Source organism: Mesorhizobium sp. M0437, from assembly GCF_040321335.1.
GTDB lineage: Bacteria > Pseudomonadota > Alphaproteobacteria > Rhizobiales > Rhizobiaceae > Mesorhizobium.
Window position 1 is genome coordinate 1 of record NZ_JAMYRK010000029.1, and the last position, 54,858, is coordinate 54,858.

Annotated in this window: 58 protein-coding genes and 1 pseudogene (1 of these 59 only partly in view); 28 read left to right on the forward strand and 31 right to left on the reverse strand. The window is 63.2% G+C overall.

Annotation, left to right across the window (positions count from 1 at the left end):
- The 6 genes from NKI72_RS18935 to NKI72_RS18960 all read right to left on the reverse strand — a co-directional run.
- Positions 1 to 368: IS110 family transposase (locus NKI72_RS18935; protein ID WP_352850502.1), on the reverse strand; the 368-nt coding region annotated here is incomplete at its 3' end.
- Between the two features lie 384 nt (positions 369 to 752).
- Positions 753 to 1,634, reverse strand: a complete 882-nt coding sequence (locus NKI72_RS18940) for an SMP-30/gluconolactonase/LRE family protein (protein WP_352835979.1) — start codon at positions 1,632 to 1,634, stop codon at positions 753 to 755.
- A complete protein-coding gene (locus NKI72_RS18945; protein ID WP_352472811.1) occupies positions 1,634 to 2,272 on the reverse strand; it encodes a 2-dehydro-3-deoxy-6-phosphogalactonate aldolase in 639 nt (212 codons plus the stop codon). The genes NKI72_RS18940 and NKI72_RS18945 overlap by 1 nt, the downstream gene beginning before the upstream one ends.
- Positions 2,269 to 3,219 (reverse strand): 2-dehydro-3-deoxygalactonokinase, encoded by a 951-nt coding sequence (locus NKI72_RS18950; RefSeq protein WP_502898623.1) that lies wholly within the window; start codon positions 3,217 to 3,219, stop codon positions 2,269 to 2,271. Before NKI72_RS18950 ends, NKI72_RS18945 begins: the two co-directional genes overlap by 4 nt.
- Positions 3,219 to 3,986 (reverse strand): SDR family NAD(P)-dependent oxidoreductase, encoded by a 768-nt coding sequence (locus NKI72_RS18955; RefSeq protein ID WP_352702070.1) that lies wholly within the window; start codon positions 3,984 to 3,986, stop codon positions 3,219 to 3,221. The genes NKI72_RS18950 and NKI72_RS18955 overlap by 1 nt, the downstream gene beginning before the upstream one ends.
- Positions 3,987 to 4,118: 132 nt before the next feature.
- On the reverse strand, positions 4,119 to 5,921 hold the full coding sequence (locus NKI72_RS18960) for a GtrA family protein (RefSeq protein ID WP_352850503.1): 1,803 nt from the start codon (positions 5,919 to 5,921) through the stop codon (positions 4,119 to 4,121).
- Between the two features lie 129 nt (positions 5,922 to 6,050).
- Here NKI72_RS18960 and NKI72_RS18965 point away from each other — a divergent pair, with 129 nt between their 5' ends.
- The 4 genes from NKI72_RS18965 to NKI72_RS18980 all read left to right on the forward strand — a co-directional run bounded on the left by NKI72_RS18965 (position 6,051) and on the right by NKI72_RS18980 (position 10,297).
- A complete protein-coding gene (locus tag NKI72_RS18965; protein ID WP_352449624.1) occupies positions 6,051 to 7,058 on the forward strand; it encodes a glycosyltransferase in 1,008 nt (335 codons plus the stop codon).
- Positions 7,059 to 7,066: 8 nt separating this feature from the next.
- Complete coding sequence (locus NKI72_RS18970) at positions 7,067 to 7,441, forward strand: GtrA family protein (RefSeq protein WP_352449625.1); 375 nt, start codon at positions 7,067 to 7,069, stop codon at positions 7,439 to 7,441.
- 216 nt (positions 7,442 to 7,657) lie between these two features.
- Positions 7,658 to 8,599, forward strand: coding sequence for a glutathione synthase (gene gshB, locus NKI72_RS18975; RefSeq protein ID WP_352835986.1), 942 nt, complete (start codon positions 7,658 to 7,660; stop codon positions 8,597 to 8,599).
- A 168-nt stretch (positions 8,600 to 8,767) separates the two neighbouring features.
- A complete protein-coding gene (locus NKI72_RS18980) occupies positions 8,768 to 10,297 on the forward strand; it encodes a YifB family Mg chelatase-like AAA ATPase (RefSeq protein ID WP_023679867.1) in 1,530 nt (509 codons plus the stop codon).
- 241 nt (positions 10,298 to 10,538) lie between these two features.
- Here the strand turns inward: NKI72_RS18980 and NKI72_RS18985 are convergent, their stop codons facing one another.
- The 5 genes from NKI72_RS18985 to NKI72_RS19005 form a co-directional block, all read right to left on the reverse strand.
- On the reverse strand, positions 10,539 to 12,710 hold the full coding sequence (locus NKI72_RS18985) for a malate synthase G (RefSeq protein WP_352835989.1): 2,172 nt from the start codon (positions 12,708 to 12,710) through the stop codon (positions 10,539 to 10,541).
- Positions 12,711 to 12,978: 268 nt separating this feature from the next.
- Positions 12,979 to 15,006 carry a hydantoinase/oxoprolinase N-terminal domain-containing protein gene (locus tag NKI72_RS18990; protein ID WP_352835991.1) on the reverse strand — a complete coding sequence of 676 codons (2,028 nt, stop codon included), beginning with the start codon at positions 15,004 to 15,006 and terminating at the stop codon, positions 12,979 to 12,981.
- 242 nt (positions 15,007 to 15,248) lie between these two features.
- Positions 15,249 to 15,872, reverse strand: a complete 624-nt coding sequence (locus NKI72_RS18995; RefSeq protein WP_352472830.1) for a CDGSH iron-sulfur domain-containing protein — start codon at positions 15,870 to 15,872, stop codon at positions 15,249 to 15,251.
- Between the two features lie 427 nt (positions 15,873 to 16,299).
- Positions 16,300 to 16,674, reverse strand: coding sequence for a hypothetical protein (locus NKI72_RS19000; RefSeq protein ID WP_352453928.1), 375 nt, complete (start codon positions 16,672 to 16,674; stop codon positions 16,300 to 16,302).
- Positions 16,675 to 16,952: 278 nt separating this feature from the next.
- Entirely contained in the window at positions 16,953 to 17,465 is a 513-nt protein-coding gene (locus NKI72_RS19005) for a hypothetical protein (protein WP_352835995.1), read from the reverse strand.
- A 627-nt stretch (positions 17,466 to 18,092) separates the two neighbouring features.
- On the opposite strand from NKI72_RS19005, the gene NKI72_RS19010 reads away from it, so the two are divergent.
- Together NKI72_RS19010 and dinD are read left to right on the forward strand one after the other, a co-directional pair.
- Positions 18,093 to 18,302 (forward strand): YegP family protein, encoded by a 210-nt coding sequence (locus NKI72_RS19010; protein ID WP_352835998.1) that lies wholly within the window; start codon positions 18,093 to 18,095, stop codon positions 18,300 to 18,302.
- 915 nt (positions 18,303 to 19,217) lie between these two features.
- Positions 19,218 to 20,159: a DNA damage-inducible protein D gene (gene dinD, locus NKI72_RS19015; protein ID WP_352836001.1), complete on the forward strand. Its 942-nt coding sequence runs from the start codon at positions 19,218 to 19,220 to the stop codon at positions 20,157 to 20,159.
- Between the two features lie 94 nt (positions 20,160 to 20,253).
- Here the strand turns inward: dinD and lepA are convergent, their stop codons facing one another.
- Positions 20,254 to 22,059: a translation elongation factor 4 gene (gene lepA, locus NKI72_RS19020; RefSeq protein WP_352836003.1), complete on the reverse strand. Its 1,806-nt coding sequence runs from the start codon at positions 22,057 to 22,059 to the stop codon at positions 20,254 to 20,256.
- 134 nt (positions 22,060 to 22,193) lie between these two features.
- Positions 22,194 to 22,322 (reverse strand): hypothetical protein, encoded by a 129-nt coding sequence (locus NKI72_RS19025; protein ID WP_352817959.1) that lies wholly within the window; start codon positions 22,320 to 22,322, stop codon positions 22,194 to 22,196.
- On the opposite strand from NKI72_RS19025, the gene NKI72_RS19030 reads away from it, so the two are divergent.
- From NKI72_RS19030 to msrA, 4 genes are all read left to right on the forward strand, one after another.
- Positions 22,273 to 23,304, forward strand: coding sequence for a pilus assembly protein TadG-related protein (locus tag NKI72_RS19030; RefSeq protein ID WP_352817957.1), 1,032 nt, complete (start codon positions 22,273 to 22,275; stop codon positions 23,302 to 23,304). The two genes, NKI72_RS19025 and NKI72_RS19030, sit on opposite strands and share 50 nt — an antisense overlap.
- 184 nt (positions 23,305 to 23,488) lie before the next feature.
- Positions 23,489 to 24,205 (forward strand): DUF1223 domain-containing protein, encoded by a 717-nt coding sequence (locus NKI72_RS19035; protein ID WP_502908963.1) that lies wholly within the window; start codon positions 23,489 to 23,491, stop codon positions 24,203 to 24,205.
- Between the two features lie 78 nt (positions 24,206 to 24,283).
- On the forward strand, positions 24,284 to 24,598 hold the full coding sequence (locus NKI72_RS19040) for a hypothetical protein (protein WP_352472837.1): 315 nt from the start codon (positions 24,284 to 24,286) through the stop codon (positions 24,596 to 24,598).
- Positions 24,599 to 24,675: 77 nt separating this feature from the next.
- Positions 24,676 to 25,404, forward strand: a complete 729-nt coding sequence (gene msrA / locus NKI72_RS19045; RefSeq protein ID WP_352850505.1) for a peptide-methionine (S)-S-oxide reductase MsrA — start codon at positions 24,676 to 24,678, stop codon at positions 25,402 to 25,404.
- A 438-nt stretch (positions 25,405 to 25,842) separates the two neighbouring features.
- Here msrA and NKI72_RS19050 read toward each other — a convergent pair whose 3' ends face one another.
- From NKI72_RS19050 to NKI72_RS19065, 4 genes are all read right to left on the reverse strand, one after another.
- Positions 25,843 to 26,373 (reverse strand): hypothetical protein, encoded by a 531-nt coding sequence (locus NKI72_RS19050; protein WP_352836029.1) that lies wholly within the window; start codon positions 26,371 to 26,373, stop codon positions 25,843 to 25,845.
- Complete coding sequence (locus NKI72_RS19055; RefSeq protein ID WP_352614782.1) at positions 26,279 to 26,602, reverse strand: hypothetical protein; 324 nt, start codon at positions 26,600 to 26,602, stop codon at positions 26,279 to 26,281. The genes NKI72_RS19050 and NKI72_RS19055 overlap by 95 nt, the downstream gene beginning before the upstream one ends.
- Before the next feature lie 102 nt (positions 26,603 to 26,704).
- Positions 26,705 to 27,709, reverse strand: coding sequence for a cytochrome d ubiquinol oxidase subunit II (locus NKI72_RS19060; RefSeq protein ID WP_352539814.1), 1,005 nt, complete (start codon positions 27,707 to 27,709; stop codon positions 26,705 to 26,707).
- Positions 27,706 to 29,079, reverse strand: coding sequence for a cytochrome ubiquinol oxidase subunit I (locus tag NKI72_RS19065; protein WP_352614778.1), 1,374 nt, complete (start codon positions 29,077 to 29,079; stop codon positions 27,706 to 27,708). The genes NKI72_RS19060 and NKI72_RS19065 overlap by 4 nt, the downstream gene beginning before the upstream one ends.
- Before the next feature lie 262 nt (positions 29,080 to 29,341).
- On the opposite strand from NKI72_RS19065, the gene NKI72_RS19070 reads away from it, so the two are divergent.
- The 4 genes from NKI72_RS19070 to NKI72_RS19085 all read left to right on the forward strand — a co-directional run bounded on the left by NKI72_RS19070 (position 29,342) and on the right by NKI72_RS19085 (position 32,379).
- Positions 29,342 to 30,268, forward strand: a complete 927-nt coding sequence (locus tag NKI72_RS19070) for an ABC transporter ATP-binding protein (protein ID WP_352472842.1) — start codon at positions 29,342 to 29,344, stop codon at positions 30,266 to 30,268.
- A gap of 14 nt (positions 30,269 to 30,282) precedes the next feature.
- Positions 30,283 to 31,044, forward strand: coding sequence for an ABC transporter permease (locus tag NKI72_RS19075; RefSeq protein WP_352614795.1), 762 nt, complete (start codon positions 30,283 to 30,285; stop codon positions 31,042 to 31,044).
- A 166-nt stretch (positions 31,045 to 31,210) separates the two neighbouring features.
- Entirely contained in the window at positions 31,211 to 31,702 is a 492-nt protein-coding gene (locus tag NKI72_RS19080) for a MarR family winged helix-turn-helix transcriptional regulator (protein WP_352539811.1), read from the forward strand.
- Entirely contained in the window at positions 31,699 to 32,379 is a 681-nt protein-coding gene (locus tag NKI72_RS19085; RefSeq protein ID WP_352614776.1) for a GNAT family N-acetyltransferase, read from the forward strand. The genes NKI72_RS19080 and NKI72_RS19085 overlap by 4 nt, the downstream gene beginning before the upstream one ends.
- A 101-nt stretch (positions 32,380 to 32,480) precedes the next feature.
- On the opposite strand, the gene NKI72_RS19090 is transcribed toward NKI72_RS19085, so the two are convergent.
- Entirely contained in the window at positions 32,481 to 34,472 is a 1,992-nt protein-coding gene (locus tag NKI72_RS19090) for a PhoX family protein (protein ID WP_352614773.1), read from the reverse strand.
- 201 nt (positions 34,473 to 34,673) lie between these two features.
- Here NKI72_RS19090 and NKI72_RS19095 point away from each other — a divergent pair, with 201 nt between their 5' ends.
- The 3 genes and pseudogenes from NKI72_RS19095 to NKI72_RS19105 form a co-directional block, all read left to right on the forward strand.
- Positions 34,674 to 35,012 carry a hypothetical protein gene (locus tag NKI72_RS19095; RefSeq protein ID WP_023679017.1) on the forward strand — a complete coding sequence of 113 codons (339 nt, stop codon included), beginning with the start codon at positions 34,674 to 34,676 and terminating at the stop codon, positions 35,010 to 35,012.
- Between the two features lie 14 nt (positions 35,013 to 35,026).
- Positions 35,027 to 35,728, forward strand: coding sequence for a phosphatase PAP2 family protein (locus NKI72_RS19100; protein ID WP_352850506.1), 702 nt, complete (start codon positions 35,027 to 35,029; stop codon positions 35,726 to 35,728).
- 259 nt (positions 35,729 to 35,987) lie between these two features.
- Positions 35,988 to 36,236: pseudogene (locus tag NKI72_RS19105) on the forward strand (sodium-independent anion transporter); the annotation flags it as partial.
- 15 nt (positions 36,237 to 36,251) lie between these two features.
- On the opposite strand, the gene NKI72_RS19110 reads toward NKI72_RS19105, so the two are convergent.
- Positions 36,252 to 37,112, reverse strand: coding sequence for an SMP-30/gluconolactonase/LRE family protein (locus NKI72_RS19110; protein ID WP_352836007.1), 861 nt, complete (start codon positions 37,110 to 37,112; stop codon positions 36,252 to 36,254).
- Positions 37,113 to 37,227: 115 nt separating this feature from the next.
- Here NKI72_RS19110 and NKI72_RS19115 point away from each other — a divergent pair, with 115 nt between their 5' ends.
- On the forward strand, positions 37,228 to 38,031 hold the full coding sequence (locus tag NKI72_RS19115) for a helix-turn-helix domain-containing protein (protein ID WP_352451850.1): 804 nt from the start codon (positions 37,228 to 37,230) through the stop codon (positions 38,029 to 38,031).
- Between the two features lie 126 nt (positions 38,032 to 38,157).
- On the opposite strand, the gene NKI72_RS19120 is transcribed toward NKI72_RS19115, so the two are convergent.
- Genes NKI72_RS19120 through NKI72_RS19130 form a run of 3 tightly spaced genes read right to left on the reverse strand, consistent with a single transcriptional unit; the run spans position 38,158 to position 40,408 of the window.
- Positions 38,158 to 38,955, reverse strand: coding sequence for a C40 family peptidase (locus tag NKI72_RS19120; protein WP_352684032.1), 798 nt, complete (start codon positions 38,953 to 38,955; stop codon positions 38,158 to 38,160).
- Positions 38,956 to 38,996: 41 nt separating this feature from the next.
- A complete protein-coding gene (locus NKI72_RS19125) occupies positions 38,997 to 39,938 on the reverse strand; it encodes a CHAD domain-containing protein (RefSeq protein WP_352502682.1) in 942 nt (313 codons plus the stop codon).
- Positions 39,935 to 40,408, reverse strand: coding sequence for a CYTH domain-containing protein (locus tag NKI72_RS19130; RefSeq protein ID WP_352473606.1), 474 nt, complete (start codon positions 40,406 to 40,408; stop codon positions 39,935 to 39,937). Before NKI72_RS19130 ends, NKI72_RS19125 begins: the two co-directional genes overlap by 4 nt.
- A gap of 87 nt (positions 40,409 to 40,495) precedes the next feature.
- On the opposite strand from NKI72_RS19130, the gene NKI72_RS19135 reads away from it, so the two are divergent.
- From NKI72_RS19135 to NKI72_RS19150, 4 genes are read left to right on the forward strand one after another with little or no spacing between them, the layout of a single operon-like run.
- Positions 40,496 to 41,212, forward strand: coding sequence for a CerR family C-terminal domain-containing protein (locus tag NKI72_RS19135; RefSeq protein WP_352817952.1), 717 nt, complete (start codon positions 40,496 to 40,498; stop codon positions 41,210 to 41,212).
- A complete protein-coding gene (locus NKI72_RS19140) occupies positions 41,209 to 42,162 on the forward strand; it encodes an HlyD family secretion protein (protein ID WP_352850508.1) in 954 nt (317 codons plus the stop codon). The genes NKI72_RS19135 and NKI72_RS19140 overlap by 4 nt, the downstream gene beginning before the upstream one ends.
- Entirely contained in the window at positions 42,159 to 43,079 is a 921-nt protein-coding gene (locus NKI72_RS19145) for an ABC transporter ATP-binding protein (RefSeq protein WP_023679007.1), read from the forward strand. The genes NKI72_RS19140 and NKI72_RS19145 overlap by 4 nt, the downstream gene beginning before the upstream one ends.
- Before the next feature lie 8 nt (positions 43,080 to 43,087).
- Positions 43,088 to 44,224, forward strand: coding sequence for an ABC transporter permease (locus NKI72_RS19150; RefSeq protein ID WP_352473617.1), 1,137 nt, complete (start codon positions 43,088 to 43,090; stop codon positions 44,222 to 44,224).
- 36 nt (positions 44,225 to 44,260) lie between these two features.
- Here NKI72_RS19150 and NKI72_RS19155 read toward each other — a convergent pair whose 3' ends face one another.
- The 3 genes from NKI72_RS19155 to NKI72_RS19165 form a co-directional block, all read right to left on the reverse strand.
- A complete protein-coding gene (locus tag NKI72_RS19155; RefSeq protein ID WP_352836016.1) occupies positions 44,261 to 44,914 on the reverse strand; it encodes a glutathione S-transferase family protein in 654 nt (217 codons plus the stop codon).
- A 92-nt stretch (positions 44,915 to 45,006) separates the two neighbouring features.
- Positions 45,007 to 45,984: a threonine/serine dehydratase family protein gene (locus NKI72_RS19160; RefSeq protein ID WP_352614761.1), complete on the reverse strand. Its 978-nt coding sequence runs from the start codon at positions 45,982 to 45,984 to the stop codon at positions 45,007 to 45,009.
- Between the two features lie 197 nt (positions 45,985 to 46,181).
- Complete coding sequence (locus NKI72_RS19165; protein ID WP_352451855.1) at positions 46,182 to 46,499, reverse strand: hypothetical protein; 318 nt, start codon at positions 46,497 to 46,499, stop codon at positions 46,182 to 46,184.
- 179 nt (positions 46,500 to 46,678) lie between these two features.
- On the opposite strand from NKI72_RS19165, the gene mbfA reads away from it, so the two are divergent.
- On the forward strand, positions 46,679 to 47,662 hold the full coding sequence (mbfA, locus tag NKI72_RS19170) for an iron exporter MbfA (protein WP_352473594.1): 984 nt from the start codon (positions 46,679 to 46,681) through the stop codon (positions 47,660 to 47,662).
- On the opposite strand, the gene NKI72_RS19175 is transcribed toward mbfA, so the two are convergent.
- From NKI72_RS19175 to NKI72_RS19185, 3 genes are all read right to left on the reverse strand, one after another.
- The gene (locus tag NKI72_RS19175) at positions 47,659 to 48,003 is read right to left on the reverse strand and encodes an antibiotic biosynthesis monooxygenase family protein (protein ID WP_352836019.1); all 345 of its coding nucleotides are present in this window, start codon (positions 48,001 to 48,003) and stop codon (positions 47,659 to 47,661) included. The two genes, mbfA and NKI72_RS19175, sit on opposite strands and share 4 nt — an antisense overlap.
- A complete protein-coding gene (locus NKI72_RS19180) occupies positions 48,000 to 48,332 on the reverse strand; it encodes an NIPSNAP family protein (RefSeq protein ID WP_352614759.1) in 333 nt (110 codons plus the stop codon). The genes NKI72_RS19175 and NKI72_RS19180 overlap by 4 nt, the downstream gene beginning before the upstream one ends.
- Before the next feature lie 96 nt (positions 48,333 to 48,428).
- Entirely contained in the window at positions 48,429 to 48,644 is a 216-nt protein-coding gene (locus NKI72_RS19185) for a DUF1127 domain-containing protein (protein WP_352836022.1), read from the reverse strand.
- A gap of 69 nt (positions 48,645 to 48,713) precedes the next feature.
- On the opposite strand from NKI72_RS19185, the gene NKI72_RS19190 reads away from it, so the two are divergent.
- Entirely contained in the window at positions 48,714 to 49,388 is a 675-nt protein-coding gene (locus tag NKI72_RS19190) for an ArsR/SmtB family transcription factor (protein ID WP_352539797.1), read from the forward strand.
- Positions 49,389 to 49,506: 118 nt separating this feature from the next.
- On the opposite strand, the gene ligD is transcribed toward NKI72_RS19190, so the two are convergent.
- From ligD to NKI72_RS19205, 3 genes are all read right to left on the reverse strand, one after another.
- Positions 49,507 to 52,005: a DNA ligase D gene (gene ligD, locus NKI72_RS19195; RefSeq protein ID WP_352836991.1), complete on the reverse strand. Its 2,499-nt coding sequence runs from the start codon at positions 52,003 to 52,005 to the stop codon at positions 49,507 to 49,509.
- Positions 52,006 to 52,014: 9 nt separating this feature from the next.
- On the reverse strand, positions 52,015 to 52,866 hold the full coding sequence (gene ku, locus NKI72_RS19200; RefSeq protein WP_352539795.1) for a non-homologous end joining protein Ku: 852 nt from the start codon (positions 52,864 to 52,866) through the stop codon (positions 52,015 to 52,017).
- Positions 52,867 to 52,985: 119 nt separating this feature from the next.
- Entirely contained in the window at positions 52,986 to 53,492 is a 507-nt protein-coding gene (locus tag NKI72_RS19205; protein ID WP_352837018.1) for a YciE/YciF ferroxidase family protein, read from the reverse strand.
- Between the two features lie 407 nt (positions 53,493 to 53,899).
- On the opposite strand from NKI72_RS19205, the gene NKI72_RS19210 reads away from it, so the two are divergent.
- The 4 genes from NKI72_RS19210 to NKI72_RS19225 all read left to right on the forward strand — a co-directional run.
- A complete protein-coding gene (locus NKI72_RS19210) occupies positions 53,900 to 54,046 on the forward strand; it encodes a hypothetical protein (protein WP_023718851.1) in 147 nt (48 codons plus the stop codon).
- Positions 54,046 to 54,174 (forward strand): hypothetical protein, encoded by a 129-nt coding sequence (locus NKI72_RS19215; RefSeq protein ID WP_352836993.1) that lies wholly within the window; start codon positions 54,046 to 54,048, stop codon positions 54,172 to 54,174. The genes NKI72_RS19210 and NKI72_RS19215 overlap by 1 nt, the downstream gene beginning before the upstream one ends.
- A gap of 129 nt (positions 54,175 to 54,303) precedes the next feature.
- Complete coding sequence (locus tag NKI72_RS19220; protein WP_352837020.1) at positions 54,304 to 54,684, forward strand: thiol-disulfide oxidoreductase DCC family protein; 381 nt, start codon at positions 54,304 to 54,306, stop codon at positions 54,682 to 54,684.
- 49 nt (positions 54,685 to 54,733) lie between these two features.
- A protein-coding gene (locus NKI72_RS19225; protein WP_352836996.1) for a saccharopine dehydrogenase family protein crosses the window boundary here: on the forward strand, positions 54,734 to 54,858 show its beginning. It continues 1,627 nt past the right edge of the window; 125 of the gene's 1,752 nt are visible here — the first part of the coding sequence; it begins with the start codon at positions 54,734 to 54,736; its stop codon lies off the right edge, out of view.

Consider the following 54,858-nt stretch of genomic DNA (forward strand, 5'->3'; position numbering starts at 1 on the left):
GGGCTGCGCACCGGTCGTGCTTCGAGGTCGAGAAGAGCGCCCATGCGCGCCAGCATGGCGGCGTCCAGCCGGTCGGTCTTGGCGATCCTGCCGGTGGCCTCGGCGAAGCGCCGGGCTTGGCGTGGGTTGACCTTGACCAGCGCAAGGCCAGCCGCCGCCAGCTTCCGCTCAAAGGCCCGGTGATATGGACCTGTCGGCTCATAGACGATGCGTACGCCGGGCGGGTCCAACCGGCTCGGGCTCAACCAGCTCATGAACGCCTTGTGGCCGCGGCTGTCGTTGGCAAAACGCCGGCTCGCGCCGTCGCTCAGCCTGTGGGCGTCGAGATGGTCTTTCGATATGTCGATCCCGATGGTATCGTTGGTCATCTTTCACTTGTCCTGTGCTTGTCGTTCGGAGCCGAACTCCGGGTATCCGTTCAGGCCTCAAGGGAAAGACGAGGGCGATCCGACTCTAGCTCGACCCGTCAAACGGTCAGCAATTCCACCGATCCGACCCTCGCCGCTGAGGGAGGGCGGCTACCCTCTCTCAGCGTTCCTTTCTGACCCATTCGGCAGCGAAAGTCATAAGACAAGCAATTCCAGGAAAAGTGTGAAACGGCTTTCCGTCCGGAATTGCGTCAAAACAAAGAGATAGAGCGGTTCAGCGTTCCCGCGAAACGATGAAGCGTTCAAGCATCGCACGGCGAGCGCATTCGGCTTTCGCGGAACCGACGTCAGCTGGACGCCTGCACGACAGTGCTAGATATGGGTCTAGCCAATCAGCACGCGTGGCTCGAAGCGACCATTGACTGGAATGTCGAGCATGAATGTCATGCCGGCTTGCGGGTCGAGCAGGCGCTGCTTCTCGCTCTTGCCTGACCAGGCGGAGGTGACCGCCAGCCGGTCGGCGTTCCTGCCGACGAAAGCTGGACAGGACGGCTGCGTCGCCGGCATCGCCACCGAACGGATAAGCTTGCCGTCGGGTCCATAGGCTTCGACGACGCTGCCGCCCCAGCAGGCGTTCCACAATATGCCGTCGCGGTCGAGCACCGAACCATCGATATAGCCCTTGGCCGAACGGTGATCGACGAAGACCTTCGGTTCGCCAACCGGCAGTCCGGTCGCCGGATCGCAGCCGACGCGCATCAATAGGCCGGTGCTGGTGTCGGTGTAATAGGCAATGGTCCCATCCTCGGAAAAGCAGATCGAGTTGGGCACAGTAATGTCGGCATAAAGCCGGCGCAGCTCGCCCTTGAAGAACCAGTAGATCGAACCGGCACCCTTCTCCTCGCCCTTGCCCATGGTGCCGACCCACAGCGCGCCGCAAGGGTGAACGCGTGAATCGTTCGAGCGGGTGACCGCATTGTCGGCCTCGATCGGCGTGTGCAGCGTCAGCTTGCCGGTCGCGACGTCGCGGACATGCAGACCGGTCTCGGTGGCGATCAGCTGGCGTTGGTCGTCGATGATGCAGATGGCGCTGGCCATCTGACCGAGCTCGTGGATTTTGACAGCACCGCCCGACAGGCGCTGTTCGAGGAGCTGGCCGTTGACGATGTCGAACCAGTAGAGCGTGTCGGTGGCAGGGTCATAGCTTGGTCCCTCGCCGAGTTGGCAGACATGGTCGGAAAAAACCGAAACAATGGTCTCGCTCATCATGCCGCTCCAAACGCCGCGTCCCAGGCCTGAACTGCGGCTTTCGCTCGCGCTGCCACTTCGTCGACGCTCATGCCCGGCTTGAAGAGGCTGGAGCCAAGACCGAAGACGCTGACGCCGGCTGCCTTGTAGCCGGCAAAATCCTTATCTGAAACGCCGCCGACCGCGCCGACCAGCACACTGGCCGGCAGCACCGCGCGCATCGCCGAAATGCCTGCCGCGCCAAGCACGCTCGCCGGGAAGAATTTCAATGCCGAGGCACCGAGCCGGATTGCCTGGAATGCCTCGGTCGGCGTGAACACGCCAGGCATCGTCACCATGCCGTAGTGCATGGCCCGGCCCATGACCTCGGCATCGATATTGGGGCTGACCAGCAGCCGCCCGCCGGCCTTGTGCAGGCCGTCGACATCGGCGGCGCTGAGCACCGTGCCGGCACCGACCAAGGCTGTTGGAGGAAGCGCTCCGACAATGCTGGCGATGGAGGCGTAAGGATCGGGCGAGTTGAGCGGCACCTCGATCGCTTCGATACCGGCGCCGAAGATCGCCTGGCCGATCGCCACCGCCTCGCTTGGCTTGAGGCCACGCAGGATGGCGACCAGACCCCGCTCGAGCTTTGGAAAAGGTGCGGTTTCGGTCATGCGGCAACTCCATTTCCAGCGATCATGCCATTTTCGCGCGCGGCTTCAGCAAGACCGGCACGCACCGCCTCGTCGGCGTCGACCACCCTGACCGCGAGCCCGGCAAGGCCGAGGGCGTCGGCATAGAGCTTGCCGAGTGCGCCCGACGCGATCAGCACGACGGGCACGGCACTCGCCCCATAACGGCGACTTGCCGAAGCGATCTCGCCGCCGATCAGCAGGCCGGACAGGCAGGCGGCGGCATCCTCGGGCTTCAGATCCTGCAGCAGGCTGGCGGCGCGGATCGAGAACAGTCTTGAACCGATGTCACCGCCTTCGGCCAACGCCTTCAGGCACCACTCCCGGAAAAATGGATTTTCGGCGGCAACCGGCTTCGGCGGCTCGCCCAGCGAATGGCGTAGGATCGAGTGCGCGGCCAGCACCGAAAACAGCTCGCCGGTCGGCCAGGTGCCGAAACCGGCAACAGAGCCGTCCTCGACCAGCACCCATTTCGAATGGGTGCCGGGCATGCAGACGAGGTGGCGTCCCTTTGCCGGTAAACCGGCGCCGGCAAGCTGGGTTTCCTCGCCGCGCATGACGTCAGGTGCATCGGCGAGGCGTTGGGCAAGGCCAGGCACGATGCGGATATCACGGCGCTGGCCGGGGATGTGGGCAGCGCCGGCGAGGATAGCGCCTATCGGCGCCGGCACGCTGACATAGGGTGCCTCCAGCCAGCCCTGGCGCGAACCGGCCATGCCGCAAATGATGACCGGCAGCGCCTCGGGAGCACCCATGGCGGCCAGATGCCCTTCGAGAATGGACGAAAATCCTTTAGCCTGGGCGGTGATCAGCCCGTCATCGCCGCGCCGCTCGGCGAGAACCTTGCCAGTGCCGTCGAGCAGCCATACCCTCATGCGGGTGGTGCCCCAGTCGACGGCCGCGACGGAAGCTGCTTTGCTCGATGAGATCACAGGAACCCCCCATCGACGATCAGCATCTGCGCGGTCAGCATGCGTGAGGCGTCCGACGCAAGGAACAGCACAGTGCCGATAATGTCTTCCGGCTGCATCACCTCTTTGATGCACTGTTTGGCGACATGAGCGGCGAGCGCTTCTTCGGTGACCCAGAGCTTTCTCTGCCGCTCGGTGATCACCCAGCCGGGCGCGATCGCGTTGACGCGAATGCCGTCGACGCCGAGCTTGCCGGCAAGACCCTTGGTGAGGCCGACGATGCCGGCCTTGGCGGCGGTATAGGCCGGCATGTCGGGATGGTTGATGAGAAACGAGGTCGAGGTGAAATTGATGATCGAGCCGCCGCCGGCCCGCTTCATGCCCGGCGCCACCGCCTGTGCGCTGAAGAAATGCGGGCGCAGGTTGATGGCATGGTTGTTGTCCCAGAACTCCACCGTGACGTCTTCGACGGCATGACGGTCATCCTGCGCGGCATTGTTGACCAGCACCGTCACGTCGCCATGCGCCTCTGCAGCTTTGCCCGCCGATAGCCGCAACGCCTCGATGTCGCGTATGTCGGTCTTGAGATAGAGCGGCCGCCGGCCCAGCTCCTTCTCTAACCGATCGGCCAGCGCCAGGCTCGCACGGTCGGCAATATCGATGAAGGCGACGTTTGCCCCCTGGCGGACAAAACCTTCGGTCAAGGCAGCACCAATGCCGGAGCCGCCGCCGGTGATCAGCACCGAAGCGCCTTCGAGGTCGGCAAAGCGTGCCGATGGCATCATGAAATTCTCTCCCGGTCCAATGATCTCGGTCGGCCGGCGCGCATCCTATCCAGCCGTGTCGGGCGGGCAAGGGCGAAAGAGTGGATTGTCAGGACTTATGTCCGACAAAAGGCCGCACGGGCCGCCGATCGATCAGCTGCCCAGCCGGACGCGGTACAATTCGACTGCGGCTCCGCTGGTCCCGGCAACCGGCTCAAGCCATTCCGGCACGCTGCCGCGCATCAGCCCGGCAAGAAAGCCTGCCGGCGCCTTGGCTGCGAGGAGCTTGCTTTCGGCGCTGCCGGGGCACAGCGCGACGAGGCCGACGTGATGATCCGCCACGACCGTCCGGGCATCGGCATCGGACCCAAGGAAGGCATCGAGCGCCAGCAGGTTGCCGGCGACATTGCGATGATAAGGCCCGGCGAAGACGCGATGTCCGGAATAGGCCAGGATAGGCGATCCGAGATTGGAAATTGCCAGCACGGTGGTGCCGGGCAGGCGGCCGAGTGCCGCAAAGGAGGCCATGCGCTGGCAAGCGACATCGGCGCCGTCGCCATTATCGGCGGCGGTATTGCTGTCCTCGAAGGCGACCGAGGTTGCCGCGGCAGCCCCAGTCCAGACGGCATTCACTGAAACCAGCCAGACGGCGGCCATGCGCAGCGCCACGCCGCGCGACGGGCTGACCTCTGCCCGTTGACGCCATTTGGCAATCCAGGCGGCAAGCGGGATGACGGCGAAGGCGATCGAGAATGTCGAACCGCGCACCTGCCAAGCACTGACCATGAAGGCCACGACAAGCAGCGCGCCGACAAGGCTGTCCTGCCGCCGCCAGCCGCCACGGCCAAGGCGAAGCGCCATCAGCACGAGCGCGATGAGCGGCGTGGCATAGCGCGCCACCACCCCGGCCGGATCTTCAGCGACCAGCTTGAACAGCGATTGCGCCTCGTCGATGTGATCAAGCCATAGCTCCTTGAGGCGCGGATCGAGGTTGGCGTAGGGCGCTGCCAGGCATTGTGGGAACAAAAGGACGACGAGAGCGGCCAATATCAGGGCAAGCAGGCCAAGCGAGGCGAACCGCCGTTGGCGCGTGCGGCCGGCGGGCTCGATCGACGCTATCGCCGCAAGGCCGGTTCCGGCAATCGCCGCGACGACGAACTGCACGGCCGAGAAGGCGTCGCATTGCGCCTGACCCCAGGCGGACCACGGAATGGTGACGACAAAGACGAGGGCGGAGACGCCGGCAAAGCCGAGGCCGAAATCCCTGGCAATCGACCTCTCGCCATCGGCGTCGAGGGCAAACAGCGTGGCGACTGAGGCGCCGATGGTGGCGACATAAGGCGCGGTTTCCATGCCGACGGCCAGCATCAATCCGGCGCACAGGCCGGAGAGCAATGCCGCCGGCCTGCGCCTTGGCGCTTCAAGCAACAGGCTCAGGCTGGCCATGCTCAGCATCAGCTGGACATTGTGGTGATCGAGCGCGCCAGGCGAAAAAATGCCGAGGAAATACAGTGCGGCAGCGCCGATCACGACAGCGGGCAGCACGGCGCTGTCACCGGCAAAGCTGCGCGCGGCGCGAGCCGTGAAAAATACGGTCAGGCAGAAGAGCAGCGCCGGCCACAGCACTTGCGCAACATTCTCGGCAAAGGCCGCGCTGCCGGTCAGGGCCGATACGGCGATGATGATGGCGGCGATCGGCGCATCGACCAGCCGCGACCAATGCATGACGAAACCGCCTTCCAGGCCCATCCTGTACTGGTGGAGATCGAACCAGCTTTGGCCGGCCAGCATGTCGCGAACTTCGACGAGGCGCAGCAGATTGTCGTTGTCGCCGCCGGCATTGGTCAGTGCCGGGAAGCCGGCAAAGGCATTGACGGCAAGCGCCAGCAGCGTGGCAAGCAGCGCCAGCGCGATATCGGACCTCCAAATGGAGGCGCCATCGTCGGCTGTGCTCATATCAGGACCTTTGGAAGGAATACGGTGCGGTTTAAACCTAGCCTTAACAGCTTCAATAAATAGTAAAGCCGCCCGAGCGAGGCCGGCGCTTGAGTGGTCAGGGGCCTCACAGGGCATCCGGAGACGAAAATGCCACAAGAAGTGCGCCATGAGCCGAGCATCGCCGTGCTCCTGCCTTGCTACAATGAAGAGCTGACGATCGGCGAAGTGGTGCGGCGCTTTCGCGAAACGCTGCCTGCCGCCGCGATCTATGTCTACGACAACAATTCGCGCGACCTGACGGCGCTCCGAGCCCGCGCCGCCGGCGCCATCGTGGTGCGCGAGCCGCGCCAGGGCAAAGGCAATGTCGTGCGCCGCATGTTCGCCGACATCGAGGCCGACATCTACCTGATGGCCGACGGCGACGGCACCTATGCGCCGGAGGACGCGCCACAACTGATCAACACGCTGCTGACCGAGCGCTCCGACATGGTGGTGGGCACCAGGCGCGGCGTCGTCAACGACGCCGGCAGGACAGGCCACGCCTTCGGCAACCGCATCTTCAACAGCCTCTACAAACGTTTGTTCGGCTCGGACTTTACCGATATCTTCTCGGGTTACCGCGCCTTCACCAGGCGCTTCGTCAAGAGTTTTCCCGCCGTTTCCGGCGGTTTCGAGATCGAGACCGAAATGTCGGTGCACGCCTCGCAGCTCAAATTGCCGGTCAGCGAGATCGGACTCGACTATGGCCGCCGGCCGGAAGGCTCCTCGTCGAAGCTGTCGACCTTTCGCGACGGCGCGAAGATCCTGTGGATGTTCGCCATGCTGATGAAGGAGACGCAGCCGCTGCGTTTCTTCGGCGCTTTTTCGGTGTTCTTCCTGGCATCAAGCCTGTTTCTGATGGCGCCGGTGCTGATCGAGTTCGCCGAAACCGGGCTTGTGCCGCGCATGCCGACGTGGGTGCTGTCGGTCGGGCTGCTGCTGCTGTCGATGCTGGCGGCGGTGACCGGGGTAATCCTCGATTCGGTGTCGCGCGGCCGGGCCGAGCAGAAGCGCATCTTCTATCTGTCGATGCCTTCCGGCCGCGTCGAACGCGAACGCGCAAGTGCGCTCGCGACTTTGAAGACCGGACCGCGCAAGACCCCGCGGGCGGCTTAGAGCCCTAAATGGGACGCCTCGCCCGCTTCATTGTCGCCGGCGGCATCGGCTTCGTCGCCGACGCGGCGGCGCTTTGGCTGGTGTTGGCGATAGCGCCGCTTGGCCCCTTCGCGGCTCGCATCATCTCGATCGGTTTTGCCCTGTCCGTCACCTGGCTGATCAACCGCCATCTGACCTTCTCGCCTTCCAGCCGCGGCGTCGCGCAAGAGGGCGCCCGCTATGGCGGCGTCGGCATTGCCACCAGCGTCGTCAATTATCTCGTCTATTGCGCCATGCTGTTCGCACTGCCGATGGTGTCGCCGCTCATAGCCCTTGCGGTCGCCTCGCTGGTCGCCATGGCACTGTCCTTCCTCGGCTATTCCAAGCTGGTCTTCGACCGCTGAGAACTATCGCGTCGAGGTCTGCGCCAAGCGAAGCGCAGCCTCATCGTGACCTTGGCCGATTGGCAGAAGCCGCCGATTTCCTTATATCGCTGTCGTCGATGCATCGGCCCGAAAATCGGAATCGATTTTCGGAAAGCACGATGCATGGATTCAAAAAATGTTGGAGCGTACTTTGTGCGTCCAAGTGGATCGCTCCAAGTGCGCCGGAGAGCTGCCATGCCCCTGAAAGTCGCCGTCCAGATGGACCACATCTCCACCGTGTCGGTAGCCGGCGACACGTCGTTTGCGCTGTCGCTGGAGGCGCAGCGGCGCGGCCACCAGTTGTTCCACTACACGCCCGACCGGCTGTCGCTGCGCGACGGCAAGGTGTTTGCCCGTATCGAGGCGATGCAGGTTCGCGACGAGAAGGGCAATCATTATTCGCTGGGCGAAGAAGTCCGCACCGATCTTTCGGAGATGGACGTCATCCTTTTGCGGCAGGATCCACCCTTCGACATGAACTACATCACCACCACGCATATCCTCGAGCGCATCCATCCGAAGACGCTGGTGGTCAACGACCCGGCCTGGGTGCGCAACAGCCCGGAAAAGATCTTCGTCACCGAATTTCCCGACCTGATGCCGGACACGCTGATCACCAAGGACCCGCTCGAGGTCGCAGCCTTCCGCAAGGAGTTCGGCGATATCATCGTCAAACCGCTCTACGGCAATGGCGGCGCCGGCATCTTCCACCTGCACGAGGCCGACCGCAACCTCGCCTCGCTGCTCGAAATGTTCGGCCAGATGTTCCGCGAACCCTACATCGTGCAGCGCTACCTCAAGGAGGTGCGGGCTGGCGACAAGCGCATCATCCTGATTGACGGCGAGCCTGTCGGCGCCATCAACCGCGTGCCGGCCGAGCATGATTCGCGCTCCAACATGCATGTCGGCGGCCGCGCCGAAAAGACCGAATTGACGGAACGCGAACGCGAGATCTGCGCCCGCATCGGCCCCGCGCTGAAAGAGCGCGGCTTCATCCTCGTCGGCATCGACGTCATCGGCGACTACATGACCGAGATCAACGTGACCTCACCGACGGGCATACGCGAAGTGCAGCGCTTCGGCGGCGCCGACATCGCCAGCCTGTTCTGGGATGCCGTGGAGGAGAAGCGCAACTAGCGTACATTGCTTCTGGAAGCGGCCGCGTTGCAAACCATTGCAGCCGTGGCGCTCAGCTGTTCCCCAAATGTTCTTGCCTTCGCCGGTAATCTGTGGTTGTCTCCGGTGACGCCGTTCGCGGCATGATCGCAAAGGCTTGGGGCAAAAGCCTGCATCCGGGGTGAAGACATGGTGGCGCGGGTTCGCACGGTTGCTTTCCAGGGCATCGAGGCCGTGCCGGTCGACGTGCAGGTGATGATCGCGCCGGGCAAAGTCAACATGCACATCGTCGGGCTGGCCGACAAGGCTGTGGCCGAAAGCCGCGAGCGGGTGCAGGCAGCGCTGCATGCATCCGGCCTGTCGATGCCGTCGAAGAAGGTCACCGTCAATCTGGCGCCGGCCGACCTGCCCAAGGAAGGCAGCCACTACGATCTGCCGATCGCCCTCGGGCTGATGGCGGCGCTCGGCGCCATTCCGGGCGACATGCTGGCCGGCTATGTCGTGCTTGGCGAATTGTCACTCGACGGAACCATCGCCGCGGTGGCTGGCGCGCTGCCGGCGGCAATCGGTGCCAACGCCGAAGGCAAGGGCTTGATCTGCCCGTTCGCCTGCGGGCCGGAAGCGGCCTGGGCCGGCAAGGACTTCGACATATTGGCGCCGCGCAGCCTGATCGCCATCGCCAATCATTTTCGCGGCACGCAGGTTCTGTCACGGCCGGAAGCCGGCATCCATGCCGCGGCGCGCGACCTGCCCGACCTTGCCGACATCAAGGGCCAGGAGACCGCCAAGCGGGCGCTGGAGGTGGCGGCCGCCGGCGGCCACAATCTTCTGATGGTCGGACCGCCGGGGTCGGGAAAGTCGATGCTGGCGCAGCGGCTGCCGTCGATCCTGCCGCCGCTGGCGCCCAGGGAATTGCTCGAAGTCTCGATGATCGCCTCGGTGGCCGGCGAACTCGGCGAAGGAAAACTCACCGACCGGCGGCCGTTCCGCGCGCCGCATCATTCGGCCTCGATGGCGGCGATGGTCGGCGGCGGGTTGCGCGTGCGGCCGGGCGAGGCCTCGCTTGCCCATCACGGCGTGCTGTTCCTCGACGAATTCCCCGAATTCTCGCCGCAGGCGCTCGATGCACTGCGCCAGCCGCTCGAGACCGGCGACTGCATGATCGCGCGCGCCAATCATCGCGTCACCTATCCGGCGCGTATCCAGCTGGTCGCGGCGATGAACCCGTGCCGTTGCGGCATGGCCGGCGAGCCCGGCTATCGCTGCCTGCGCGGCGACCGCTGCCGCACCGACTACCAGGCGCGCATTTCCGGCCCGCTGCTCGATCGCATCGATCTCAGGATCGAGGTGCCGGCGGTCTCGGCCAGCGATCTGATCCGGCCGGACCGGGCGGAGAAAAGTGCCGCCGTCGCACTACGTGTTGCCCGCGCCCGTACGATCCAGCGAGAGCGCTTCGAGCGGCTCGGCGCGACCGCCACCACCAACGCCCATTGCTCGCCGTCAGTCATCGAGGAGATCGCCATGCCCGACGCCGCCGGCCTGTCGCTGCTCAGGGATGCCAGCGAAAAGCTCGGCTTTTCCGCACGAGCCTATCACCGCGTCTTGAAGGTGGCGCGGACACTGGCCGATCTCGAGGCCAGCGAAACAGTCGGCCGCATCCATCTGGCCGAAGCGATTTCCTACCGCATGAGCTCGGAACGGATGGCGCAGGCGGCGTGACGTTCCCCTCCCCCTTGAGGGGAGGGTGGCCGCGAAGCGGCCGGGTGGGGTCGCCGGTGAGACGCTCGGCCTGTCGCATTTCGAAACCGACCGAGGTGCGGAGCGTTGCGATGCTCCTCCTAAGGCGCACCGTCAGAATTGGGTTGGCGCACTGCATTGGCGACCCTTCGGGCCACCCTCCCCTCAAGGGGGAGGGGGACGCCGGCGCTTACCCTTGGCCGGCGTGCATCGTGCTTTCGGTTCAGCCGTTATCCCGCGTCTTCAGCTCCAGCCGCCGTGCGTGCAGCACTGGCTCGGTGTAGCCGTTGGGTTGCACGCGCCCCTTGAAGACCAGGTCACAGGCGGCGAGGAAGGCGATGGACTTGTCGAAATCCGGCGCCATCGACCGGTAGAGCGGATCGCCGTCGTTCTGGCGGTCGACGATCGCCGCCATGCGTTTCATCGTCTCCATGACCTGCTCGGGCGTGCAGACGCCGTGATGCAGCCAGTTGGCGATGTGCTGCGAGGAGATGCGCAGTGTGGCGCGGTCCTCCATCAGGCCGACGTCGTTTACGTCAGGCACTTTCGAACAGCCGACGCCCTGGTCGATCCAGCGCACGACATAGCCCAGAATGCCTTGCGCATTGTTGTCGAGCTCCTTCTGGATGTCTTCTGGCGACCAGTTCGGCCGCACAGCGACCGGCACCGACAGGATGTCGTCGAGTTTTGCCTTGGGCCGGCTCTTCAGCGCCGCTTGCACGGCATGAACGTCGACCTTGTGATAATGGGTGGCGTGCAGCGTCGCGGCCGTCGGCGACGGCACCCAGGCGGTGTTGGCGCCGGCTTTGGGATGCACGATTTTCTCGGCCAGCATCGCCGCCATCAGGTCGGGCATCGCCCACATGCCCTTGCCTATCTGGGCGTGGCCGGCCAACCCACATTCCAGCCCGATGTCGACGTTCCAGGCTTCGTAGGCGGCAATCCAGGCGGCCTGCTTCATGTCGCCCTTGCGGATCATCGGGCCGGCTTCCATCGAGGTGTGGATCTCGTCGCCGGTGCGATCGAGGAAGCCGGTGTTGATGAAGACGACGCGTTCTTTCGCGGCGCGGATCGCCTCCTTGAGGTTGACGGTGGTGCGCCGCTCCTCGTCCATGATGCCCATCTTGATGGTGTTTTTGGGCACGCCGAGCAGCGCCTCGACGCGGTCGAAAATCTCGACGGCGAAGGCAACTTCGTCGGGCCCGTGCATCTTGGGCTTTACGATGTACATCGAGCCGGCGCGAGAATTGGCGCGGCGCCCGTTCACGCCGATGTCATGCAGCGCGATCAGCGCCGTCAGCGCCGCATCCATGATGCCTTCCGGCACCTCGTTGCCGTCGCGGTCCGATATCGCCGGATTGGTCATGAGGTGGCCGACATTCCTGACCAGCATCAGCGAGCGGCCGGGCAAGGTCAGCGTGCCGCCATCGGGCGCGGTATAGGTGCGGTCGGGGTTGAGCCTGCGGACAAAGCTCTTGCCGGCCTTGGTGATCTCCTCCGCCAAGTCGCCCTTCATCAGGCCGAGCCAGTTGCGGTAGACCAGCACCTTGTCCTGCGCATCCACTGCGGCGATCGAATCCTCGCAGTCCTGGATGGTGGTCAGTGCCGATTCCAGCACGACATCGGCAATGCCGGCCGGATCGGTGCGGCCGATCTGGTTGTTGCGGTCGATGACGATTTCGATGTGCAGGCCGTTCTTGACCAGCAGGACGGCTTCGGGGTCGGCGGCATCGCCGCGATAGCCGGCAAACTGTCTGAGGTCGGCAAGCGTGGTGGCGCCGGCACCCTCGCCCAGCCGCAACATGCCGTTGGCGACCGAAAGCCCGTTGACGCCGGCCCATTTGCCTGTGGTGAGCGGCACCGCCTCGTCGAAGAAGCTTTTCACCCAGGCGACGACCTTGGCGCCGCGCGCCGGATTGAATTTGTTGCCTCGCTCGGCGCCGGCCGTCTCCGGGATAGCGTCGGTGCCGTAGAGCGCATCGTACAGCGAGCCCCAGCGCGCATTGGCGGCATTCAGCGCATAACGCGCGTTCATCACCGGCACCACCAGCTGCGGCCCGGCAACCAAAGCGATTTCCGGGTCGACATTTTCGGTGGTCACGCTGAACGCCGGCCCCTCGGGCAGCAGATAGCCGATCTCGCGGAGGAACGTCTTGTAGGCCTCCATGTCGACGGGCGCGCCATTGTCGCGATACCAGCGGTCGAGCTTGTCCTGCATGGCATCGCGCTTTTCGAGCAGTGCCCGGTTTTTTGGCGAGAGATCATGGACGATCGCCGAAAAACCGTTCCAGAATGCCTCCGCCTCGATGCCGGTGCCCGGCATCGCTTCGTTCACGACGAAATCATGAAGCTCGCGGGCAATCCGCAATCCGGCGATCTCGACGCGATCGGTCATCAGGGCTTCTCCAGACGAAAGGCTAGGCCGGGCCTTTGGCATGTCACGGTGGCAGGGTCAATTCAGCTCAGGGTGAAGGTAGGGCGTTTTCGCTGCCGATCTCCCCCTTGAGGGCCCCTTGTGGGGGAGATGGCCGGCAGGCCAGAGGGGGTCGCCTCGCGTGGAAGTGCAACCTCTTCTTTGCACCAAATCGCGTCGCGCTTCATGCGAGGCGACCCCCTCGGTCGCCTTCGGCGACATCTCCCCCTCGAGGGGGTAGATTACGCGCTCACACCGCAATCCTTGGCCGTCCCGACGCCACCGCCACGACATGCGCCTCGATGAACATGCGCTGGCCCTCTACTGTGGAGACGCGGAACTCGCTGGCGATTTCGATCTCGGCGCTGTCGGTGCCGGCGTCCTTCGCCCGCCCGGCGGCAATCGCCCGCACATCTTTCTCCGCTGCGGCGATCGCCGCTGCTTCGTCGTTGAAATCGCGCACGCTTTCACCGGAGGCGACGCGGAACAGGCCTTCCTTGGGCTGGCTGACCCGCGCCTCGGCCGAAACCCGGACCTGGCCGACGACGGCGCCGAGCGCGTTGGCGACATCGGTATCCTGCGGCACCACGCATCGATTGCCGACCAGCTCGGCGAGGCCGGCATAATGCAGCGGTGCCGAGGCGCCGAGGCCGATGACCGGACGGTCGAGCGCGACGCTCAAGCGGGCGATGCCGGGATGCGCGTCGACGGCGCGCTGGACCAGGGCATGGGCGACGGTCGCCGCGCCATCCAGCCCGTCCTCGGCAAAGGCGGTTTCGAGGATGACTTCGGCCGACAGGCGGGTCAGCGCGGTCAGCACCCGTTCCGAGATCGCCTCCGGCGAGGCGGCGATGAACTGGCCGCGGCCGTCGCGCCTGCGCGTGAACAGCTCGGCACCCAGACGCGCCGCGGCCGCATCCCAATTGGCCTGCCTGCCCAGCACATGCGCGGCGTCCGACGGCGTGAAGCCGGCGACATGCACCAGCCCGCGCGACACCAGCCGGTTCAAGGTGGCGTTCTGGGCGTTCGAGGTCAGCAATCTGTCGAGAGCCTGCGGCACAGCACCGATCATCTCGTAAAGCTTGGCTTCGGCGCCGGTCAGTCCGGCCGCCAGCCGCTCCGGCACGCCGGTGCGCACCGCGAGGCGGCCATCCATGCGGCCGGAATTGGGTGCGCGCAGCTGGCGCTCGAGCTCCGCCGTGACGGCCTCGCCATGCATCAAGCCGGCCAGCGCCAGCGGCACCAGGCGGCGCGGGCCGAGCAGGATTCTCGGATTGAGCGCGCCGTCCTCCAGCGCCACTTCGGAATCGCCGCCGAGGCCAAAGGTGCGCATGGCGACGGCCTCGACCATGGTGCGGAACCCGCCGACGGTGGCGCCTTCCGGATCGAGCCGCGGCCGGCCCTTGTCGAGCACGGCGACGTCGGTGGTGGTGCCGCCGATATCGGAGACCACGGCATCGTCGATGCCGGTCATGTGGCGGGCACCGACGAGGCTGGCGGCCGGGCCGGACAGGATGGTCTCGATCGGCCGCTGGCGGGCAAAGGCAGCCGAGACCAGAGCGCCGTCGCCGCGCACCACCATCAGCGGGGCGGCAATGTTGCGCGCGGCCAAAAAGCCTTCCGTTGCCGCGACCAGCCGGTCGATCATCGAGATCAGCCTGGCGTTGAGCAATGTCGTCAGCGCCCGGCGCGGGCCGCCGAGCTTGGCCGACAGTTCGTGGCTGGCGGTGACCGGCAGGCCGGTCCTGTCGCGGATCAGGTTCCGCGCGCTTAGCTCATGCGCCGGGTTGCGGGTGGCGAAATAGGCGCAGACGGCAAAGCCGGACACCGACTTTTCCAGTTCCGGCAAAGCTGCCTCCAGCCCGGACAGATCGAGCTTTGCCGCATTGCCGTGGACATCGTGGCCGCCGGGGCAGAACACCACCGGGTCGGTGCCAAGCGCCGCCTTCAGCCCGTCGCGGGCAAGGTCGCCCTCGGCAAAGCCGATCATCACCAGCGCCACGCGGCCGCCCTGGCCCTCGACCAGCGCGTTGGTGGCTAGCGTCGTCGACATAGATACCAGTTTGATCGCTGCCGGGTCGGTGCCGGCCATTTCGAGCACCGCATCGACCGCGCCGGAGATGCCGACCGCCAGATCATGGCGCGTGGTCAGCGCCTTGGCCTTGGCCAGCACCTTTCCGCTTGGCCCGCCGGCCTCCGACCACAGCACGGCGTCGGTATAGGTGCCGCCGGTGTCGATGCCGAGGAACAGGGGTGAGGGTTTGGGCTTGGCGGTCATATTTGGGTCCGGAGAATTCGTCTCCGCCCCTTAGCGGATATGAACGGGCCGATAAAGGCACGAGCGCTGGGCCAAGGCAGCGTAATCTCCCCCCTCGAGGGGGAGATGGCCGGCAGGCCAGAGGGGGGCGTCTCGCGTGGAGCGCCGGCATTCTCTGGCCGCGATGGCGTTGGCGTCAGGACGTACCGACCCCCTCTGTCGCCTTCGGCGACATCTCCCCCTCAAGGGGGGAGATCGCTAGGCTACCCCACAAACCCCACGCGCTTGTGCGAGCCATCGCAGAACGGCTTGTTGGCGGAGTGGCCGCAGCGGCAGAGGAAGGTGCGTTGCGTACGGTCGACCGTGTGGCCGGTGCCGGTGACGATTTCGACATTGCCTTCGAGCTTGAGCGGGCCGTTGGTCGTCGGTGTGACGGTCAGCGGGCCATTCCGCACCTCCAGCGCCGGCGTGTCCTTCAGCGCCGGCTCGCCGGTGGCGGTGAAGCCCGCCTTGGCGTGGCTGCCGTCGCAGAACGGCTTGTTTTCCGAGGCGCCGCAGCGGCAGAGCGTGGCGCGGTAAAACGTTTCGCCGCCCAACACGATCTCGGCATGGACGGCAAGCGGACCGTTTTCCCTTATGCGCACAATGTTGACCACCGGCGGCTGTTCCTGCGGCCCGCCATCCTTGCGGACATAGGTGATGGCGCCGGACGGGCAGGCTTCGGCGAGCGCCACGATCTTCTCGACGCTGGCCGCCTCGGGGTGGATCCACTGGCCGGGCGCGTTGGGCACGAAAACATGCGGATCGCCAAGCACGCAGTTGCGCGAATGGATGCAACGTTTTCCCGAAAAGCCGATGTCGATCTTCTCGCCTTCGACCACTGCCATGGGTGGGTCTCCTGTCGGACTACGCTATGGCGACAGTCAGGACGACGTCAAGGCAGCATTCTCCCCCTCGTGAGGGCCGACCTCGGGCGCGGCGGTAAGGGAATTCCCATTTTTTGCTCGCAGCACCACATTTTGTTCTTGCTTTGTGCCGGCAGCTATGCTACTAATTTGGGTATGGTGCCAATTGGCTCCAACGACCCGCCCGCCGAGGCGGGTTTTTTGTTTCAGCTTTGAATTTCCGTTGCCGGCCTGCACTCGCGGGACGGCCCTCTCCCCCCTCGAGGGGGAGATGGCCGCGCAGCGGCCAGAGGGGGTCGGCACGACCGGACTCGGCCTGCTGCTGCAGAACAGGTTGGCGCTCTATGCGCGGCGACCCCCTCTGTCGCCTTTGGCGACATCTCCCCCTCAAGGGGGGAGATCTGCCACGTCACGGAACCAGATCGATTTCCTCGGTCTCGCCGCCACTGCAGGTGTAGCAGCAATCGTCGCACTTTTCCGTATTGCCGGGGCCGACGCCCCAATAGGTGTTCTCGTCGCCGTCGACCCAGGCGCCGTAGCAGATCGATTCGCCGTCACTGCAGGACAGCGGGATCGACTTGGTCTCGCCGTCGTTGAGATAGTAATCCTGATTGTTGCCCGGCCAGACATGATCGCGGTCCTGGCTGTAGAGCTCGACGCGCATGGCGTTCGGATGGCTGTTCTTGATCTCGAAGGTGACATCACCGGCATGCGCGACGGGCGCAAACAGTGCGGCAATGAACAGCCCAGCGGCAATGCGGCGCGCGAAAGCGTAGGACGACATGATGATTTCCCCCCGGAATGAAGCGGCCTGCCCGGCCGCGAGCGAGAACATGGCATGGCGGCGGGATGGGTGGAAGGGGGTGCGCCATTTGCACACCGCGAAAGGCGCAGCGTTGCCAAGGAAGACCCCTCTCCGGTTTGCTTCGCAAACCACCTCTCCCCACTTCGTGGGGCGAGGACATGCCAATAGCCGAAGCCTCACAAGACCTGGGTTCCTCGCCCCCACGAAGTGGGGGAGAGGTGGCCGCGAAGGCCGGAGAGGGGGCGGTCCGACTGGCCTCACCGGCTGGGCTTCAGCAGCGTCCAGATCCAGCCGATGAATGTGAGCACCAGGAAGGGATATCCGGCAGCGGGCAGCGGCGTCGAGGTCGGCAGCAAAGGCGCACCCCACAGGATCAGGCCCACTGAGACGACAAACAGCACAGCCGCCACGACAGCGGTAAGCCGCATCCACGGCGCGAAGGTTTTCGGCGCGCTGACCATGACCAGCGCCGCCGCCCAAAGCGAGATACCGCCGACATAGGAGGGCACGCTGGCCTCAAGCCCCGCCGCATTGCCGGAGAGCAGCAGGCTTTCGCCGGCGAGAAAGGTCAAAAATCCAGCCGCCACGCAGTCATTGCCCTGGCGCTGATATTTCATCGTCAGCAGCGCGGTCGCCACCACCAGCGCCACGCCGTCGATCGTCCAGAGCGTTTCGCGAAGTTCGGCGCTCGCCACGAAGGTGCCGGCGAGGCCCAGAGCGCCGCCGATGGCGAGGCCAATCGCGGCAATGGTGTCCAAAGTGGAACGCATTGAGATCTCCCCCCTCTAGGCCGCAAGGATACTTCAGGATAGGGCGTTCTCCAATGGCGGCCCCCAAGCTCTACAGGCGCGTTGCCCGGCGCATATCTCATGGCGTCGGGAGGCGGTTCGGTGAGGTGGAAGCTGATCATCGCTCCGCCGGGAAGGTGAAGAGCTGAAACGCATAAAGGAATACGGATATGTAAAATTGGCAATAACGTCAGTAGTGCAGACTTGTTTTTGCAGCGCGCTAGAATCAAAGCGATTCGCAATATTTGCTTTTGGCCGAAAAATATTATTGTTTCTGGGGTGAGAGATCACGGACGCTAGGTTATCCACTCTGGGGAAGAGCTAAGTAAGCGCCTGAATTTATTACGAAAATCTTGAGGCCGCCAGCTCGCGTTAACGGTCTACTAGCCATATCTTGACTCTCGCCTCTGCTTGCCTCATTCAAGAAATCGTCCAGAATAAAGAAACCGCCGCAAAGCTGGCGAGCCGCGGCGGTTTCAAAGTTCTAACCCGCACAAGATTTGGATGTCAGGCGCGAGGTATGGTGTGTTTGGTACACTGATCTTGAATCAGAATAATGCGCCATGGTCAAGCCTGACGTTCGCTTACGCCACTCAAGGAGTTACTCCAATGGCGCAGCGTACTTATCCCTCGTACTGGTTGTACAAGGACAATCGTGGTGAATGGCGTTGGACCTACGAAGCTGTGAATGGCGAGACAATCGCCGTGAGCAGCGAAGGCTACAAGCGTCGCGTTGATGCAGAGCGCGGTATCGATATCATGAACGCTTCGACAGACAGCCTTGTCTGGTATCCGGCAAATCTTGAGAACGCCGCATGAAGTTGTCTGAAAGGCCCGCCATTTTGGCGGGCCTTTCTTTTTGCAGATTCAGATGCGTGGAAGGATGCGTCAATGCCATCTTTTGGAATTTCTGCCCTATTGAGAATCGTTCACATGAACGTGCGCCCACAGCGTACCGAGCTGCGCCGGAGATCTACCCCAAGAGAAGGAGGCTATGATTTTCACAGCAGCCTCCGCCGACTCTGCCACCGTCTGACGGCGGGGGAGCCCCTGGAGAGTCTGTTGGCTGCAACTTTAACAATTGCATCGGAGCCAGAGAGACGGTCCGCCCAACTTGGCCTACGGCGGCTGGACGCTTGGAGAGCTGTCAACCCGGGCGCAATTTTGGAATTCCCACCGACTACTGTGCGAAGCCCTGGCGGAACGTTTTCTGTTAGGTTCACACCAAACGTTGGCCTCAGAGTTGGAGGCCAATCTGTCGCTATTCACGTTTGGAATACCGCACTCCCGCGACTGGAACCAAGACTGGTCCGAGCCGTTCTATCCGCATTCCAGGCTGGCTACCAATCAGGGGACAACTCACCTGATGACATTGCCGTCCTATGCTTGCAAACGATGCGCCTTATTCGTCTAGGTGACGCATCAGAGGTTACAGAGCTCGGTCGGCTAATCTTTGCAAATATTGATGGTATTTTTCGAGAGATTGCTGCGGATTTGGGAGAATCCCCGCCTGTACCCGAGGATCGTCCCCCGCCGCCGCCTCCCGGAGAATAATCTCCATCGCACAGCTTCAGCGCCGCTGGGCGGGCTCGCCTCCGGCAGTTCCCCGGCTTTCGCCGCAACTAGGATGGCAGGCCGAACGCGATTCGGCCAAGCCGGGGATAAGGGTCAATTGTAAGCCGAAACATTGTTGACGCGTGGTAATGTGTCTGATCACGAATCGGAGTTGCTTGAATGCCTGAAGATAATGACCGCTCCCGGAAGCTGGCAGAAATCGCCTTCGGAGAAGCATTCCATCCCCAAGAGCTAACTGCAACGAATGCCACGATCGAAGACCTTATAACGAAATTCGAGGAAGCTGCTCAAACGGATGAGGAGGGCAACGAATTTTGGTATGCCCGCGATCTACAGCGACTATTCGGATATGCGAAGTGGGACAACTTTTTGACGGTTGTCGATAAGGCACGCGAAGCGTGTAGTTCGTCAGGAAATGCAACTTCCGATCATTTTGCTGGCGTCGGGAAAATGATCAGTCTCGGCAAGGGGGCCGAACGCGAGATAGATGACATTGTCCTCAGCCGGTATGCCAGCTATTTGACGGCACTGAATGGCGACGCGAGAAAACAAGAAGTAGCGTTCGCCCAGACGTATTTTGCGATACAGACCCGTCGCCAAGAGATTGCAGACAAGGCCGCTGCCGAATACGTCCCTCTATCTGAGGATGAGCGTCGCTGCCTGCTTCGCGACGAGATCAAAGAGCACAACAGGAACCTGGCCAGCGCCGCTAAGAATGCCGGCGTTCGTGAAGGGCTCGATTTCGCTATCTTCCAAACCTACGGCTATAAAGGTCTCTATGGCGGCTTGGATGTTCCTGGCATACGGCGGCGCAAAGGACTCAAAGCCAACAAGCAAATCTTGGATCACATGGGCAGCACGGAGTTAGCGGCGAATCTGTTCCGTGCCACTCAGACGGAAGAAAAGCTACGTCGAGAGCAGACCAGAGGAAAGGACGCCGCCAACCGTATTCACTTCGATGTTGGCGCGAAGGTCCGCCAGACTATCCGCGAAATTGGCGGTGATATGCCAGAGACGCTACCGCCTGCGGAAGACATCAAAAAGGTCGAACGCCGCCTGAAGAGAGGCATCGGCACACAGAAGGGGATTACCGGCCGGTAGCTTTCTTCAGCCTGTCAACCGTCAACGCTGCCGACTTCGTCACTTTCTTCAACGCGCGGCCAAGGCTCCTGTCAAACAAGCGGGCGCAGCCCGCCTAATCGCCCATCTTCAGCGCCTGGATAAACGCCTCCTGCGGGATATCCACCTTGCCGAACTGGCGCATCCGCTTCTTGCCCTCTTTCTGCTTGTCGAGCAGCTTGCGCTTTCGTGAGACGTCGCCGCCGTAGCATTTTGCGGTGACGTCCTTGCGCAGCGCCGAGATGGTCTCGCGGGCGATGACCTTGCCGCCGATCGCGGCCTGGATCGGGATCTTGAACAGATGGTGCGGGATCAGCTCCTTCAGCTTCTCGCACATCTGGCGGCCGCGCTTTTCCGCCGCGGTGCGGTGGACCAGCATCGACAGCGCGTCGACCGGCTCTTCGTTGACCAGGATCGACATCTTGACCAGGTCGCCTTCCTTGTAGTCGGTCAAATGATAGTCGAACGAGGCGTAGCCCTTGGAGATCGACTTCAGCCGGTCGTAGAAGTCGAAGACCACCTCGTTGAGCGGCAGGTCGTAGATCAGCATGGCGCGTTTGCCGACATAGGAGAGGTCGGCCTGAATGCCGCGCCGGTCCTGGCAGAGCTTCAGGATGCCGCCGAGATAGTCGTCCGGGGTGAGGATGGTGGCGCGGATCCATGGCTCCTCGATGGCCGATATCTTGACCACGTCGGGCATGTCGGCCGGGTTGTGCAGTTCCTTGACCGAGCCGTCGTTCAACAGCAGGCGGTAGACGACGCTAGGCGCGGTGGCGATGAGGTCGAGATTGAACTCGCGCTCCAGCCGCTCCTGGATGATTTCGAGATGCAGCAGGCCGAGGAAGCCGCAGCGATAGCCGAAGCCGAGCGCGGCGCTGGTTTCCATTTCAAAGGAGAAGGACGCGTCGTTGAGGCGCAGCTTGCCGACAGCGGCGCGCAGATCCTCGAAATCGGCGGCGTCGACCGGGAACAGGCCGCAGAACACCACCGGCTGTGCCGGCTTGAAGCCGGGCAGGGCCTGTGCCGTCGGCCGCTTGTCCTCGGTGATGGTGTCGCCGACGCGGGTGTCGGCAACCTCCTTGATCGAGCCGGTGAAGAAACCGAACTCGCCGGGGCCGAGCTCGTCGACATTGATGCGGGCTGGCGTAAAGACGCCGGTGCGCTCGACCAGGTACCTGGCGCCGGTACCCATCATGCGGATGGTCTGGCCCTTTTTCAAGACGCCGTCGATGATGCGGACCAGCACGATGACGCCGAGATAGGCATCGTACCAGCTATCGACCAGCATCGCCTTCAGCGGGGCCGCGATGTCGCCCTCGCGCGGCGGCGGCAGATCGTTGACGATCGCTTCCAGCACGTCGGGAATGCCGAGCCCGGTCTTGGCCGAGATCAGTACGGCGTTGGAGGCGTCGATGCCGATCACCTCCTCGACCTGTTCGCGGATGCGCTCGGGCTCGGCGGCGGGCAGGTCGACCTTGTTCAGCACCACGACGATTTCGTGGTTGTTGTCGATCGCCTGGTAGACATTGGCCAGCGTCTGCGCCTCGACGCCTTGCGAGGCGTCGACGACCAGCAGCGAACCTTCGCAGGCGGCGAGCGAGCGCGACACTTCATAGGCGAAGTCGACATGGCCGGGCGTGTCGATCAGGTTGAGGATATAGTCCTGTCCATTGTTGGCGCGGTATTTCAGCCGCACCGTCTGCGCCTTGATGGTGATGCCGCGCTCGCGCTCGATGTCCATCGAGTCCAGCACCTGCTCCTTCATGTCGCGCAGCTCCAGCCCGCCGGTCGACTGGATCAGCCGGTCGGCAAGCGTGGATTTGCCATGGTCGATATGGGCAACGATGGAGAAGTTGCGGATGTTCTTGATCGGCGTGGTCATGCGGCGCGCTTTAGCAGGGGCACGGTACATCGGCAAGCGGCGGGACGCGGGTGCGGCGGCGGGGCGGCAAAGTCGTTAAACTTTGATCCATGAGATTAGAGCATAGTTTGCGCCCGGCGTGGTAGCCCACCGGTCTATCGCCGTTTCGGGGGGATCGGAATGCCGCCGTCAGCACGCAAATTTCTCAGATCGGTGAGCGGCTCGTTCGCGCCATTGCTCGCCATCTTGCTTATCCCGATGGTTGCCGCATTGGGTTTTTCCATCGACTATACCTCCGCGGTTTCAACCAGGGCATCGATGCAGAACGCCCTCGATGCAGCGTCGCTGTCGATCACGACGCTTGCGACGACCACGACGTTGGCGGACCGCCAGGTAAGCCTGCAGGACTCATATCTGGCCAATGGCGGGCAAGGCACGGCCAAGCTCGACAGCTTCGTCGTCGCCACCGACGGCGCCGCCAGCATCAAGGCTTCGGCCGGCTTTGCCATGCCGACGAATTTCATGCAGATCGCGAGGATCAACACGGTGCAGGTCGGCGTTGCGTCGGCAGTGACAAAGCGGCCGGCATTGGTGGAGGCCACGTTCAAGGTCGACAAGATCTCTGGCTGGTGGGACAAGACGGTGACGCTCTACGGCACCAAATTCGGGGACACGGTGGCCAACAAGCTGATGAGGATCTCCTACGCGTACAACAGGTTTGGCGATCCCAAAGGCTACGGGACGTCCTCTGTTTACACGATCAACGGAACGACGGAGACGCTGGTCCAGAAACAAGTATGCACGACCGTCACGGTGACCAGCTTCTATGGCTTGCCCACCGGCACAATCACTCAGATCAGCGGCACCAGGAAATACGCAACCACCTGCGTCAACACGATGTATCCCGCGACCGGCGCCGGTGCGGTGATCGATGTGAAGGACATGGATAACCTGTCTCTGGAGATGAAGATTCCGAATCCCAATCCTGGTCTTGGCGGCGGCTATCTGGCCTCGGGCACGAAAGAAACCCTGCGATCGGACGATCCGGCCACGTCCGACCGATTGTTCATCGACAAGGTCAAGACACTGGCCAATACGACTGTCGACATCTTTGAGGCCGTGCCGTGCGGCATCACCAGCAGTCAAGCGTGGGAAGATGGCGGATCACTTACCAACAACACCATAGACGATGCCGATTTTTCCTATTTTGTGACCGGCAAGTGCGCGTTCAACAAGCGGCCTTCGGAAACCGTGCTCACACAATAGGGGCGACTTGAGTGCCTACCTCCCCCTTGTGGGTCCTCAAGGGGGAGATCGGACATCGCCTCGGCCCTCGCCAATGCTCTAGGAACTCGGACTTCTCCTCAATCACGAAGCGGTGATGCTGTAACGAAGCGTGCGTCGGCGGCGAAGTGTGGACATGACACGATGTCTGCGCAGGAGAAATGCGATGCCCGGATCGACAGCGAAACGCAGCACAGCCCTGATGGGGCTCGCCGCGGCACTGTTTTCCGCGACTGTGCTGTCGGCAACCAGCGCGGCCGCCGGCGAGACGCTGACCGTCGTCGAGCTGTTCACCAGCCAGGGCTGCTCGTCCTGTCCGCCGGCCAACGCCAATCTGATCAAGGTCAAGGACCGGCCCGGCGTGCTGGCGCTGTCCTTCAACGTCACCTACTGGGACTATCTCGGCTGGAAGGACACATTCGGCAAAGAAGAATTCACGCAGCGCCAGGTCCGCTATGAACCGTCGCTCGGCCGTTCCGGCCCGTTCACGCCGCAAGTGGTGGTCAATGGCAGGGCCGATGCCGTCGGCGCCAGGCCGGGCGAGATCGAGCAGCTGATTTCGAGCGGCGGCCACGGTGACGGACCTTCGCTGTCGCTCGCCGGCGGAAAGGTCAGCATCGGCGCCGGTCCGGTGCCCGGCGGCAAGGCCGACGTCTGGCTGGTGCGTTACGGCAAGGGCATCGTCGACGTGCCGGTGGCGCGCGGCGAAAACACCGGCCGCACGCTGCCGCACGCCAACGGCGTGCATTCGCTGACCAGGCTGGGCAGTTGGACCGGCGACGCCACCGCACTGCCGCTGCCGGCGGCGACGGGCGGCCTCAGCACAGCGGTGCTGGTGCAGGTGCCGGGCGGCGGGCCGATCCTTGCTGCCGCTACGAACTAGAAACCCTGCCGAAATTTTCACAACGCGCAGCGGCGCCGCCGCATGCGATCAACCCTGCCAGAACCCTAGGAGATCATCATGACCAATCGTTTGACCAATCGCCCGACCCTGGCGGCACTCGCCTTCGCACTTTGCTCGACGGCGCTGTTCGCAGGAGGCGCGGCGCGGGCCGAAGATGCGATGAAGCCGGCGATGGCGACAAACGCCATGAAGCCGGCAACGGATGCCATGAAGCCGGCCGGCGCCATGGCCGCTGACGCGATGGCCACGACCGCGATGAGGGCGGGCGATCCGATGAAGGCCGACTGCATGAACAAGGCCGCCGCCGAGACGGACGCCATGAAGAAAGCCGAAGCGACCAAGGCCTGCGATGCCATGGCTCCGACCAAATAGGCGATGCGCACAGCAATGTGAGAGCCCGGCGGACCTATCCGTCGTATAATCCAAACCAGCATCATGGGAGATCAGACATGACCGGAGCCGTGAAACGATCGTCGATTTTCGCAAAAGCAGCACTTGCCGCGCTCATCCTCACGGCCGCCGCGGCCGTATTCTGGCAGACGCCGGCAGTCTCGGCCGAAGACGCGGTGGTGATCCCGCCGCCGGCAATGGACGAGAAGGCCACCGCCGGCATCGAAAAGGCGGTCTTCGCCGGCGGCTGCTTCTGGGGTGTGCAAGGCGTGTTCCAGCACATCAAGGGCGTCACCAGCGCCGTTTCCGGCTATGCCGGCGGCGACCAGGACACGGCCGTCTATGAAATGGTCGGCACCAGCCGGACGGGCCATGCCGAATCCGTCGAGATCACCTACGAGCCGTCCAAGGTGACCTACGGCCAGTTGCTGCAGGTATATTTCTCGGTCGCGCACAACCCGACGCAACTGAACTACCAGGGCCCGGACAGCGGCACCCAGTACCGTTCGACGATCTTTGCCGAAAACGACGCACAGAAAAAGATCGCCGAAAGCTACATCGCCCAGCTCGACAAGGCCAAGGTGTTTCCCAAGCCGATCGTGACGACGCTGGAGACCGGCAAGACCTTCTATCCGGCCGAGGACTATCACCAGGACTTTCTGACGCTCAACCCGACCTATCCCTATATCGTCTACAATGATCTGCCCAAGGTCGAGAATCTGAAGCGGCTGTTCCCCAACCTCTACAGTGAAAAGCCGGTGCTGGTGCTGGCCGCCAACAAGAGCTGAGCTTTTGCGGGGGGCCTGCTGATCTCCCCTCTTGAGGGGGAGATGGCCGGCAGGCCAGAGGGGGTCGGTTCGGTTGGCGCGACGCGGTCCGGCATATCGAGGAAGACGAAGTTGGCACTCCACGCGCGGCGACCCCCTCTGTCGCTTTCAGCGACATCTCCCCCTCAAGGGCAGGGCTATCGCAGATGGAACGCCGAGGCTTTCGCTCTACGACGTACCCCCACCCCTAACCCCTCCCCACAAGGGGGAGGGAGACTTCCGTTGGCGCTGACCTCGGCAAATTTGCCTGCCTTTCGGCGCCAAAAGGGGAAGTAAGGGCGCGCGGCAGCATTCCCTCCCCCTTGTGGGGAGGGTTAGGGTGGGGGTCCATCTTCGTAAGAATCCAAATGCGATAGCCCTGCCCTCAAGGGGGGAGATCAGCAGTTTCCGCGCTTCGCACTAGTCCCCCTTTTTCCAGGGCAGGCTCCAGCGCACCTTCTCCAGCGTCGCCTTTGCCTCGGCCGAGTCCGGGTCGGGTTCTGTCTCGCGATAATGCGCCGAGCCCTCAGGCGGGTAGGCAAGTGTGTTGTTGAGGGCGAATTTGTCGATCTGGCTGAAGTCGGGGAAAGGCAGGTTTTGCGCCTCGCGCCAAGCGCTGACCCTTTTCTCCGCGGCGATGCGTTTTTCGTCGTCGACCGGAAGGTCGGTGGCTCTGTATTCCAGTGACGAAGGGAAGGCGAACTGCGCGCCGGCATCATCCATGATGTTGATCATGGACAACAGGATGTCCTCGCGTATGGCTTGAAAATCGGCCACGTCGGCGGTTTTGACATAAGTGAACACGTCGATATCGAGCGAATAGGCGCCGAAGCCGGCAAAGCGCACGCGGCACGGCTCATCGATGACGCGCGGATGGGCAATCAGCAGCTTGCGCAGCTCGGCCAGGACGTAACGTAGCTGATCGGGCCTTAGCCTCGATACGGCCGTTATAAAGCGGGTACACGCCGTTTACGTCAGTGCCCGTCTGCTCGAACTTGATCTGGGCGCCGCCGCCGCGCCACTTCGTGTCCCACACGCCCGTCCAGTTGGCCGCGTCCTGGGCATGCGCCTGCGGCATGGCCGGCAGCAGGCCGGCAAGCGCGAGTGCGCCGATCAGCGCGACCGTCCGGATCAGCAAAAGCAGCAGCCGATCCTGTCCTGCCGCAGAAAAGGGGTTCATTCTGTTGCCCTTCTTCTTGCCGGCGATTCTGCTGGTCCGGCCAGAGAAGGTTATTCCGCTTGAAGATGAATATTCTGTTTCAGGCTGCGACGGCGATGCCGGTCAGTCATAGGTCAGATCCGTCGCCTTGCCGGCGAACACCCGGTAGGCAAAGAACGAATAGAAGATGATGATCGGCAGCACGACGACCGTCCCGACCAGGATGACGGCCAGGCTTTCGGGTGCCGAAGCAGCCTGCCAGATGGTCAGCCGGTCGGGCACCACGAAGGGGTAGAACGACCAGGCGAGGCCGGCAAAGCCGAGCGTGAAGATCGCGGCCAATGTCAGGAACGGGAGCAGCGCGTGGCGGTCGCCGGGTTTCGGCAGATGGAAGGTCTGGCGCCACAGCCACAGGAACAGCACTGCCGACAGGATCGGCAGCGGCGACAAATAGAGCATGGCCGGCCAGACGAACCATTTGTCGAAGATGCGCGCGCTGGCAAAGGGCGTGGCCAGCGATACCGCGACCATGCCGAGCGCGGTCAGCACCAGCGCCGTCCGCAGCCACAGCACCGCCTTCTTCTGCAGATCGCCTTCGGTCTTATAGATGACCCAGGCCGCGCCCATCGCCGCGTAGGCCGCGGCAAGGCAGAGCGCCACCAGCGCGCCGAAAGCGACGCCGCCGGGGCCGACGTCGAGGCCGAGCACATAGACGCCGAGCATATAACCTTGCGCCAGCGACGCGACGACCGAGCCGAGGAAAAAGATGCGGTTCCAGCGGTGCTTCCTGCCGGCCGGCACCTTGGCGCGGAAATCGAAGGCGACGCCGCGCAGGATCAAGCCGACCAGCAGCACGAAGACCGGAATGTAGAGCGCCGTCAGAATGGTGCCATGCGCCAATGGGAAGGCGACCAGCAGCAGGCCGACCGCCAGCACCAGCCAGGTCTCGTTAGCGTCCCAGAACGGGCCGATGGCGGCGATCATCGTATCCTGTTCGGTGTCTTCGGCTGCGGCGAACAGGATGCCGATGCCGAGATCGAAGCCGTCGAGGATGACGTAGATCAGGATAGCGAGGCCCATCAGCCCGGCGAAGATCAGAGGCAGCAGGGTCGGCCAGTCGACGCTCATGATGTTTCTCCTGGTTGCGCAACCGGCTGCGACAGCGGCCTGTTCATGACGCCCGGTAGCGGCGAGGTGTCACCATCCTTCGCCGCCTTCAATGCCAGATGCACCAACACGCCGAGATAGGCGATCAAGAGCAGCACGTAGAGGATGAGATAGACCGCGAGCGACAGCGCGACATGGCTGCCGGCGACCGGCCCGACAGCATCGGCGGTACGCAGCACGCCGGTGACCAGCCAGGGCTGGCGGCCGATCTCGGTGGTGTACCAGCCGGCCAGCGTCGCCAGCCAGCCGGACAGCGCCATCGGCACCATGACAAGCGCCAGCGGCTTGGGCAGGCCGTGGCGGCGCTTGAGGAAGAAGGCCGCCGACCAGGAGACGGCGAGCATCAGGAGGCCGGTGCCGACCATGATGCGAAAGCCCCAGAACACCGGAAATACGGGCGGATGGTTGCCGGCATAATCGTTCAGACCCGGCACGATGCCGCCGGCGCTGTGCCTGAGGATGAGGCTGGCGCCATCCGGAATGGTGAGCTCGAACCTGTTCTGCTTGGCCGCTTCATCGGGAAGAGCAAACAGCACCAACGGCACGTTGGGACCGGTGTTCCAGTTGGCTTCCATGGCGGCGATCTTCTGCGGCTGGTGTTCCAGCGTGTTGAGGCCGTGCTGGTCGCCGGCAAAGATCTGGATGGGAATCAGGATAGCGGCGGTGAAGACGCCGGTGCGCAGGGCCTTCCACATCGATTCCGAGCGATCGCCGTAGAGATAGCGCAGCGCCGACAGGCCGGCGATCAGGAACGAGACGGTCAGCCCCGAAGCAAGCAGCATATGAACGAGCCGGTAGGGCATGGACGGATTGAAGACAACGGCCCACCAGTCGGTGGCGTGCGCAACACGATTGCGCATCTCGAAACCGGCCGGTGTCTGCATCCACGAATTGAGCGCGATGATCCAGAAGGCGGACAAGGTGGTGCCGCCGGCCACCAGCACCGTCGCCAGCGTATGGACGCGGTTCGAGACGCGGCGGAAGCCGAACAGCATGATGCCGAGGAACGCCGCCTCGAGGAAGAAGGCGGTCAGGATTTCGTAGGCCAGCAGCGGGCCGGCAATGTTGCCGACCGTCTCCATATAGCCCGGCCAGTTGGTGCCGAACTGAAAACTCATGGTGACGCCGGAAACCACGCCCATGGCGAAGGACAGCGCGAATACCTTAACCCAGGTGAAATACGCGCGCATCCAGGCGGAATCGTTTGTCGCGTTGTAGCGGAGCTTGAAGAACAGCAGCACCCAGCCGAGCGCGATGGTGATCGCCGGGAACAGGATGTGGAACGAGATGTTCGCGCCGAACTGTATGCGCGACAGAATGAGCGGGTCCATGGCGGCTCCGGCTGCTGCTTGTTTGTTGAAGGATAGGCTTGATGCACCGGACGGTCAAAGCGGCGTCCCGCCGCGAGGCGGAACGCCGCAGTGCGGTTAATCTGCTTTTGCGTGGAATTTGGCTGGACGACCGGGCAGGTGTTGCCTATTCCGGCGAACCTCGATGTCCAGAACTGTCGGGAGCGCCATTGACATCCGGATTTGCGGACCGACATTCAGCGGATTAAATCAACAACTCTGTTTCAAGCAGTCGTTTTCAGCCATGCAGCCGATCATCTCGATTTCCGGGGTCACCAAGACCTACGCCACCGGCTTCAAGGCGCTGAAGGAGATCAATCTCGACATCGTGCGCGGCGAGATCTTTGCGCTGCTCGGGCCGAATGGCGCCGGCAAGACAACGCTGATCTCGATCGTCTGCGGCATCGTCAACCGCTCGTCGGGTTCCGTCACCGTCGACGGCCATGACATCAACCGCGACTACCGCGCCGCGCGCAGTCTGATCGGGCTGGTGCCGCAGGAACTGACCATCGACGCCTTCGAGAGCGTGTGGGCGACGGTCAACTACAGCCGCGGCCTGTTCGGCAAGCCGGCGGACAAGGCGTTCGTCGAAAAGGTGCTGCGCGACCTGTCGCTCTGGGACAAGAAGGACGCCAAGGCGATCACGCTGTCCGGCGGCATGAAGCGCCGGCTGATGATTGCCAAGGCGCTGTCGCACGAACCGCGCATCCTGTTCCTCGACGAACCGACGGCAGGCGTCGACGTCGAGCTGCGCCAGGACATGTGGGCGATGGTGCGCCGGCTGCGCGAAGACGGCGTCACCATCATCCTGACCACGCATTACATCGAAGAAGCCGAGGCGATGGCCGACCGCGTCGGCGTCATCAACCGCGGTGAGATCGTGCTGGTGGAGGACAAGGCCGAGCTGATGCGCAAGCTTGGCCGCAAACGGCTTGTGCTGGAACTGCGCAGTCCCCTGGCCACCGTTCCCGATGCTTTTTCGCACTACGCGCTGGAGCTTTCGCCGGATGGCGGACAGCTGACCTATACTTATGACAACCAGAGCGAACGGCCGGGCGTCGCCTCGCTGATCCGCGAGCTCGAGGCGGCCGGCATCCAGTTCCGCGACATCGATACGGAAAACAGCTCGCTCGAGGAGATCTTCGTCAACCTGGTGAGGAAACCGGCATGAACCTGCGCGCGGCCATGAATCTTCATGCGGTATGGGCGATCTATCGGGTGGAGATGGCGCGCGCCCTTCGCACTGTGCTGCAGAGCATCGTTTCGCCGGTGATTTCGACGTCGCTCTATTTCGTCGTCTTCGGTTCGGCCATCGGCTCGCGCATCACCGAGATCGACGGCATCAGCTACGGCGCCTTCATCGTACCGGGGCTGATCATGCTGTCGCTGCTGACGCAATCGATCTCCAACGCCTCTTTCGCCATCTATTTTCCGAAATTCGTCGGCTCGATCTACGAATTACTGTCCGCGCCGGTGTCCTATCTGGAGATCGTCATCGCCTATGTCGGGGGCGCGGCGACAAAGTCGATCGTGCTTGGCCTGATCATCCTGGCGACGGCCTCGCTGTTCGTGCCGCTGACGATCCAGCATCCGTTCTGGATGCTCGCCTTCCTGGTGCTGACGGCGGTGACCTTCAGCCTGTTCGGCTTTATCATCGGCATCTGGGCGAAGAGCTTCGAGCAGCTGCAGCTGGTGCCGCTGCTGATCATCACGCCGCTGACCTTCCTCGGCGGCAGCTTCTATTCGATCAACATGCTGCCCGGCATCTGGCGCACGGTGACGCTGTTCAACCCGGTGGTCTACCTGGTCAGTGGGTTCCGCTGGAGCTTCTACGGCAAGTCCGACGTTTCGGTCGGCGTCAGCCTCGGCATGACGGTGGTCTTCCTGCTCATCTGCATAACGATCGTCGCCTGGATCTTCAGGACCGGCTACCGGCTGCGCAACTGATCGAACGGGCCTCGTCCAGGCGAAGCAGCCTGACCGATCGACCTTTCCTTGCCGAAGGCGATAGGCCTGCGCCCGATGCCTGGAACCCGCGCTTGAATGCCTCGATCTTGCTTTTCATGCATTGTTATATATCATGTTATCGGTGTTCATGGGGATGAATTGGCCTATGGAAGACGTCATACGATCGCTTGGCTTTCTGTGCCTGGGCAGCAGGCTGAAGCGTATAGGCGAGCAACTGCAAGCGGAGGCGCAGCGCCTGCTCGACAGGCTGGATGTCCCGGTTCAGGCGAGCCAATACCCGCTGCTGGCCGCGCTCGACAGGCTGGGTCCGCTGTCGGTCGGGGAACTGGCGCAATCCCTTGGCATCGCGCAGCCAGGCGTAACGCGAAGCGTCTCGCTTCTGGCCGAATTGGGACTGCTCGAAGTCAGTCCGTCGACCGATGACCAGCGGCGCAGGATCGTCTCGCTTACTCGGGACGGCCGGCGGCTGGTCGATGTCGCAAAGCGCGACGTCTGGCCTTGCATCGAGAACGTGGTCGCGGATTTGTGCGCAGGTTTTTCGGGGCCGCTTCTTGAGCAGCTGGCTGCCATCGAGGACGGCCTCGCCGCTGCTCCTCTCGACCGTCGTGTAAATAAGCCTGAGGGTGCCGCGCAATGAGACATCTGCTCGACCGCCCTATCTGGAGCGCGCTTCAGACGCGACATCGGGCCTTCGCGGAGGGTGACAACCTCGCCATGCGATATCGGCCGTCGATCGTCCCTTTCGCCGCCACTGGCGCGGACGACCCGGAAAGCCTGCGGGCGCTCGAAAACCTTGTCTCCCCGGGCGAGAGTATGATCCTGCTTCAAGCGGACGCGATTGCTCTGCCCACGGGGCTTTCCGCGACTTCGACCGCAGCCGGGGTTCAGATGATCGCCGAGCAGCCATTGCAGATCGTCTCCGACCCGCGCGTGCATCGTCTGACCCGAGACGATGCTGCTGAGATGCTCGCCCTGGCATTGCTCACCAAGCCTGGCCCATTCACGCTCGAAGCCTTGAGCCTGGGCGATTTTTGGGGTGTGAAAATCGAGGGCAGGCTCGCGGCAATGGCCGGCGAGCGCATGAAGCAACCTGGCTATACCGAACTCAGCGGGGTGTGCTCACATCCGGAATTTCGCGGCGGTGGCCTAGGAAAGCTGCTGTCCCTATTAGTGGCAAACCGGATAGTGGCGCGCGGCGAAGTTCCCTATCTCCACGCCTATGCCAGCAACGCCGCGGCCATAGCGTTATACGAGTCCATCGGCTTCAGGTTGCGAAGCACAATGAATGTGGCCGTGGTTCAGCGCACCGAATGATTAGTCGGCGCATGATGCGCAGCATGGATGCATCCCGTATCGGAAGGAAGGATTTCGTACCGCCGAAATCCTTCCTTGAGACTGCAAGAGCTGGCTGCGTGTCAGACCGCGATCTTGCCGCCGCCTTGCCTGGTGATGGCAACGACCGCCGGGCGCACCGGCATGTCCGGCTTGAAGTCGGGCCAGCGCGTCGACAAATCCTCATAGTAGGACGGACGGCCGAAAGCCTCCCAGTCCTCGCCGCCGTCGCCCGGATGCTGGACCGCAACGAAGGCGGTCTGGTCGTCCGGCGCAAACAGGGGACCGCACATTTCGGCGCCGATCGGCACGCGGAAGAACAGCTTTGATGTCGCCCGTGCCGTCCCCTCCGTATCGACAGCCCACAGACCATCGGTGCGGCCGGTGGCTTTCGGGCCTTGGCCGTCGGTGGCGACCCAGAGGCGGCCAGCCGAATCTACCGTGCAATTGTCCGGCATGCCGAACCAGCCATTGGCGGTGGTTGCGGTCGAGAAGGTGGCGCCGACGTCGGCCACAGCGGGATCGCCGCATTTCAGCAGGATTTCCCACCTGCCCTTTGTCGCGGTGAAATCACCGCCGTCCTCGACGATCTCGATGATGTGGCCAAAGGCATTTTCGGCACGCGGGTTGGCGGCGTCGACCTGGTCGGCCTTGCGCTTCGAATTGTTGGTCAGCATGACATAGACCTTGCCGTTGGCGGCATTGGGCTGGATGTCTTCCGGGCGGTCCATCTTGGTGGCGCCGAGCAGGTCGGCGGCGCGGCGCGTCTCGATCAGCACATCGGCCTCGCCGGCAAAGCCGTTCTCCGCCGTCAGCGGCCCTTGGCCGAAGACGATCGGCAGCCATTCGACCGAACCGTCGTCGGCAAACTTGGCGACATGCAAGGTGCCGTCGTCGAGCAAATCCATGTTGGCGGCGCGGTTGTCCGGATCGAACTTGCCTGTGGTGACGAACTTATAGACATAGTCGAAGCGCTCGTCGTCGCCGAGATAGAAGACGACACGGCCATCCTGGGCGACGATCGATTCGGCGCCCTCATGCTTGAAGCGGCCCATCGCGGTGCGCTTCCTCGGCGCCGAAGTCGCATCCTGGACGTCGACCTCGACGATCCAGCCGAAGCGGTTCGGCTCGTTCGGCTCCTTGCCGATGTCGAAACGGTCGTAATGCGCTGCCCATTCATAGGCACCTTCGGGAATGCCGAGGCGCTTGTAATTGGCCGCCTCCTTGTGGCCCTGCGGCAGCTCGCCCGAGAAATAGCCGTGGATGTTCTCCTCGGCCATGACATAGGTGCCCCACGGCGTGACGCCGCCGGCGCAATTGTTGATGGTGCCGATGACCTTCGTGCCGGTCGGATCGGCGCTGGTCTTGACGCGGTCGTGGCCGGCGACCGGGCCGGAGAGCGCGATCTCGGTGTTGGAGGTGATGCGGCGGTTGAGCTTGCCGTCGCGAACGACCTGCCATTTGCCTGATACCTTGCGTATCTCGACGATAGTGCCGCCATGCGCGGCCATCTCGACATCGACTTGCTCCTTGCTGAGGGGCGCCTGCTTGGCTTTGCCATCGACGATGGTGACGAGGCCCGGAAACATCAGGTGCGGATTGGTGTATTCGTGATTGACGACCAGCAGGCCGTGCTCGGCCGAGCCGTCGATCGGGATATAACCGACATAGTCGTTGTTGTAGCCGAATTGTCTGGCCTGGGCTTCCGCCGACTGTTTTGTCGGATCGAATCCCGGCGAATCGGCGAACAGCGGATCGCCCCAGCGCAGCAGCACGTCGGCGTCATAGCCAGGTGCGACGTGATGCTTGTCGTCGATGCCGGCCTCGAGCTCGTCGAAAGCGAAGGCGGAGCCTTCGGCGGCGCGGGCGTTGTCGGCGGTGATCAGCGCCAGCGGGCTGACGGTAGCGGCTATGGCCGAGACGGCAAGCGAACCCTTGAGGAAGCCGCGGCGTGAGAACCGCGCGGCGATGATCTCACCCATGGTGCGGTTGTCGGTGGGATTGGCTCCTGGCCCATCGTTTTCCTCGAGCAGGCTGGTGCGGAAATGGGCGTCAGGGGTGCGATGTTCGGTCATAGGGCCTGCCTCTGGCTGGATGGATTGCTGGAGCGTGTTGCCTGGCCAATCCGGTATTACCGGCAGGTCACAGTTTGATGACATGCCGGCTAAATTGCCACCTGCGATTTCGTATCCAACATCGGCCCCGCTTGACCGCGACCGGCGCTTCGGAAACAAGAGCTGCGGCAGGCGGTAGGGACCGCATCGGGAGGAACAAAAGTGAGTTTCTGGGGACTTGGGCAGCTCTGCGTCTCGACGGTGATCTTCCTGCTGGCGGCGATGGCCGCAAAACAGTGGGGGCTGGCGCCGAGCCTCGGCAAGATCGTGCTGACGTTGGCGCTCTACTCGCTGGGCAATCTGATCATGCTGAGGCTGATCCGTGAATTCGGCATGTCGGTGTCGTTCAGCCTGTCGGCGGTGATCCAGCTGGTGTCGGTGAATGTGGTGGCGCTGGTCTTCTTCGGCGAACGCGTCAATGCCTTGCAGGCAACCGGCATCGTGCTTGCCATCGCAGCTGTGGCGCTGATCACGCTCGGGCCCTATCTGCAAAGGCTGTAACTGCGATCGGGCCGATGAAGAAGATTGCAAGCAGACTGCCCAACTGGCTGGAGTTCCCGGTTCTGCTGGCCGGGCTGGTCATTGCCGGCGGGCTGTGGGGGTTCGAGGAGCTGATGGAGCTGGCGCGGGCGACCACGCCGCATGCCTTCGACACCGAAATCCTGCTTGCCTTCCGCAAGGCCGGCCAGCCCGACAATCCGATCGGACCGGCGTGGCTGGAAGGGGCGATGCGCGACATCACCAGCCTCGGCAGCGCCAGCGTACTGCTGCTGATCACGGCAGCAATGATCGTCTATCTGCTCCTTATCCGCGGGCCAGGCGCGGCGCTTCTCATGTTCGTCGCGGTAGCGGGCGGCCAGCTCCTGTCAAGCGTGCTGAAATTCGACATCGACCGGCCGCGCCCCGATCTGGTCTCGCATCTCGCCGATGTGGCATCGCTTTCGTTTCCGAGCGGCCACGCCATGCTGTCGGCGGTGACGTATTTGACGCTGGGCAGCATGGCGGCGCGGGTTTTGCCCGGGCGCACAACGAAGATCTATGTACTCGGGCTGGCGGTGCTGACGACAGTGGTGGTCGGCATCAGCCGCATCTATCTCGGCGTCCACTGGCCGTCCGACGTATTGGCCGGCTGGTGCGCCGGCTTTGCCTGGGCGATGCTGTGCTGGCTTGCGGCACGGTTCCTGCAGCGATGGCTTGGGCGGGCCGACGGCACCTGACTCAAATCAGCCTGTTGATCAGGCCATGACCGCAGCCTGCCAGCAGGAAAACCATCGACAGCAAGGCTGTCGAGGTTGCCAACGCTTTGAATATCTTCACCCGCTCATCCTTTTGAAGTCGTTCCTGTGAAATCGGGATCGCAGCGGATGTCCCGCCAAACGATGCCGAGGTTTGTAGCATGACAGCGCATCGGCTGGCAAAGAGTGCTGCATGTTTGGAGGCAGATCATCAATCCTTGGTGCAGGAAGACGTCGCCGCCCGCGCCAGCGCAGGAACTTCATCCTCGACTGTTCGGCGGTGCCGTTCTTCGATTCGACGGCAGCCAATGTCATCGAGGGCGCGGCCCACAAGGCGAGCCGCGCCGGCGTTCGCTTCATTATATCAGGCGCTTCAGCGCAGGATACGCCGCATGCTGATCAACCACGGCGTCAAGCGGCCGCTGGTGACTTACGCGCCTCGATCACGGATGCGCGGGCGCAGCTGAGGAGAGCCGCGCCCGCCGCTTGAGCTGGCAACGCCGGCTTAGTCGAGGCCCAACGCTGAGACCTCGCCCTCGTTCATCAGCGGCACGAAGATTGTCGACCTGCCGTCGGTGCCGATGTCGGCGCTGCCCGGCTTGAACGTCGCAACCGCTTGCGGCGTGCCGCCGGCTTTGTAGCGGTAGAGCGTGCCGGTCATATACGCGGTGGCGTAGATGCTGCCGCCGATGGCAACGACGCCATCGAGGTTGGCAAACTTTTCCGCGCCAGCCAGTGGCGAAACGGCCTTGGTAGCAAGATCGACCGAGAGCAGGCCGCCCGGCTCCGCGGTGCTGAAGTCGGGCTTGATGCCCTTGCCCCAGGAAGCGACGATCAGCCGGCCGCCATCGGCGAAGATGCCATTCGGCGAAGCAAGCGCCGCATCCCTGACGAACAGTTCGGGCCGGTCGCGGTCGATGCGATAGATCGTATCGGCAAGCATATCCGTGACGTAGACATTGCCGGATGCATCAGCGGTCATGTCGTTGAGAAAGACCGCGTTCGGCACGTCGATCGTCGATGTTAGCTTGCCGCTTGCGAGGTCGACGACGCGCACATGGGTGAGGTCGGCGACGTAGAGTTTGCCGCCGACAATCGCCATGCCCTTGGGCGCGTCCATGCCGTCGGTCCAGTGTTGCGTGACTAGCTTGCCGTCCATCGACAGGATCGACAGATAGCCGTTGCCGTCGGCTTCGCCGGGATTGCCGACGATGTTCGAGACGATAACGCGCTGGCCGGCGGCGTCGAACAGCGCCGATTCAGGCTGCTCGAGGCCGCCGGTGCGCCAGAGTTCAGCGGCCTGAACTGCCGGCGCGGCGGCGATGCCGACCAGGGCGAGAAGCATCGAGGTGAAGAGGCTCTTCATGGCTAGTCTCCTGTAATGGACTGGCGGAGAGCTAGGCCTTTCGATACTTTTCGGGAAGAGCTATCAGGACTAGTACCGAAGGCTGATACCAAATCGTGCAAAAGAGGTGCATCCCATGAACGGCCTGATCTTCGAAGCGCTGAAGCGGACGCTTAAGGCAAAGGGCATCACCTATCGCGTCCTTGCCGAGCGGATGGGTGTTTCCGAGCCGACGGTGAAGCGCATCTTCCACGAGCGCAACTGCAAGCTCGACCGGCTGATGGAGATCTGCACTGCCGCCGGCGTAGAGTTGGAAAACGTGCTCGGCTCAATGAACAGGGGACCAGGACCCGCCAACCAGATCGCGCCGGAGATCGAGCGCAAGCTCGCCGGGCGGCCGGCACTGCTGTTCGTCTTTGTCATGCTTTCCGAGAAATTCACGCCCGAAGGCATCATGCGCTCACAAGGGCTGAGCGAGGCTTCGATGTTCCTCTATCTGCGCGAGCTCGAGGAACTCGGCCTGGTCGCGCTCGGTCGCGGCCTGTCGGCAAGGCTGCTGATCGAGGCGCCGATCCAGTGGAATTTCGAGGGGCCATTGCGGCCGCTGTTCGAGACGACCAACAAGAATTTCATCGGCTGGGCCATCACCCATCTTGAGCGCGAGTCGACGTTCGTCAGCTTCTCCAGGCGGATGCGGCCGGAAACGGCGGAAATGGTCAGGCGCGAGGCGGAGGAATTGGCGGAGCGCGCCAAATTGCTTGCTCATCACGACCAGCACACGACGCCTGAAGACCGACTGGTCGGCTACAAATGGACGTTTGCGTTCGGCGCAACGCCGTTCCCAGTGATCATGCCGATCGGGCCGCATCCGCGCGACGCAGGCGCACGGACCGACGATCGAGTTGCGGCTGCCGCAAACGGACGACGTCTGCCGGCCTAGGTCAAAATGCAGAACGACCGAGTCCGGGCTGTTGGCGGCAGCCAGTCTGACTGAGCTTCTTACCCCTGAGTATCGGCCGCAAACCGGTTCTCAGAGGGTCCCCTGCTCAAACACAAGATCGAGCGGCTATTCGGCGGTCTTGTTCGCCACCTTGTCATCCCAGACCATCTGCCGGTAGTCGAAGCCGTATTCCAGCGTTGGCTTGACAATACGGAAATAGGGCGACAGGTCGAAATCGCGCGGCGTGTAGAGCGAGTGATGGCGGATGTGCAGGATTTCCCTGCGCGAAAAGCTCGACTGGGCCGAGGCACGGCCAGGCGCCCGGGTAATCTCCGGCAGGATCGGGTAGCGGATCAGGCCATACGCCTCGGCGATCAGCGACGAGCAGATGGCGCGCGTCGGGTCGCCGGAACCGAAAGCCAGCATGCGGCGGCGCCAGCGCACCGGCACCGGCGGCGTCGGCAAGAAGTAGCGCAGCATGTCGAATATGTTCCTGAGATCGTATCTGAGACCGAGCCTGCCGATCATGAACGCGACGACCGCTTCGCGATCGTCCGGAGCCAGGCCACTCGCCCGGCAGATGCGGGTGTTGTAGCTGCGATAGCGCGACAGCGGCACGGCGATGCAGCCATCGCCGAGCGTGACCTCGATCAGGCGCCGCCGCTCCGATCCGTCCTCCGGCTCCGGTAATGCATCGCCGATATAGAAGGCGGCATGCGACCAGGTCGACTGGGTGAGGTATTTGATCGCCGCCGAGATCTTCTGGTTGCCTTCGATGAGCAGGATGTCGCCGGGCTCGAGCGTGCGGCGCAACGTTTCGGCGTCCGACGGCGTGTAAGGCTCGTAGCCGGACGATTCCTCCTGCAGCCGGCCGGCAAGCCAGCGGCCAAGTCGGTCCAGAAGCGTGTCGCCGGGCTCGGTCATGCCAGACGGCGATTACCACAGGGCGGCAAGTTAGACCATGATCAGCCCACGCCAGGCGTGCCGGCGTCTTCGTGCGCAACTGTGAGATCTTCGCGCGCCTTACGGGCGAACTTCCTCGTCGAGCGCTTCGGGCTGTCGCCGAAAAGCTCGGCCGCCTCGGCGAGGCAGGTCTTTTTCAGGCTCTTTTCCGAACGCTTCAGCAGCTTGGCAAGCAACCGCGTCTCTTCAGCAGGACCGAGTGGCTGGTCCTCGGCATCGAGAAGCGCGCGCATGACGAACACATCGTGCAGCTCGCCGAGCCGCTCGCCCAATTCGTCGACGGCCCTGCGCCGCGTTTTGATCGGCGTCGGCCACAGCCGGCCGAGCAGCGACAGGTGCATGCCATGCGTCTTGGCCGCCTTGCGCAGGTCGTGAAAGTCATCGGCTTCGCCGCGCGAAGCCGCCTTGTCCAGCGCTTTCCTGGCACGGCGCAAAGTGGTGCGCGCGCCTTCGGCGAGCACGTCGGCAGCCTGCTCCGGCTTGTCGGGCAGAGCGAGCTTGTCGATCCGGGCGACACCTTCCTCGCAAGCGGAAATCGCCGCGCCTATCGCAGCATCGAGGCCTCCTCCGCCATGCAGTTCATGCTGGCGCGCGACGAGCCTGTCACGCACGGCACCGAGGCCATCGCCGGCACTTTGCTCGGGAAAGCTTGCCGCCAGCCGGTCGATTGTTTCGACCAGCGCGGTCGCCTCGCGCGGGCCGGCAAGCAGGGCCGCCACCTGGCGGTAGCACTGATTCTCCGTCACGCAGAATGTTTCGTCTCCGGAACGGACAAGGCGCAGCAAGGCGCGGACGTTCTTCAGCCGTTTGCGGCATTTGTGCAGCCCCGGTTCGGGCCTGTCACGCGCCGCGTTCAGATGGTCGATCACCTTGCCGATCTCCTCGGCGAGGATGCGCCTGACCTCTCCGGTCAGCGACATGCGCGGATCGATACGAAAGCTCATGCGACGATCTCCGGAATCCCCCCAAGGGCGAGCGACGCGTTGTAAAATCTCGGCTCGCCGGTGACTTCACGGCCGAGCCAATGTGGCAGCATTTCGTCCTGTATATCATCCGGCGTCTCGAGCTCGGCGATCACCAACCCCGCAAGCGTCCCGCCGAAGACATCGACTTCGTAGCGATAGCCGCGATGTTTAACATGGTGGCGTGTCTTCTCGATGACATGTCCGATGGCAAAGGCCTGCATCTCCTGCGCCTCCGCCAAAGGTACCGGATATTCGAATTCATCGCGCTCGCGTGCCTGGCTGCCGAACTTGAGCGTCAGCTTGGCGGCCGCATCGTTGCTGATGCGAACACGAACCGTACGGCTGGGTTCGGCGACAAGATAGAATTGACGGATATGAATGTCCGCCTCGACCATTGCCCGCCATTCCTCACCTGAGACCAGGAATTTACGCTCGATTTCCTTGCCCATGGCCAGGCACTAAAGCGCGCACGGCCAGAGTTGGCAAGCCGCTTGACCGCACTTGACTTTAATCATTCGATTGATTAAATTGTGGCCATGATCAAATCGCCCAGCGCCAGCGGCCTTCCTCATGAGGCGCCCAAGACCGCCGCCGATATGACGCGGGCGGCACTTGTCCGCGCGGCGTTGAAACTGTTCGGACGGCAAGGTTTCGACGGCACCTCGACGCGCCAGATCGCGGCGGAGGCCAAGGCCAATATCGGCTCGATCGCCTATCATTTCGGCGGCAAGGAAGGGCTCCGCAACGCGGCGGCCGACTACATCGTCGACACCATCCAGACCGTTGCCGGCCAGGCGATCGGCAATCTGCAGGCGCCGGTCGCGGCATTGGCCGACACCGAGGCCGCGCGGGCACATTTAGCCGTCGCACTGGAGCGGATGGTCGCCTTCATCGCGGCAAGGCCGGAAGCCGGCGAGATTGTACAGTTCGTCCTGCGCGAGCTGTCGCATCCTACCGCGGCGCTCGACCGTATCTATGACGGCGTGTTCGAACCGGCGCATAACCGGCTCTGCCTGATCTGGGAACAGGCGACGGGCGAGCCGGCCGAGAGCGAGCGCACAAAACTCACCGTGTTCACGCTGATTGGCCAGGTCGTCTATTTCCGCATCGGCCGCGAGGCGGTTATGCGCCGCATGGGCTGGCGCGAGATCGGCAATGACGAGGCCGGAAAGATCGCGGCGGTGGTGACGGATAATCTCAGCGCGATTTTGGCTCGGCGCGATTTGGCTGTCCGGAAGGATCGTGGATCATGAGCCTGCTCTGTTCTTTGCCGCTTGCCGCCCAGCTTTTCAGCGCCTGCGCGCCGGGAGCACCGCTCGCCGTCGGCTACGTCGAGGGCGACTACGTCCTGCTCGCGCCGATCGAGGTGGCGCAGGTCGAGACGATTGCGGTCAAGCGCGGCGACCGCGTCGCGCCCGGCACGCCGGTGGTGACGCTGGAAAACGCCGACGCCAAGATCGCCATCGCACAAGCCGAGGCGGCCCTTGCGCAGGCCCAGGCGCAACTTGCCGACCTGCAGGTCGGCAAGCGGCCTGAAGAGATTGCGGTGCTCAAGGCGCAGCTCGACATGGCCAAGGCGCAAGCCGCCGACGCCAAACGCCGTTACATCCGCGCCAGCGATCTGTTCAAACGCGGCACCGGCACACAGGCCGACTACGACACGGCTTCCGCGACGCTGGAGACGGCCAACGCGCAGGGCGGCCAGGCGGAGGCCAATCTCGCCGTCGGCGGCCTGCCGGCACGGCCGGAGACGATCAAGGCCGCCGACAATCAGGTCAGGCAGGCGCAGTCGGCGCTGGAGCAAGCGCAATGGCGGCTGTCGAAGCGCGTGCTGACGGCGCCCTCGCCCGGCCGGGTCAACGATGTCATCCGCTATCCTGGCGACACGGCCGGGCCGACCGCGCCGGTCATCTCCATGCTGCCGGATGGCGCGGTGAAGCTCAGCGTCTATGTGCCGGAAAGCGCGTTCTCCTCGGTCGACGTCGGCACGCTGCTCAACGTCCATTGCGACGGCTGCGGATCGGGCGTGAAGGCTCGCGTCAGCTACGTGTCGCCGGATCCGGAATTCACGCCGCCGGTGATCTACTCGCTCGAGACCCGGCAAAAGCTGGTCTATCTGGTCGAAGCGCGGCCGGAGGGCGACGCCAGCGCATTGCAGCCCGGGCAGATCGTCGACGTCGATCTGGCGGACATCGGAAAATGAACGTCATCGACGTGCACGGCCTGGTCAAACGCTTCGGCGACAAGACCGTCGTCGATCATGTGACTATGGCTGTGGCCGAGGGCGAGATCGTCGGCTTCCTCGGGCCGAACGGCTCGGGCAAGACGACGACCATCCGCATCATGTGCGGCTTGCTGACGCCGGATGAGGGCGAAGGCACCGTTCTGGGCTTCGACATCCGCACCGACAGCCTGCGGATCAAACGCGAAGTCGGCTACATGACGCAGAGATTCTCGTTCTACGAAGATCTCACGATCGGCGAGAATCTCGAATTCGTGGCACGGCTCTACCGGCTGAAGCCGCTCGACGAGCACGTTGCTAAGACGCTTGAGGAGCTCGGCCTGACATCGCGCAGGAACCAGTTGGCCGGCACCCTGTCCGGCGGCTGGAAGCAGCGGCTGGCGCTGGCCGCCTGCATCATGCACAAGCCGAAACTGCTGCTGCTCGATGAACCGACGGCGGGCGTCGACCCGAAAGCGCGACGCGAATTCTGGGACGAGATCCACCGGCTGGCGAGCGGCGGCCTGACCGTGCTGGTCTCCACCCACTACATGGACGAAGCCGAGCGCTGCCACCGCATCAGCTACATCTCCTACGGCAAGATGCTGGCCACCGGCACGGTCGAGGACGTGGTGAGGAATGCCGGGCTGACCACCTTCGTCCTGCAAGGGCCGCGGCTCGATCAGGTCGCTGCCGCACTTCATGGCCGCCCCGGCGTCGACCAGGTGGCGCCGTTCGGCGCGACGCTGCATGTCGTCGGCTCCGACAGGACGGCACTTCAGGCAGCGCTCGCCGATGTCGAGAAAGAGCACGAGGGCGTTACGGTGACGCCCGGCGAGACCAGCCTGGAAGATGTGTTCATCCAGTTCATGTCCGGTTCGAAGGACAACATGGGATGAAAAATGGGATAGACAGCATCTTTTCGTTCGCCAGGCTAGGCGCGCTGCTGATCAAGGAGTTCATCCAGATGCGGCGCGACCGCATCACCTTCGCCATGATGCTCGGCGTACCGCTGATGCAGCTGGTGCTGTTCGGCTATGCCATCAACAACGATCCGAAGAGCCTGCCGGCAGCGCTGGTGACGATGAGCAGCGATCCTTACACGCGGGCCATGGTTTCGGCGCTGCAGACCACCGGCTATTACCGCTTCGACCATGTTGCGCAAAGTGCCGCCGAAGCCGAATTCCTGATGGCGCGCGGCGACGTCGCCTTCGTCGTCACCATTCCCGCCGATTTTGCCCGACGGGTCGAGCGCGGCGACAGCCCGCAGATTCTGATCGAGGCGGATGCGACCGACCCGGCCGTCGCCAGCGGCGCCATCTCGACGCTCGGCACCGTCGCCAATCAGGCGCTGCTCAGGGCACGCGGTATGCAGGAGACGGCGGCCGAAGCTGCCCGGGGCCAGCTCCAGGTGGTGGTGCACCGGCGCTACAATCCGGAAGCCGTCTCACAATACAACATCGTGCCCGGCCTGCTCGGCGTCATCCTGCAGATGACGATGGTGATGATGACCTCGATCGCGCTGACGCGCGAGACCGAGCGCGGCACGATGGAGAACCTTCTGGCGATGCCGTCCAGCCCGCTCGAGATAATGCTGGGCAAGGTGCTGCCCTATCTGGCGGTCGGCGCCGTGCAGGTACTGGTGGTGCTGGCAGCCTCGAAGCTTCTGTTTGCCATCCCCTTCACCGGGTCGATGTCGCTGCTGTTGACGGCGGTCCTTATCTTCGTCTTGGCGCTGGTGCTGCTCGGCTACACGATCTCGACGATCGCCCGCACGCAAATGCAGGCCCTGCAGCTCACTTTCTTCTTCTTCTTGCCGTCGATCATGCTGTCCGGCTTCATGTTTCCCTATCGCGGCATGCCGGACTGGGCGCAGATTTTCGGCGAGGTGCTGCCGCTGACGCATTTCCTGCGCATCATCCGCGCGGTGATGCTGAAGGGCGCCGAGCTGCCGGCGGTGGCAACGGAAATCGGCTGGCTGGTGGTGTTCGTGGCGCTGTTCGCCGGTATTGCGCTGGTGCGGTTCCGCCGGACGCTGGATTAGGGTCGAACTCGATCCGCTTGTGCAAATGATCGAGATTTACACGGACTTGGCCTGGCCCGGGACCGGTGTCAATTCAGGCGCATTGAGCCCTTCGAAGGGATCGCGCCAGGGGTCGATTTCTTCGAGTTTAAGATACCAGCGACTGACAGAGGGATAGTCATCGAGCGGCAATCGGGCGACATCGTTGAAGGGCAGAAACGTCGCCATTCGAAAGTCGGCATAGGAAACCGAAGCGCCGACCAGCCATTCTCGCTCAGAAAGCTCGGCATCAAGTATGGCAGCGGCCGTGCGGAAGTCGCTCAGGCCCTCCTCAACCCGCGCCTGATCGATCGGGCCGAGCCCATAGCGCTGTTTGGTCCCGCGTTCGAAATGCACGACGTCGCAGGCTCTTGCGAAGTTCTCTTTCCCCCAACTCAGCCATCGGATCATCTCGGGCTCGTCGTCGCCGGTGCGCCAGAAATGCGAATGCGTGTCGCGTGAAAGGCGGCAGGCTATGGCGTCGGCCTCCCAGAGGCTTTTTCCCAGGCCTACGAGGATGGGCAATGAAAGATTTGGATTGAGCGGCCGAAATCGCTCGGCCTGGCCCGGAGCGAAGGGAGAGGCGAATTCAAACTCGACCTTGACGTTGAGATACCGTGCCACCGCGACCGCGAGGCGAGGATTGGGATTGCGGCTGAAGAACAGTTTCATTGATCTCAGTCTTTGAAGGGTACCGGTTCGGCTGGGCGCAACGGAGGCTCGAGCGCCTCGAACCGGCACATGACCTGGAATTGGTTGCTATCTTAGCTGGCAGCAATGATCTCGGCATAGGTGCTGAGATCGACATTGCCGCCGGAGAGCACCACGGCAATGCATTTCCCGGCAAGGTCGATCTCGCCTGACGACAGCGCGGCCAAGCCGACGCAACCGCCGGGTTCGACCACCAGCTTCAGACAAGCCATCGCATCGCGCATCGCCTGTGCCACCGCCTTGTCGGAAACGGCGATGGCGCCCGCGAGATTCTTGCGGTTAATCTCGAAAGTGATGGCGCCCGGCTCGGCGACGAGAAGGGCATCGCAGATCGAGGTGTGGCCGGGCGCGTTCGACACCCTGGCGCCTTTGATCAGCGAGCGGCGTGTGTCGTCGAAATGCTCAGGTTCCACGGCCCAGACGGCGGTGCCCGGCGGGGCATCCTTGACCGCGATCGAAATGCCGCTGCTCAACCCGCCGCCGCCGCAGGGAACCACTACCGCATCGAGGCTGACGCCAAGCGCTCTTGCTTGGCGCATCAATTCGAGGCCGATCGTGCCCTGGCCGGCGATGATGGCCGGATCGTCGTAGGGCGGCACCAGGACCATGCCCTTTTCCACGTAAGAACGGACGACGGCAGTGCGATCGTCGCGGACCCGGTCGAAGGTGATCACTTCCGCGCCCATCTTCCTGACATTGCCGACTTTCATCGCCGGCGCATCGGCGGGCATGGCGATGACGGCCTTGACGCCGAACATCGCCGCTGCGGCGGCAACGCCTTGCGCGTGATTACCCGACGAGAAGGCGACGACGCCGCGGGCGCGTTCTTCCGCCGAGAGCGAGGAGAGCTTGTTGTATGCACCGCGGAACTTGAACGAGCCGGTGCGCTGCAACGTCTCCGGCTTGAACAGGATCCTGGCGCCGAAGCGATTGTTCAACTCCGGCGATTCGATCAGCGGCGTTTCGACGATCAGTCCGGACAATCGCGCTGCTGCACTGTGAATATCGGCGATGCCGGGAGGGGTGATCATGGCTGGGTCCTGCAAGAGATGAGACGGCCTATGGTGCACGGAAAGGGAAGCCGCGCACCAATGAAAAAATGTGACCGTTACAATTCGACTTGGAGGCAGGAGTGGGCGTGACTGTCACCCACCTCTCCTCCGCCCTCCGCCATGCATTCGTCATTTCGACAAATCGCTGCCGATTTACCGGCATTGCCGGCCGCCCCTCACCCCAACAGCGTCTTTTGCCGTTTGGGGCCGCCGATCTTGCGCCAGGTGTTGAAGCGATGGGTGGCAGCGGCGAAGGAGATCTTCATCTGCTGAGCGACCGAATAGCGCGACTTGCCTTCGTCGAACAGGCGATAGCAGCACTCGACGCCCTCCTCGGTCAACTTGCCGTCGGGAGCCTTGTTATGCGGATTGGCGGGATCAAATTTTTCGACCTGCTGCTCGACCAGCCCTTTCAGGCGCTGCAAGTCCGCCTCGATGTTAGCGATCAGGTCGAGAACCGGCTTGGGGTCAAACGGCTGCTGTTTTTCCAGCATCTGCGGGTTCCTTTCTCTTGGTTGAGATTCGGTTATATAGGTGAACGTTTGCCGATAGCAACGGCAATGTGTTCGGGATTTTGAAGCCTGTACCTTTGAGCATGAGTGGAGCGGGCACGATTGACCGAGGATGTGCGAAGCTCTAGTTTAGAACCGTTCTAAACTAGGGTGAATTTCTCATGCTTTCCCGCGTTTTCGGCTTCGGCCGCCGTCCCTTTGAATCGCTCTCGGAACAGGAGATCCTGGCGCTCGCCATCTCCTCTGAGGAGGATGACGGGCGCATCTATCGCGCCTATGCCGACGGGCTGGCGGAGAGCTTTCCGCAATCGGCCAAGGTGTTCGAGGAGATGGCGGAGGAGGAGGACGGCCATCGCGATTCGCTGATCGAGCTTTACCGCAAGCGCTTCGGCGAGCGCATACCGCTGATCCGGCGCGAACATGTGAAGGGCTATTACGAGCGCAAGCCGGACTGGCTGGTGAGGCCGCTCGGCATCGATCATGTGCGCAGCCAGGCCGAGGCCATGGAGCGCCAAGCCTACCTGTTCTATATCGAGGCGGCCAAACGCACAGGCGATGCGTCGACGCGAAAGCTGCTCGACGACCTGGCGATCGCAGAACAGGGCCACGAGACACTGGCGCAGCGGCTGGAGCAAAAGCATGTGCCGGGCGCGGTCAAGGACGAAGAGGCGGCGGCCGAGCAGCGCCAGTTCATCCTGACCTATGTGCAACCGGGGCTGGCCGGGCTGATGGATGGCTCGGTGTCGACGCTGGCGCCGATCTTTGCCGCCGCCTTTGCCACGCATGATACGTTCCAGACCTTTCTGGTCGGGCTTGCCGCCTCGATCGGCGCTGGCATCTCGATGGGTTTCACCGAGGTGGCTTCCGACGACGGCAAATTATCTGGCCGCGGCTCGCCGGCAAAACGCGGGCTGACCGTCGGCGTCATGACGACGCTGGGCGGGCTCGGCCATGCGCTGCCCTATCTCATCCCGCTTTTTTGGACGGCGACCATTGTCGCCGCCGTGGTGGTTTTCTTCGAGCTGTGGGCGATCGCCTTCGTGCAGAACCGCTACATGCAGACCCCATTCTGGCGCGCCGCCTTCCAGGTGGTGCTGGGTGGCGCGCTGGTGTTTGCGGCAGGGGTGCTGATCGGGAATGCTTAACCATTCACCGCCTGGCTGTCCTGAGGCGCCTCGGCGCGTTCGGTCAGGCCGTAATCGCGCACGACATGAGCGAAACGCAAACGATAGTCCGCCAAGATACCGCCGCGCCCGGCCTTCTGCGCCTGCCGATGTTCCTGCGTGTTGCGCCAGGCCTTCACCGCATCCTCGTCGCGCCAGAAGGACAGCGACAGGATGCGGTTCGGATCGGCAAGGCTCTGGAAGCGCTCGATCGACAGGAAGCCGTCGATGCCGTCGAGCAGTGGGCGCAGATCGGCGGCGATGCCGAGATAGGCATCGCGCATGCCCGCCGCCGGCTCGACCTCGAAGATGACGGCGATCATGGTTTCACCAAAGGAGCATGTGGCCCGGAGGCCAGCTTGAGGAAGGTGCGGTCCTCCTTCAGGATGAATTTTTCCCGCCGGGCGAACTCGTAATTCGCCTTACCGGCGGGATCGGCGGCGAGCCGGGCGCGGTAGGCTTCGTAGGCCGCAAGACTGTCGATGTTGTAGGCGGCATAAGCCCTGGTGGCCGAGCCTTCGTGCGGCGCGAAATAGCCGATCAGATCGGCGCCGCAACGCGGGATCGCCTGCCCCCAATTGCGTGCATATTCCTCGAACGCCGCCTTGCCGAACGGATCGATCTCGTAGCGGATGAAGCAGGTAATGGTCATTTTCGCCTCCGTGGCGGTGGATGTTTTCTGGCGGTCACAGTTCGAGCCGGATCGAAACGTTCCGAAGATCGATATGCTAGGCAAATCCCTCGCCGATCATGCCTGCCAGAACGATTTCGCGCATTCGCGGCGGACGTCTTCAGGTGTCAGGCCAAGGTCACGCAGCAGATGATCGTCGATCTCGGCGAGGTCGAGACGCTGCAAATGACGGTCGAACCACCGCTTCAGGAGCCGCCGCCACAAGCGGCGCAAGACAATGAACGGGAACGGCCGGCGAGCAGGCGCGGCGCCGAAAGCGATCCTTGCAGGCATAGTTGTCTCCTTGATTTGCATCGAGACTAATGCTTTATCTGACGAGGATGCTTCGATGAGGAACGAACTATGCGCGAAGGACCTGACATAGCCCGCATTGCCAGCCTGGTGGGCGATCCAGCGCGGGCAAACATGCTGTCCGCACTGATGGGCGGCACGGCACTGACGGCGAGTGAACTGGCACTCGAGGCCGGCGTGTCGCTTCCGACAGCGAGCTCCCATCTGTCGAAGCTGATGGAAGGCGGGCTGCTGACGCTGGCAAGCCAGGGACGGCATCGCTACTACGGCCTCGCTGGCCCGCAGGTAGCCGGCATGATCGAGGCGATCACCGGTGTTGCCGCTGCGGCCGGGCCGCAACGAGTGCGGCCTGGCCCACGCGACGCGGCCATGCGCGTGGCGCGGGTCTGCTACGACCACCTCGCCGGCGAGCAGGCGGTGGCGATGCTGGACCGTCTCGTCGCTCGACAAGTGCTCCTGCGAGATGATGAGGAGATTCAGCTTGGGCCGTCGGCCGCCTCGCATTTCGCCGCGATCGGCATCGATGTCGAGGGCAAGGCGCGGCGACCGGTGTGCCGGGCCTGCCTCGACTGGAGCGTGCGGCGTTCGCACCTCGCCGGCACGCTGGGCGCCGCCATTCTCGACAAGATCCTCGCCGAGAAATGGGCGCGGCGCGAGAAGGACAGCCGTGCGGTGATTTTCTCGCCGACAGGCAAGCAGGCGTTCGAGAAGACGTTTCTCGCCTGACGGCTCGCTTCGACGCACTAGAACGGCTCGTCGTTTCACGGAAACACCGAACCGCTCTATCTCTTTGTTTTGACGCAATTCCGGACGGAAAACCGTTTCACACTTTTCCTGGAATACTCTAGCCGCGCTTGAGCGGCTTGGCCTGCTTGAAAAAATCCTCCCAGGGATCGGCTTGCCCAAGCCGCTTCAGCGTCGTCTTGTCGCCGATCGGAAAGGCGTTCGGCGGCAATCCGGCCTCGATTTCCGCCCAGGTCACCGGCATTGATACCGTGGCGCCTTTTTTGGCGCGCGACGAATAGGGCGCGACCGTGGTCGCGCCACGGCCATTGCGCAGATAATCGACGAATATCCTGCCGGTGCGCGCCTTCTTAGACAGCGTCGCCGTGTAGCGGTCGGGTGCGGCTTGCTCGAGCGCTCGGGCGAACTCATGGGCGAAGCCTTTGACCTCGTCCCAGTCCGCCGACGGCTTCAGCGGGACGAGGACATGATAGCCCTTGCCGCCCGAGGTCTTGACGAAATTAGGCAGGGACAGTTCGTCGAGCCGGCTGCGGATATCGAGCGCCGCGGCACGCACCGCCTTCACGTCGACACCCTCGTCGGGATCGAGATCGAAGATGATCTGGTCTGGTTTTTCCAGCTCGTCCGTGGTCGAGCCCCAGATGTGGATCTCGACGACGCCGAGTTGAACGAGGGCCACGACACCGTCGAAATCGCGGATGAACAATATCTCCTCGCCGTCGGTGGGGTCCTTCATCACGGCGATCTTGTCGTGCATGCCGGCCGAGGCATGCTTCTGGAAGAACCGTTGGCCGCCAACACCGTCCGGCGCCCGCACGAGGCTGAGCGGCCGGTTGATGACGAATTGCTTCATGCGCGGCCAGACCAGCGCGTAGTGATCGACCAGATCCTGCTTCGATACGTTCTCCTGCGGCCACAGAAGCTTGTCGGGGCGGGACAGCGTAACCGAGGTTTTCGCCGTGGCCGCGGGTTTGGCGGGCTTTGGCTTCGACTCTGCCGGAGCTGAGCGTGCTTTCGGTTTCTCCTGCACGACTTCCTCCGCCGGCTTGTCCTCGCGCAATCCCTGGAACGACGCGTGGCGTATTATACGGTCCGACGTCCAACTGCGAAACTCCACCTCGCCGACAAGTTCGGGCTTGACCCAGACCAGCCCCTTGCCCCTTGGCACCGCCCTGTCGAAGGGCGAGGAAGTCGTCTTTAGCGCATCAAGCCTCTTCTTCAACTCGTTGGTGCTTTTGGCCGTGAAGCCGGTGCCGACGCGGCCGGCATAGCGCAGCTTGCCGCCCTCGTGATAGCCGACCAGCAGCGAGCGCAGGCCGCGCCCGGTCTTGTCCGACGGCATATAGCCGCCGATGACGAATTCCTGGCGCGCCGTGCATTTCGACTTCACCCACGAGGGAACACGACCGCTGCGGTAGGGCGCATCGGCACGCTTGGAGACGACGCCTTCGAGCCCCAGCCGGCAAGCATGCTCCAGCATGATCTTGCCGGGCTCGGCAAAGTGGTCGCTGAAGCGCACGGCCTGATCCTCGGCCGGTCCGGCGAGCAAAGTGCGCAGCCTTTCCTTGCGCTCGACCAGCGGCTCGGAACGGATATCCTCACCGTTGAGACGCAACAGGTCGAAAACGTAGTAGATGAAACGATCCGTGCGGCCCGCCGACAGATCTTGCTGCAGCAGCGAGAATGACGAGACGCCGTTATCCGCCAGCACGACGATTTCGCCGTCGATGATCGCATCGGTGCATTTCAGGCCGCCAAGTGCCGCGACAATTGCGCCACCGAATTTGTCTGTCCAGTCGAGGCCGGCGCGCGTCAAAAGCCGCACCTCGGTGCCGGCAAGCTGCGACTGCATGCGATAGCCGTCGAACTTCACCTCATGCAGCCAGTCCTTGCCGGGCGGCGCGTCCCGCTCCAGCGTTGCGAGCGCCGGTTCGATGAATTCGAGCCGCCTTGCCGCGACTGCCTTCTTGCCGGTAGCCGGCCTGTCGGACTGCCAGACCCTTGGCTTCTTGCCGTCGGCGGTCTTGCCTTCGCCGACCTCTTCGATGGTCAGGCCGGATTTCACCGATTGCGGCGACTCCTGCAAAATGTCCTCGCCCGGACGCGCGGCGGCATCGTCGGATTTGATCAGCAGCCAGTTGTCACGCTTTTCGCCCGGACGCGGCTTCAGCCGCACCAGATGCCAGGCGCCATGCAATTTGTGGCCATGCAGTTCGAAACTGATATGGCCTTTCTTCATCGCCCTTGCCGGGTCGCCATCGGGGACCCAAGTTCCCTCGTCCCAGACAATGACCGAGCCGCCGCCATATTGGTCCTTCGGGATGGTGCCTTCAAACGGCGCATAGTCGATCGGGTGGTCCTCGACGTGCACGGCGAGCCGCTTTTCGTGCGGGTCGAGGCTCGGGCCTCGCGTCACGGCCCAGCTCCACAGCACGCCACCATGCTCGAGACGAAGGTCGTAGTGGAGCCTGGTGGCGGCATGCTTGTGGATGACGAAGATGCCACCCGCCACGGCTTTCTTGCCGCGCGAAACCTTGCCGGCTGGTTCGGCCGTCTTCTTGAAATTGCGCTTGGCGTGATACTGCTCGAGGCTGGCCATGGGCGGATCCTAAGCAGATTTGCGCCGGGCGGCTTTGGACTTGGCGCCTTTTCCCGGGCGTCCGGTCTTTGCCGGCGCACCGGCTTCCGACGAAAGGCTCTTCTTCAGCGCATCGAAGAGGTTGACGACGTTGGAGGGCCGTGGTTCCGCCTTGGCCTTCGGTGCCTTCTTGCCGGCCTTCTTGGCGCGGACCAGCTCGATCAGGGCATTTTCGTATTTGTCCTCGAATTCGGAAGGATCGAACGCCGCCTGTTTCTCATCGACGATGTGTTCGGCCAGCCTGATCATCTCGGCGTCGGTCTTCACCGTCTTGATGTCGCCGAACACTATCTCGGGCCTGCGAACCGTATCGCCATAGCGCAAGGTCGTCAGCAGCAGACCCTTGCCCAACGGCTCGATGACCACCGGACGTTCGCGGCGATAGAGCACAATGCGGGCCAGCCCCGCCGTCTTCTTGGCGGCCATGGCGTCGCGGATGACGGCGAAGGCCTCTTCCGAGACCTCGTCCGCAGGCGTCACATAATAGGGCGCGTCGAGATAGATCTGTTGGATCGAGGATTTTTCGATGAAACCATCGAGGCTCATCGTGTGCGAGGATTCAATCTGCACGGCTTCGATCTCCTCCTCCTCGATTTGGACGAAGTCGCCGTCGCCGATTTCGTAGCCCTTGATCTCGTCGCCTTCATCGAGCGGCTTGCCGCTTGCCGAATCGACATAGACGCGCTTGACGGTATTGCCGGTCTTGCGGTTGAGCACGCGGAATGAGACTTTCTCCGCCTGGGTGACGACATTGGTCAGTTCGACGGCGCAAGTGACCAGCGAAAGCTTGAGATACCCTCTCCAGGCCGGGCGCGGCGCCATGACAAACTCCCTGCACGACAATGTTCAACCGAGGACGGGCAAAGTCCGTTCCGGTTCCGGCGGCGCAAAAGGCAAGTCCGGGCTTTCAACCCAGCCTTGCCTTGTTCTCGCTCACTGCGCTACTCGGCGGCTTGCAGGTTGACCTTGCTTTCCGCTATCTCGGTAAGCTTGCGGTCGGTTGCCTGCTCCTCCTTGAGGTTGTTGGCCAACACATTGGCGCAGTCGCTGCGGCCCAGTTGCTTGGCCCAGGCAATCAGGGTGCCGTAACGGGTCATCTCATAATGCTCGACCGCCTGTGCGGAGGCGATCAGCGCAGCGTCGAGGACCTCCTTGTCGGCGATGTCGCCGCTGACGTCGTCGGCTTCTTCGAGAATGCCGTCGATGGCTGGGCAGTCGACCTGCTTGGCCTTCACGCCGTGCAGTTCGAACACCTGCTCGACACGTTGGATATGACCCTTGGTCTGAGCGAGATGTTTCTCAAAGCCGGCTTTCAGCTGCGGATCACTCGCCTTGTCGATCATCTTCGGCAGCGATTTCTCTATCTGTTTTTCAGCGTAATAGATGTCGCGCAGCGTGTGCACGAAGAGGTCGTTGAGGGTTTTGATATCCTTCGAAAAGAAACCCATGGCCTTTGCCTTTCCATTGCTCTTGCAGTTTCGGATTTTTTGGCTGCGGCCCACCCGAGCACCACAGCCTGCGGAGCCGGTTCGTCCCGGCACTGGGAAATCAACGTGCGGCTGACGGGCCGGTTCCTGGTTTTCCGGCCGCGTGCACGGAAATTTCGCGGTCCGGCAAAACCTGAAACAAAACCGCGCCTCTGCGACATTCAGGCGAAACATATGTGATGCAAAAGTCACACTGGACGAAATGCCGACGGACTGCATGGAAACACCGCGAATCAGCCGCATTCCAGCCATGAACAAAGGCATTTTCGACCAGAGATTAACATCGCGTTCACCGACTATTCACGCCTGGACGCTATGATCCCCGCAATTCGGAAGGGACATCCGAAGCGGGACAGGGACCGAGTAAAATGAGCTTCTGGAATCAAATCGCCGGCTATGCCGCCGCCATCCGCGAATTCGTCGCTCCGACCTATCGGCCTGAGCGCTATTATATGCGCGGCCCAGGTCCCGCCTGCGCGCGCCGTGGCAACACGCTTGGGATCAGCGTGCACTGATGATGACCACGGAGAGCCGTCACGACAGCCGTATCTGCCGGCCCGACGCCGACAATCGGTCAACGACCTATCGCGCCGAGCGCCCTGCGCTGACCGACAGACGGCGTGCGACAACGCCCGGCCTCTAGCATTCCGGGCTTTGATCCAGCCGCCGGCAGGCCTAGTGTCGCCTGACACCAGCTGCCGGGCGTCACGTGATCGTCGAGCCGAACCATTCTCCTGAGCCGCCAGAATTCGGTGCAAGTCGCCCGTTGATCGTGTTCGACGGTGTTTGCGTGTTGTGCTCGGGCTTCGTGCGCATGGTGGTGAAGCTCGACCGCAAGGGCCGCTGCCATTTCGTAACGGCGCAGTCGCCGTTCGGCGAGGTGCTGTTCAAGAAATACGGGCTGCGGACGGATCGCTACGAGACCAATCTCGTCATCATTGATGGTGCCGCTTTCACCCGCCTGGACAGTTTCGTTGCCTTCATGGCCGAACTCGGCTGGCCGTGTCGGGCGGCGCGGATCCTGTTGCTGTTGCCGCGCCCGCTTCGCGACTGGCTCTACGACCGCATCGCAAAGAACCGCTACGCCCTGTTCGGCAAGAAGGACAATTGCGAAATCCCTTCCGCCGAGGTGAGGGCAAGATTGATCGGCTAGGTTCGTTGCCGTGGCCGGGAGCGGGCGGGGCATTTTGGGGGAACTGCGGATGAAGGTTCTTGTCGTCGGCGGCTATGGCACCTTTGGCGGTCGCACTGTCGAGCTTTTGGAGGGCGAGCCGCATCTGATCCTCTTTGTCGCCGGGCGCTCGCTCGCCAAGGCTGACGCGTATTG

Bases quoted from the DNA above. Each gene is read 5' to 3' on its own strand.
- NKI72_RS19185 (WP_352836022.1), bottom strand. From the start codon at position 48,644: ATGCCTGCAAGGATCGCTTTCGGCGCCGCGCCTGCTCGCCGGCCGTTC.
- NKI72_RS19055 (WP_352614782.1), bottom strand. From the start codon at position 26,602: ATGAACCCCTTTTCTGCGGCAGGACAGGATCGGCTGCTGCTTTTGCTG.
- NKI72_RS19065 (WP_352614778.1), bottom strand. From the start codon at position 29,079: ATGGACCCGCTCATTCTGTCGCGCATACAGTTCGGCGCGAACATCTCG.
- lepA (WP_352836003.1), bottom strand. From the start codon at position 22,059: ATGACCACGCCGATCAAGAACATCCGCAACTTCTCCATCGTTGCCCAT.
- NKI72_RS18985 (WP_352835989.1), bottom strand. From the start codon at position 12,710: ATGACCGATCGCGTCGAGATCGCCGGATTGCGGATTGCCCGCGAGCTT.
- NKI72_RS18955 (WP_352702070.1), bottom strand. From the start codon at position 3,986: ATGATGCCATCGGCACGCTTTGCCGACCTCGAAGGCGCTTCGGTGCTG.
- NKI72_RS19080 (WP_352539811.1), top strand. From the start codon at position 31,211: ATGGAAGACGTCATACGATCGCTTGGCTTTCTGTGCCTGGGCAGCAGG.
- NKI72_RS19070 (WP_352472842.1), top strand. From the start codon at position 29,342: ATGCAGCCGATCATCTCGATTTCCGGGGTCACCAAGACCTACGCCACC.
- NKI72_RS18940 (WP_352835979.1), bottom strand. From the start codon at position 1,634: ATGAGCGAGACCATTGTTTCGGTTTTTTCCGACCATGTCTGCCAACTC.
- NKI72_RS18965 (WP_352449624.1), top strand. From the start codon at position 6,051: ATGCCACAAGAAGTGCGCCATGAGCCGAGCATCGCCGTGCTCCTGCCT.
- NKI72_RS19160 (WP_352614761.1), bottom strand. From the start codon at position 45,984: ATGATCACCCCTCCCGGCATCGCCGATATTCACAGTGCAGCAGCGCGA.
- NKI72_RS19125 (WP_352502682.1), bottom strand. From the start codon at position 39,938: ATGAGCTTTCGTATCGATCCGCGCATGTCGCTGACCGGAGAGGTCAGG.
- NKI72_RS19025 (WP_352817959.1), bottom strand. From the start codon at position 22,322: ATGGAAAAACCCAATGCGGCAACCATCGGGATAAGCAAGATGGCGAGC.
- NKI72_RS19040 (WP_352472837.1), top strand. From the start codon at position 24,284: ATGACCAATCGTTTGACCAATCGCCCGACCCTGGCGGCACTCGCCTTC.
- NKI72_RS18995 (WP_352472830.1), bottom strand. From the start codon at position 15,872: ATGGCAGTGGTCGAAGGCGAGAAGATCGACATCGGCTTTTCGGGAAAA.
- NKI72_RS19135 (WP_352817952.1), top strand. From the start codon at position 40,496: ATGATCAAATCGCCCAGCGCCAGCGGCCTTCCTCATGAGGCGCCCAAG.
- dinD (WP_352836001.1), top strand. From the start codon at position 19,218: ATGCCTGAAGATAATGACCGCTCCCGGAAGCTGGCAGAAATCGCCTTC.
- mbfA (WP_352473594.1), top strand. From the start codon at position 46,679: ATGCTTTCCCGCGTTTTCGGCTTCGGCCGCCGTCCCTTTGAATCGCTC.
- NKI72_RS19005 (WP_352835995.1), bottom strand. From the start codon at position 17,465: ATGCGTTCCACTTTGGACACCATTGCCGCGATTGGCCTCGCCATCGGC.
- NKI72_RS18970 (WP_352449625.1), top strand. From the start codon at position 7,067: ATGGGACGCCTCGCCCGCTTCATTGTCGCCGGCGGCATCGGCTTCGTC.
- NKI72_RS18990 (WP_352835991.1), bottom strand. From the start codon at position 15,006: ATGACCGCCAAGCCCAAACCCTCACCCCTGTTCCTCGGCATCGACACC.
- NKI72_RS19060 (WP_352539814.1), bottom strand. From the start codon at position 27,709: ATGAGCGTCGACTGGCCGACCCTGCTGCCTCTGATCTTCGCCGGGCTG.
- NKI72_RS18945 (WP_352472811.1), bottom strand. From the start codon at position 2,272: ATGACCGAAACCGCACCTTTTCCAAAGCTCGAGCGGGGTCTGGTCGCC.
- msrA (WP_352850505.1), top strand. From the start codon at position 24,676: ATGACCGGAGCCGTGAAACGATCGTCGATTTTCGCAAAAGCAGCACTT.
- NKI72_RS19075 (WP_352614795.1), top strand. From the start codon at position 30,283: ATGAATCTTCATGCGGTATGGGCGATCTATCGGGTGGAGATGGCGCGC.
- NKI72_RS19010 (WP_352835998.1), top strand. From the start codon at position 18,093: ATGGCGCAGCGTACTTATCCCTCGTACTGGTTGTACAAGGACAATCGT.
- NKI72_RS19180 (WP_352614759.1), bottom strand. From the start codon at position 48,332: ATGACCATTACCTGCTTCATCCGCTACGAGATCGATCCGTTCGGCAAG.
- ku (WP_352539795.1), bottom strand. From the start codon at position 52,866: ATGGCGCCGCGCCCGGCCTGGAGAGGGTATCTCAAGCTTTCGCTGGTC.
- NKI72_RS19110 (WP_352836007.1), bottom strand. From the start codon at position 37,112: ATGAAGAGCCTCTTCACCTCGATGCTTCTCGCCCTGGTCGGCATCGCC.
- gshB (WP_352835986.1), top strand. From the start codon at position 7,658: ATGCCCCTGAAAGTCGCCGTCCAGATGGACCACATCTCCACCGTGTCG.
- NKI72_RS19210 (WP_023718851.1), top strand. From the start codon at position 53,900: ATGAGCTTCTGGAATCAAATCGCCGGCTATGCCGCCGCCATCCGCGAA.
- NKI72_RS19175 (WP_352836019.1), bottom strand. From the start codon at position 48,003: ATGATCGCCGTCATCTTCGAGGTCGAGCCGGCGGCGGGCATGCGCGAT.
- NKI72_RS19165 (WP_352451855.1), bottom strand. From the start codon at position 46,499: ATGCTGGAAAAACAGCAGCCGTTTGACCCCAAGCCGGTTCTCGACCTG.
- NKI72_RS19115 (WP_352451850.1), top strand. From the start codon at position 37,228: ATGAACGGCCTGATCTTCGAAGCGCTGAAGCGGACGCTTAAGGCAAAG.
- NKI72_RS19090 (WP_352614773.1), bottom strand. From the start codon at position 34,472: ATGACCGAACATCGCACCCCTGACGCCCATTTCCGCACCAGCCTGCTC.
- NKI72_RS18980 (WP_023679867.1), top strand. From the start codon at position 8,768: ATGGTGGCGCGGGTTCGCACGGTTGCTTTCCAGGGCATCGAGGCCGTG.
- NKI72_RS19100 (WP_352850506.1), top strand. From the start codon at position 35,027: ATGAAGAAGATTGCAAGCAGACTGCCCAACTGGCTGGAGTTCCCGGTT.
- NKI72_RS19000 (WP_352453928.1), bottom strand. From the start codon at position 16,674: ATGTCGTCCTACGCTTTCGCGCGCCGCATTGCCGCTGGGCTGTTCATT.
- NKI72_RS18960 (WP_352850503.1), bottom strand. From the start codon at position 5,921: ATGAGCACAGCCGACGATGGCGCCTCCATTTGGAGGTCCGATATCGCG.
- NKI72_RS19085 (WP_352614776.1), top strand. From the start codon at position 31,699: ATGAGACATCTGCTCGACCGCCCTATCTGGAGCGCGCTTCAGACGCGA.
- NKI72_RS19205 (WP_352837018.1), bottom strand. From the start codon at position 53,492: ATGGGTTTCTTTTCGAAGGATATCAAAACCCTCAACGACCTCTTCGTG.
- NKI72_RS19215 (WP_352836993.1), top strand. From the start codon at position 54,046: ATGATGACCACGGAGAGCCGTCACGACAGCCGTATCTGCCGGCCCGAC.
- NKI72_RS19035 (WP_502908963.1), top strand. From the start codon at position 23,489: ATGCCCGGATCGACAGCGAAACGCAGCACAGCCCTGATGGGGCTCGCC.
- NKI72_RS19140 (WP_352850508.1), top strand. From the start codon at position 41,209: ATGAGCCTGCTCTGTTCTTTGCCGCTTGCCGCCCAGCTTTTCAGCGCC.
- NKI72_RS19120 (WP_352684032.1), bottom strand. From the start codon at position 38,955: ATGACCGAGCCCGGCGACACGCTTCTGGACCGACTTGGCCGCTGGCTT.
- NKI72_RS19145 (WP_023679007.1), top strand. From the start codon at position 42,159: ATGAACGTCATCGACGTGCACGGCCTGGTCAAACGCTTCGGCGACAAG.
- ligD (WP_352836991.1), bottom strand. From the start codon at position 52,005: ATGGCCAGCCTCGAGCAGTATCACGCCAAGCGCAATTTCAAGAAGACG.
- NKI72_RS19130 (WP_352473606.1), bottom strand. From the start codon at position 40,408: ATGGGCAAGGAAATCGAGCGTAAATTCCTGGTCTCAGGTGAGGAATGG.
- NKI72_RS19155 (WP_352836016.1), bottom strand. From the start codon at position 44,914: ATGAAACTGTTCTTCAGCCGCAATCCCAATCCTCGCCTCGCGGTCGCG.
- NKI72_RS19190 (WP_352539797.1), top strand. From the start codon at position 48,714: ATGCGCGAAGGACCTGACATAGCCCGCATTGCCAGCCTGGTGGGCGAT.